A 57,671-nucleotide genomic window follows, 5' to 3' on the forward strand; every position below is an offset into this window, starting at 1 on the left:
CCAGCTGGTCGTGATCCGTCAGGCCTAGGGAGCGCAGTCCTGCAAGTCGGTCGGCAGCGACGACCGACGTTGCGCGCGGATTGCCAGTGTAAGTGGCACGCCGCGCTTTAGGGAATCGAGACTCGATTCCCTTGAAGGAAACCGCTACGCTGCTTACGTAGCGGCTTAGAAATTTATTCGTAAGCCCTGGCAGGACGTTTTGTTCATGGATTAATGTCGGTATCCCCAGCTTAGCAGCAGCATACAGAACTGGACCACATACGTAGCCTCCAGTTCCGATGACGACATCGGGCTTAAACTCCTTTAGCTTGGCCTTAGCTAACTTAACGCCACGCAAGAATCGCATAACCGTCCGAACATTATCGGTTGATAATAGCTTTCTGCAGAAGCCAGAGATTTCTATCGCTTCAAATGGCAAATCCAGCTTGGATTTCGCGACGATGTCGCGTTCCAACCCGGAATTTGTGCCGATATACATAAATTTAGATTGCGGATTATGCTTGAGGCACTCTTCAGCAATTGCAAGTGCTGGGTAGACGTGACCGCCTGTACCTCCTCCGCTGAGCACGATGCGCACAGCATTCACCTCGAATATCGGGATATGTTCAGTAATACACCTATTGCGGTAAGCATGAGCGTAAGAGACGAACCTCCCGCTGAAACAAGCGGCAATGTAATCCCCGTTACAGGAAACATTCCAATTACGACCCCAATGTTGATAATCACCTGCACAGCAATCATTCCAACAATGCCTACTGCTAACAGGGAACCGAATTTATCAGGTGCCGTAATAGCCGCTCGCATGCCTCGCCAGATGAGAATCATGAAGAGCACGAGCAAGAAGGCTCCGCCTATAAAGCCTAGCTCTTCCGAAATAATAGAGAAAATAAAATCAGTCTGCGGCTCAGGCAAGTAGTTGTATTTTTGACGACTCATACCAAGTCCTAATCCAACTAACCCTCCTGGACCAATTGCATATAAAGATTGGATGGCTTGATAACCTGAACCGAGCGGGTCCTTCCAAGGATCCAAAAAAGCAGTGATCCGATCCAATCGTTCCGTATTCATCAGAATAAGACCGATAAAGCCAAGCACGCCTGCAATGACAAAATAAGATAAGTGCAGCAGCCTTGCACCCGCTACAAAAATCATCAGAATCGAAGCACCTACAAGTACGGTACCTGTTCCAAGATCGGGCTGCAGCATGATGAGTCCGAAGGCTATACCAATAAAGCCAAGCGGTGGAAGCAAGCCTTTCGTAAAATGCTCCATCCTCATCTGCTCATTCGACAGCATCTTGGCCAAGAAGATAATAATCCCCATCTTCATAAATTCGGATGGCTGAATACCGAAAGATCCGATACCAAGCCAGCTTCTGGCGCCACCGCGAATGACTCCCACACCAGGAATCAACACGATGACGAGCAAGGCAAAACAAACAATTAATATAAGATTAGCGTATTTCTTCCAAATGTAATAATCAGCATTCATCGTGACGAACATCGCGCCAATGCCGAGCGCAGCAAATAATAGCTGTCGTTTTAAATAATAGTACCAATCACCATACTCATGAAAAGCCAATACAGCAGATGCACTGTAAACCATAATAATACCGATCGTCAGAATGAGCAAGGTTGTAACAATGATCCATACATCAGGGGCGGAACGCGCTTTCGTCATAATGACACCTCTAGCCTTGTTTCTTAAGGCTCATATAAGTGCCGATAGGCTTGTCCTTCCTTCCCTGCTGACTGCTTGGCAATATATGTCCTTATTACAAGTTATGCACGGCTTCCTTAAACATGCGTCCTCTTTCTTCATACGAAGGAAACATATCCCAAGACGCGCATGCAGGTGATAGCAATACGATATCGCCTTTGTCTGCAAACGCTTTGGCAGCAAGTACCGCAGCCTCAATGGCTTCCCGTGCGTTATCTACATTATCGACAGATTTCACGGTCGTTAGCCCTGCAAGCTCAGCTACATGTTTGATTTTGTCGCGAGTCTGTCCTAAAGCAACGACAGCTTTTACGCGTTCACGAAGAATCGGCACCAGTTCCATATAATCCGATCCGCGATCCAATCCGCCTGCAATCAGGACGATGTTGTCATCGAGTGCTTCGATTGTTTTAATCGTAGCGACTGGATTTGTGGATTTGGAATTATTATAGAAGGTTACCCCTTCTATATCACCTACGAATTCCAGACGATGTTCGACACCACGGAATTCACGCAATACCTTTGCTATAGCTTCCAGGGTTGCACCTGCAGTAATTGCGACAGCAGCTGCGGCAAGTGCATTCTCAATATTGAAGGATCCCTTGAGACCTATTTCACTTGTATGCATAATCGACTTTGCAGGCTGTCCTTCCTCTTGATAAATCAGTACACCTGCTTCTACATCAAGAAAAACACCATGAGGCAGCTTCTCTTTCATCGAAAAAGGCAGCAGCTTTGCCTTCAAGTGCGGTATAGACTCCCTGCATACCGGTTTATCCCAATTGATAACTGCGGTATCCTCAGCTGTTTGGTTTTCAAATATTTTAAGCTTGGATGCAATGTAATCACTTATATCACCATGATAATCCAGATGCGTCTCATACACATTCAGCAGGCATGCGATACTCGGTCTAAAGTCCTTCGTTCCCTTCAATTGAAAGGAACTTAATTCAACTACCATGTGATTATCAGCCTTTGCTTGTACAGCTGCTTCACACAATGGCACACCAATATTGCCTGCTACGATCGGAGCCAGCTTACTTGCTTCCAACATTAGACCGATTAATGTCGTTGTCGTCGTTTTACCATTAGAGCCTGTTACACCAATAATCGGTGCTGGGCAAATATGATAGGCAACCTCTACCTCAGTTACAATTTCAATTCCGAGCAGCTCTGCCTGCTGGATGATGCTTGCGCTATAAGGAATCCCTGGATTCTTAACGATCAGCTTCACTTCGCCGTCGAGTAAATCATCGGGATGGCCCCCGCAAATCACTTTAATCCCAAGCACTTCTAATTCATCAGCTTCAGGGCTTAAATCCCGTTCCTTACGATCATTGACCGTTACAATAGCGCCTGCTTGATGAAATAACTTTGCTGCAGCTACTCCACTTCTAGCTAAACCAAGTACGATAACATGTTGTCCATTATATTCTTGCGGATGCTTCATCTGCTATAACACCTCGTTAATGTAAAGTGCGAGTAAGGCTGCTACTAGTCCTACTGACCAGAATGTAATCACAACTCGCCATTCTGACCAACCGCTTAATTCAAAGTGATGGTGAATCGGACTCATTTTGAATACACGCTTGCCTCTTGTTTTGAAGGAAACAACTTGGATGACGACAGACAAGATTTCAACAAGAAACACGATGCCGATCACCGCAAGCAGCAGCTCTGCCTTCGTCAGAATCGCAACAGCTACTAGACCACCGCCAATGCCAAGTGATCCCGTATCTCCCATGAACACGCGTGCAGGATGGGCATTGAACACAAGGAAGCCGAGTACGGCCCCAACCATCGCTGCCGAGAAGATCGCTGTCTCCGGTTGGGAAACATGCATTGCGATAATGGTATAAGCACCGAATGCAATCGCACTCGTACCTGCAAGCAAGCCATCCAATCCATCTGTAAAGTTAACGGCATTCGACGCGCCAAGCATCAAGATCGCCATCACAGGGAAGTACAACCATCCTATGTTAAATGTAATATCAAAATATGGAATCGAAATTGTCGTCGGATGATTCATGGTCACGAGCATCACACAAACGATTGCAGAAACAAGCAATTGACCAATAAGCTTCTGTTTTGCAGTCAGTCCGAGTGAGCGTTTAAAGGCAATTTTAATATAATCATCGAGAAATCCGACTAGGCCGTAGCCCAGTGTGGCAACAAGCAGGACGAATAGCTCCATTGTCTTATCTGCAAATTGAAGCGCAGCTAATGTGAGTGCAAGTAAAATAATCGTTCCACCCATCGTCGGCGTGCCTTGTTTTTTTAGATGCGCTTTAGGTCCATCCTCCCGAACCTGTTGGCCAAATTTCAATCTGCGAAGTAAAGGGATAATTAAAGGTCCCATGATGATGGCCAGCACAAAGGCGGTTCCTAATGTAAACAAAACAGCTTTCAATTCCACGATGCGTTCCTCCTAAATAAAAGTGAACAAGTATCCTGTTCACTACGTTGCTGTAAATCCATTAATAATTAGTGCGAGTATAGCTGCTGCTAAGCCTACAGACCAGAATGTAATCACAACTCGCCATTCAGACCAACCGCCTATTTCAAAGTGGTAGTGAATGGGGCTCATTCTAAACACACGCTTGCCTCTTGTTTTGAACGAAATCACTTGGATGACAACAGATAGAATTTCGACAAGAAATATAAATCCGATCACGGCAAGCAGGAGCTCCGCCTTCGTTAACATCGCAACGGCTACGATGGCTCCACCAATCCCAAGCGAACCCGTATCCCCCATAAACATCCGAGCTGGGTGTGCATTAAAAACGAGAAATCCAAGTACGGCGCCAACCATAGCTGCAGAGAAGATCGCTGACTCTGGCTGAGCAGCTTGCATAGCAATAATGATGTAAGCGCCAAAGGCAATCGCACTTGTGCCTGACAATAAACCATCTAGTCCATCTGTAAAATTAACAGCATTCGATGCGCCAAGCATGACAATCCCCATTATTGGAAAGTATAGCCAACCAAGATTAAAGCTAACATTAAAATAAGGAATTGTGATTAGAGTAGAATGCTCCATGGACACGAGCATCACACAAACGATGACAGAAACAAGCAATTGTCCTAATAGCTTCTGCTTCGCTGTTAGTCCGAGTGAGCGTTTAAAAAGTATTTTAATATAATCATCAAGAAATCCAACTAGACCATATCCTAGTGTGGCAACCAGCAGGACATACAGCTCCATCTTATGTTCCGCAAACTGAAGCGAAGCTAATGTAACTGCAATTAAGATGATCGTACCACCCATCGTCGGAGTGCCTTGCTTTTTGTAATGTGATTGAGGACCGTCTTTACTAACTTGCTGACCAAATTTCAATCTACGGAGTAAAGGAATAAATAATGGCCCCATGATAATCGCTAGTATAAATGCAGTTCCTAATGCTAACAGAACAATCGTCAATTCCACGATGCGTTCCTCCATACAAGGGTGAACACAATTTGTTATTCTCTCTATGCTGTTATATCCTTAGTGACTATATAAATAACGATAATGTTGCACAACTTTATTTATTATTTTTCCAATAATTGGTGGACAACTTGTTCCAGCTTCATACCTCTAGACCCCTTAACTAAGACAACATCCTGATCCGTTAACTTGTCTGCAAGGTGCCCGATCAGCTCTGATTTATCTTCAAACCAGTGTACACGTCCTGCAGGGAATCGCTTGCCTGTCTCTTCAACATACGCTTTAGCCAATGATCCAAATGCATATACGCCTTGGATATGTTCAGGATGTAGTCGTGCACCGATTTCGCGATGAAATTCATCCTGCTCCTCACCTAGTTCAAGCATATCGCCTAGTACAACATATTTATGCTTGTAACCCGTTAGTCCATCAAACAAATCAAGCGCTGCCCGCATAGAAGCAGGGCTAGCATTATAAGCGTCATTCAAAATCGTTAAGCCGCTTGCAGCCGTCAATTTCTCAATTCGCATACTCGTCATTTGCAAACTGCTCAGTCCATCAACAATCTGCTCTTCGGACACACCAAGAACTTTGGCTACGGCTATGGCAGACAAAGCATTCGTTGCATTATGCTGGCCCAGAAGAGGAATGTAATAAAGTGGATCAGGCATACCATTAACCGTAAAAAATGTACCTTCCTCACCTAGACGAATATAATCTGTATAATAATCGTTATATTTGCTTTGACCAAAACGTATGCTTCTAATGTTGCCTGAAAGCATGATTTCGGCTTTAACTTGTTCGATTAAAGGTTCATCCCCATTATAAATAAACACACCATCCGGCGATAAGCCTTTTAGGATCTCCATCTTTGCACGCGCAATTTCTAAACGAGAGCCTAGCTGAAGCAAATGCGACTCCCCAATCATCGTAATGATCGCGATGTCTGGCTGCGCAATTTGGGATAACAGCTCGATTTCTCCGCGGCCACTCATCCCCATCTCAACAACTGCAAAATCTGTATCTTCATCAAGTTCAAGAATAGTGAGCGGTAACCCAAAATGATTATTGTAGTTCCCTTGTGTCTTATGAACCTTGTATGTCGTAGACAGAACGGAAGCTACCAAATCCTTCGTAGTCGTCTTCCCATTACTACCTGTAATACCTATGATCCGAACCTTAAGCTGCTTCCGATACGCAGTAGCAAGCTGCTGCATCGCAAGCAGTGTATCATCAACATAAATAAGAGGCACATCCTGCGGCGGATTTGGATGATCCTTCTGCCACAAGGAAGCTACAGCCCCTTTATGAAATGCATCTTGGGCGAATGCATGACCATCAAAGCTAGCACCGATTAACGGTATGTACAAGCTTCCAGCAACATCATTCCGAGTGTCCTTGGACACCCCCTGCACACGAAGGTTGGCAGTTTCTTCTGCAAATGAAGAAGCCGCACCTATCATCTCAGCAATCTCACTAATTGTTCGATTAATCATAGCAGCCCCCTGGCTTCAAGCGCAGATTTGGCGATTAAACGATCGTCAAAATCATGCTTGACCTTACCAATAATCTGATAAGTCTCATGGCCTTTGCCCGCTATCAATATTACATCTTTAGGGCCTGCCTCGGCAATAGCTTTGTTGATTGCCACCTGACGATCAACAATCAGCTCATATTTATCTGTTTCATATCCTGCTTCTACAAGACCAGGAACAATATCTTGCAAAATAGCACTCGGGTCCTCTGTACGTGGATTATCTGAGGTTACATAAATATAATCGCTATATTCCGCAGCAACCATCCCCATAATCGGTCGTTTCGTACGATCCCGATCACCGCCATTGCCGAATACCGTAATAATTCTTCCCTCAGCAAATTCACTTATTGTAGATAATGCGTTACGTAATCCATCAGGCGTATGCGCGTAGTCAACAAGGACAAGAAAATCCTGTTTGCCATCGACTACTTCCATGCGTCCTTCTATGACATTAATTTCCTTTAAGCTATTCTTAATTTCCGAAAGCTCGATCCCTTCAAGCAAAGCTGCTGCGATCGCCCCAAGTGTATTGTAAACATTGAATTTGCCGACAAGTTTCATTTGGATATGCGCTTCACCTGCAAAGGTTGTGACCGTGAATTCAGTTCCTTGTGAAGTAATGCTGATCTTCGAAGCTCGTACATCACATTCATTATCAATTCCGTAGGTGATGACTTGCGCTGCAGTCGATTTCTTAAATAGTTTGTATGCTGGATCATCCGCATTAAGAACTGCATATTGACGTTTATTCTCATCTGCATAATAGGTGTTATCCATTCGCGAGAATAAAAGGTTCTTCGCTTGATGGTAATTATCCATCGTCACATGGTAATCCAAATGATCCTGCGTTAGGTTCGTGAACACGGCAGTTCTGAATCTAATCCCCTTGACCCGATTCATATCAAGAGCATGCGAGGAAACTTCCATCATACAATAGTCCGTATGGACATCACGCATTTGGCTAAACGCATGCTGCAGCTGAACAGATTCCATGGTCGTTCTCTCCATAACTGTGTACTCATTGCCAATCTTCATTTGGATCGTGCCCATAAGGCCAGTCTGTTTGTGATTGTAACGCAATATATGTTCAATGATATTGGTTGTCGTGGTTTTGCCATTGGTTCCCGTCACACCAATAACCTTCATATCAGTGGTCGGATATCCATAATAATGACAAGCTAGTGCAGCCATAGCATCTCTTGCATTCTCAACTAATAGCTGAGGTACATTTAAGTCAAGGATACGTTCAACAACAAGTGCTACTGCACCTTTCTGTACTGCCGTTGCAGCATAATCATGGCCATCGCTCACTTGTCCTGTTATACAAATAAACAGATCACCTTGTTGAATTTGACGGGAATCGATCTGCAATCCTGTAATGTTCGTAGAACCATCCCCAATCAAGCGACTAACCACAAGCGTTTGAGCTAACTCCTTAAGCTGCATTGTAAATCCCTCCAAATTTTGTGAGTACAAGTTTTGCTTTGCAAAACTACTTCGTAAGCGTATGCTTAAGTTTTGCAGAAAAAAACTGCCTCGTAAGCTTTAACCCTATTCCGAACAAAATTACATCGTAAGCATTGTGCCTACCTGTTTTTATCCGTTGGACTAGATAAGTATACACGAATCGTTGACCCTCGGTCTACTCTTGTTCCAGCAGCTGGGGCTTGGGAAACAACCGTGTTTCCTTCACCTGATTTAACCAGCATAAAATTCGAGTTCATGCTTTCAAAAATATCAGAAACGGTCATCCCAACAAGGTTAGGAACTTCTATAATTGGAGTCTCATCAAATTTGTATTCCTTCGCAAGTTGATTCATATCAGGCTCAACTTTTAGATATTTCAACGAATCTCTAAGGATATTCTGAACGATTGGCGCTGCAACAACTCCACCGAACTGAATCCCTTGTGGATTATCAACGGCAACGTAAACCAGCAGCTTAGGATTATCGGCAGGTGCAAAGCCAATGAATGATACAATATGCTCATTAGCTGAGTAACGACCATTAATTACCTTTTGTGCTGTTCCCGTCTTTCCCCCAACGCGATACCCATCTATGAATGCAGGTCTGCCCGTACCTTTGGCGACTACGCTTTCCAGCGCTTCTCTCACCATCTTAGAAGTTGATCCTGAAATGACTTTCCGAACTTCCTTTGGTTTAATCTCCTCCACGACTTCTCCCGTTTCGGGACTGATCCATGCCTTACCTACATGCGGCTCGTACAACGTTCCTCCATTAATGGCAGCGGCTACGGCAGCAACCTGCTGAATCGGCGTAACAGATACACCTTGACCAAAAGCAGTCGTCGCTAATTCAACTGGACCCACTCTTGATAGCTTGAATAGAATTCCATTCGCTTCTCCACCAAGATCAATACCTGTTTTCTTTCCGAATCCGAACTTATTAATGTAATCAAATAATGTTTCCTTGCCAAGTCGCTGTCCCATAACAACAAAACCTGGGTTACAGGAGTTCTCAACTACCTGCAAGAAGGACTCGCTGCCATGTCCGCCACGCTTCCAACAACGAAGCTTAGCTCCCGAAACATCGATAAAACCTGAATCAAAGAAGTAATCATATTTTAGATCGATTTTTTTCTCTTCTAAAGCGGCTGCAAGTGTTATAATTTTGAAAGTCGATCCTGGCTCGTAAGTCATCCAAATCGGAAGATTACGGTTATAAATTTCTTGCGAATATTGCGTATAATTTCCAGGATCAAATGTAGGTCTTGAAGACATGGCAAGTATTTCGCCATTGCTAGGATCCATCATGATGGCAAGAGCACTATTGGCTTGTGTCTTAACCATCGCCTGATCCAGCTCGCGTTCAAGAAACATTTGCAAATTACTATCGATCGTTAATTCCAGATTCATGCCATCCTTAGGTTTCACATATTGTTCGGTCGAGCCTGGCATCTCCTTACCTGCTGCATCAGATAAGTAGGATACGGAACCTGGCAGCCCAATTAATCCATCTTCATACTTAGCTTCGACACCTGTTAGCCCTTGATTATAGGCACCTGTTATGCCAAGTACATGTGCAGCCAAAGTTCCAAACGGGTAGTAGCGAGTATTATCTTCAACGATCTGAATACCAGGCAATTGAAGATCACGCACTTCTTGCGCTTTCTCCTGCGTGATTTTACGTCCGGATGGCTTAATATAAACACTGCTTACCCTTTTGCTGAGTTGTTTCAGAATTTCTTCTTCTGATCCACCAAGCACCTTGGCAAGTTTAAGCGCAGTTCCCTGCTTATCGACTACTTGTACAGGAATTGCAATGACAGATGGAGTTGAAATATTATAGGCAAACTGGACACCATTCCGATCAAGCACCTCTCCACGTTTGGCCTGATATACCATGTCACGTCTCCATGTATCCTCCGCACGTTCCGCCAAATCAGGACCGATCATCAATTGTACATAAGCTAGACGAATAAGAAGTGCTATGAAAATCAATGTCCCAAACGTTAATAAAATAAACATTCTGCGTCTAAGCGTAACTCCTGAAGCTCTTGTCATCGCTCTAGCTCCCTCCCTATAAAGACAAGTCATAACCTATTCTAATGAAGCCTATTCGGAATCATCAGGGGTTATGACAAGCCTAGGGGGTGAAACTATTTCTTTGTTTGGGATTTCGCTTTGGGATCAGGTGTAGGCGTTGGAAGAGAAGCTCTTTCATCTGGTGGCATCAGATTTAATACAACCGTCTGAACTTCACCTGCTCCTTCCACTTCTTGCGAAACGACATACCCTTCACCATTAATCTTGTATACTAAGCTGAGAAAATTACATAATTCAAGCGCATCACGCTGAGACATCCCTGTAAAATCAGGAATCGGGATTGTATTCGGCTGCTGCATCGCGACATAAACTCGTTGAGAAGCCCCCACCTCTGTTCCTGCAGGCGGATATTGCAAAACAACTTTGGTGCCAGTACCGTACGGTACAACATTAAGACCCGCCTGCAACCCCGCATTCTTGGCTGCATTTTCGGAGAGACCGCTCAGATCAGGCACTTTAATTTTGACAGAGGCATCAGAAACTTCAACCTTATTCTCCTTGATGACCTCTGATGATGGAACCCCAAGATGGGTGAGCACCTGCTCCATCATTTCACTAAACGCTTTAGGCGCAACTTCTTTGGCACGCTTATAATCACCGCCCAAATCAGGCTGATCCGCCACAATACACATCACTACTTTAGGATCATCTGCTGGCGCATAACCACAGAATGAAGTTACCCATGTATTAAGTGAATATTTACCATTCACAACAATGTTGGCTGTACCCGTTTTACCTGCAACATTATATCCCTTCACTTGTGCTGCTAAACCTGTTGCGATCTTATCAGGATCTTGCACCGTTTGTGCCAGCAAATTCGTAACCTCGCGTGCAGCTTCCGGAGGAACAACCTGCTTAACAGGTGTTGGACCAATCTTTTGAATCACATTATTCGTTACTGGATCAACAATTTCCTTCACAACATGCGGCCACATCATCATCCCATCATTCGCAATTGCACCATAAGCTGCTAATTGCTGAATCGTAGTCACATAAAGGTTCTGACCAAATGTTGCACGCGCAAAGTCAGATGGCCATTTCATCGGAATGGAGCCTGAACCTTCTGCAGGCAAATCAATTCCGGTCTTCTCGCCAAATCCGAATTCTTTAATATAATCTACTAGCTTTTCCTGTCCAAGTTTATAGTATCCTAGATTAACAAAAGCAACGTTTGAGGAATGCTTTAATCCGTTTAAATAAGAGATAACGCCCCAACCAACACGGTTATAGTCATGCACCTCGTTACCAGGCACTTTGATTTTACCTGACTGATAAGTTTCACCCGGCTTGAAAATGCCTTCTTTGACAGTAGCCGCAAGCGTTACGATCTTAAATGTCGAACCCGGCTCATATTGTGCCGTGACCGCTTGATTAGTAAAACTCTCCACATTATAGTTCCAGAAGTCGTTAGGATTAAAGTTAGGAAAATTCACCATACCGAGAATTTCCATCGTCTTCGGATCAGCAGCTACAGCCGTGATACTCTTTGGCCTATAAGCTTGATAGTACTTTTCCAAGGTGTTCTCCATCATGAATTGAATGTTCTTGTCGATCGTTAATCGCAAGGTTTTGCCATTCACTGGAGGTGTAATATCAGCCTTGGCATTTGGCAGTTCAACACCCTTGGCATCCCGCTGGGTTGTAATCTTACCAGGTGTTCCAGTCAGCACATCGTTATACTTCTTCTCTACGCCTTGAATAGCCTCTCCCTCTTTATTCACATACCCGAGTACATGAGCAGCCAGAGTTCCATTAGGATAATAACGTTTCTTTTCGTCTCTTAAATAAATCCCCGACGAATTCGCTTTATTCTTTTTCTTCGGACGAAGATCTTCGATAAACTGAATAATGGCATCACGCTTGGATTTATCTATTTTCATTCCTTCATTCCGAATCTCAACATCCATATAATAAGAGCCATCTGGCTTTTTCTTATTCGCTGCATCTCGAATCTTCTTTTCTAGCTCTGATACATTCGTATTATCTGATTTCAAAATCTGGGCAAGACCAATAACAACATCTTCAACAATGCCCTGATCATTAACGATTTGGGGATTAAGAGACACCGTATAGGCGGGTACATCCTCTGACAATACTTTATCGTTACGATCCACAATCGAGCCTCGAACCGCTTTGAGAATATCGCTTTTATCCCAAGCTTTAGAGGCCATTTCGACATAGGCATCCGCCTTCACGACCTGAATCCAATACATCCGTCCTATTAGAGAAATAAAAAGGAGGGTGAATAACCCCCCAATGAGCAATGTTCTTAAACGCGTTTTTTTAGTCATGTCCCATCACCCCAACTAGCGTTTCGCTGTGCCTTGTTCAGTAGGTGTCTTCCCAAGCACCTTACGCTCAACCTGCGAGACTTGTCCTTCAACTGGTTGTTTAAAACCATTCGCAATTGCATATTCTTTTAATCGTTCAGGACTTTGCAAAGTTTCAATCTGCTGCTTAAGTGAACTATTCTCTGCTGTCATTTCCTTAATCTCTGCTTTGGTATCGCGTATATCAAGATTCATCTGATAGATTTGGGTATAACGATACATAATGAATACGAGTATACATACGGTAAAGATGACCGCTGCTAATCGAAACAGCTTCACACCAATCGGTAAAGTTGCAGGAACCGGGCGGGTTCGAGCTGGCTCTTGCACGATAGTCTGCTGTTGTCTTGGTCTCTGTTTTTTTAGCGGTTCTGCATGCTGTTTGTCTAATGCTAAATTCCCTTGATAGTATGGCATCATAAATCCCCCCTAACTCTATAACTTTTCAGCGATTCTGAGCTTAGCTGATCTTGCTCGTGAATTATGTTCAAGTTCCTCCGCACTAGGTAAAATTGGTTTCCGATTAACAAGCTTTACAACGCCTTGATTGTTGCATACGCACATTGGGAAATCCGGCGGGCATGTACATTTGCCAACATATTTAGCAAAAGTAACCTTACACATCCGGTCTTCCAACGAATGGAAAGTAATGACTGATGCACGACCACCAGGCGCCAAACAACGAATCGTCTGCTCCAAGGCATCTTCAAAAGCGCCGAGTTCATCATTTACTGCAATTCTAAGCGCTTGGAATGATCGCTTGGCAGGATGTCCCCCTGTCCTTCTTGCTGCAGCAGGAATACCTTCCTTGATGAGCTCAACTAGCTGACTAGTCGTTTCAATTGGACCCTTGGCACGTGCTGCTTCAATCGCATTTGCAATTCGTTTGGCAAACTTTTCCTCACCATACTCAAATAAAATACGTATAATTTCAGCGGCAGGCCATTCATTTACGATCGTCTTGGCAGTTAGCTCAGCTCCTTGATCCATACGCATATCAAGTTCAGCATCTTGATGATAGGAGAATCCACGCTCTCCCTCATCAAGTTGAGGCGACGATACACCTAGGTCAAAGAGAATGCCATCAACTTGTGGTTTGCCATCCTTCATCGCTTCTGGGATATTCTGCAAGATCTGCTCCAGTTTGCGAAAATTCGACTTCACCAGCCGCACTCGATCACCATAACTTGCAAGTAGCTTGCCTGCGTTTGCTAATGCAATGTCATCCTGATCGATACAAATGAGCAGTCCTCCTTCTCCAAGCTTGGATGCGATAAGAGAACTATGGCCCGCACCGCCAAGTGTGCAATCGACATATACTCCATTTGGCTTTATATTCAAACCTTCAACGGCTTCATTCTTAAGTACTGTAATATGATGAAACAATTTGTGTCCCCCTAGAAGTTATTTCAGCAGTTAGTCTATAGATCAAAATTGAAATCAACGAGTTTCTCGGCGATTTCGTTAAAGCCTTCTTGAGATTGCTGAAAATAGTTTTCCCAAGTATGCTTATTCCAAATCTCCACACGATTGGAAACGCCAATAACCGCGCAATCCTTCTCTAGTCCTGCGTGCTTAGCCAAGTTGTTTGGGATGTTAATACGACCTTGCTTATCTAATTCACATTCGGTGGCTCCAGAGAAAAAGTACCGTGTAAATGCACGCGCATCAGATTTCATAAGGGATAATGCTTTGAGCTTACCTTCAAGCACAGTCCATTCTGATCGTGGATAAACGAATAAGCACTCATCTAGTCCACGAGTGACAACGAAGGTTTCACCAAGGGCTTCACGAAACTTGGCCGGAATAATGATACGACCCTTTTCATCAATCGTATGCTGGTATTCCCCCATGAACATGATCCCTCACCCCTTTCGCCCCACTTCACTCCACTTTTCACCACTTCTATTTCTTTCTGCATAAAAAACAAAAATCCTGCTTGACACGCAGGATTTTTCGATAATTTATTCACAATCTGTTTAGGTGGAACATTCCCGTTACGATATACTGCTATTTTTGCTTAGTGTTCAACCCAAGAATCTAAATAAGCTTCTTGCTCTTCGGTTAAGCTATCGATGGACATGCCTAGTGCTTGCAGCTTAAAGCGAGCTACTTGCTCATCAAGCTTATAAGGCATATTGACGACTTGATTGCCGAATGCTTCATAGTGATCATTCACGTATTTAAGCGCCATAGCTTGCAGCGCGAATGTCATATCCATAATTTCTGCGGGATGTCCATCACCTGCTGCAAGATTAACAAGTCTACCTTCTGCTAATAAATATAGTTTGCGTCCATCCTTCATTTGATACTCTTCAATATTGCGACGAACGACCCGTTTCGATACAGATTCAGCCTCTAATTCAATTTTGTTCACTTCAACATCAAAGTGACCTGCATTCGATAAAATGGCTCCATCCTTCATCACCATATAATGTTCACCGCGAATAACATCCTTGTTACCTGTTACAGTTATGAAATAATCGCCTAGTTTCGCTGCTTCGCTCATTGGCATAACAGCAAATCCATCCATATAGGCTTCAACCGCTTTAATCGCATCAATTTCGGTTACAATAACGTTCGCTCCAAGTCCTTTGGCACGCATAGCTACGCCTTTGCCGCACCAGCCGTATCCAACTACAACGACTGTCTTACCAGCAACGACCAGATTCGTTGTGCGATTAATGCCATCAAATACAGATTGACCTGTACCATAGCGATTATCAAATAAATGCTTGCAGAATGCATCATTCACAGCTACCATCGGAAACTTAAGCTGACCTTCCTTCTCAAGCGCTTTGAGACGAAGGATGCCTGTCGTCGTTTCTTCGGCACCACCACGGATACTACCGATTAAATCCTGACGTTCCGAATGAAGAATGGTAACTAAATCCCCACCGTCATCAATAATCATGTCTGGATGTGTTTCAAGTGTTTTGAGAAGCAATGATTTGTATTCCTCAGGAGATGGATTATACTTGGCAAAAACAGTAATCCCATCTTCCACTAGTGCTGCACATACATCATCTTGGGTAGAAAGTGGATTGGAGCCTGTTATAATCACATCAGCTCCACCTGCTTTAATGACTTTGGCGAGATAAGCAGTCTTGGCCTCAAGATGAAGAGAAATCGCAACCTTCAATCCTTTAAAAGGTTGTTCGCGTTCAAACTCTTCGCGAATTTTGTTAAGTACTGGCATATGTGCCTTCGCCCAATCAATCTTAAGATGTCCCTCGTGCGCTAGTGTAAGATCGGCAACAATACTGTTTAAAGCTGTTGTTGTCATAGTCCCAAACTCCTCTCAGAAATCATGCTATCTATACATAATATATGCGATGCTGCCCATCAACTGGAATTGGATTATCAACAAGCTCATCTATCCAATTGGTTCCAAATCGATTGATATAAGCAATCACATTATATCCTCTTTCCTGCGGCTTGGACAGTGGCATTAGGCTGGACGCAATTAGATCTAATCGTCTAAGCTCAGCCTCATACTTGTGCTCTTTTGCCTCCGAAGTTTTGGATTCATAATAACGAATTTGCTCATCAATCCGTTCTAAATTCGTTTCACCTAATGTGCGCAGCGAAGGATTGATTGCTTCGACTAGCTCGATAAGCTGATGATACTCAGCAGCAAGCTTCTCTCTAATTTCAGCAAAACGATCCTGATACGCAATATCATCCTGCTGTGCCAACCACTCATTTCTCCATGATTCAAATCGGTTCTTCGTATCATCAAAGCTTAATTGATAATGGTTCATATATTTATGAATGGTATTGTCCATTAAGGTAAACTCAAGCCTTGGCAAAAGAATCGGCATTTGCATATCCAGCTCGTGAAAAGCTCGCTTCGTTAATCCCCAATACGCAATTTCGGCATTACCTAGCACTGTAGCAAGCACAGGGAATAAGAATTCCTGCATCAGCGGTCTAGTCATGACGTTATTACTAAATAAGGTTGGCTGTTCTTCCGCTAATTCAAGCAGCTGCTGCTTGGAATAAGAGTGCTTTCCTTTCTTATCTAAGAACATCTCATTTTCTCGCTGAAGCAAAACCCGTCCGCTCTTATTAAACATGAACAAATTAGCACCGTTTGCACTAACGTCTGCCTGCGGTTTGTAGCCAGAAGCACGCAGCATGGAGTCGCTATGTACGAGTGTATCATTCACTGCCTTGTTCTGATCAATGAGCGCCGCGAACATAGGAGCTTCAATCGCACGAATCGCAGGGTCATCCGAATCGATCAGAACAAGTCCATGATGACCAAACAACCATGCCATTAACTGTGCAAAAGCATCAGTCAACGTAGCTGAGCTTGATGTGATTTCCTGCAGCTTCTTCATAAGTCCGCGCTTATGCTCGGAATCTATCAAGCTTTCATCTAATTGCTCAAGCGCTTTAAGCCAAGCGGTTTCATCCAGAACGAGACGAGATACAGAGGTGCGAATATAAGGCTTCGGTGCGTCGATTTTCACTTTGCGTATTTTCACATCGTTATTTAGATAGAAGAGATGATTAACCTCATCCCAATCATGATCTTCTCCAGCAATCCAGTAAACGGGGATTACTGTACGATTTAGCTGGCGCGATGCTTCACGCGCCGCTTGTATGACCGTGACCGCTTTGTACACATTGTACAGCGGTCCACCGAATAGACCGGCCTGCTGCCCGCCGGTCACAACAAGGCTCTCGCGATCGCGCAGCTGCTCGATCGCGTCCATCGCTGCAGCCGCGTTGCCTACGCGGCTGTTGTAAGCGGTCAGCGCGCTGACTAGCGCTGACCGATCCGCGCGCGGTGCTGTCTTGGCAGCCACAGCTGCTGTGCAGCCGTGGCTATGCCCATCCACCGCGCCTGCTTCCTCGCTCGCAGCGTGCTCGCCGCTTCGCGCACCACACCATGCTCGCGTTAAATCGCTCGCTCTACGTTCCCACTCCCCTTGATCCCACGGGTTGTACTCGTAAAACTCGCTTACCTTCACATAATTTTCTATATAGTCTTCGGCCAAAGGCTGATTACGCGTTTGTGACACAATTTCAAGCCTCATCCTTTCGGCCTCCTTCCACTTATCGATTAGTTATTGTTTATTATACTCACTAATAAATTGTACACATCACTTGCTGACTCGTCAAAGATATTCTTACAAAAAGTTAGAAATGAATAAAAAGTAAAGGCTCAGCACAAAAATAAGTATTTGAAACTACGTAGTGGCGCTGCGAGTACGGATCATTCCTACGATCGCTGTTGTCACCGAATTTCCTGATTGGATTAGCCTTTAGTATGTAGAAATTCGCTGACAAAGCATATCCTTCCGAAGTGAGCTTTCCTCCGGAAAGCTCTTTAGGCGACCGCTTACGCTTCGTATTACAACATTTATCCCTTCGGATTATAAATGATGTGTAATACCTTAAAAAACGTCTTCGCCATATTTGACTATGAAACCGTTTCTCTGGTCCGGAACGATTCCGTCCTCTCCGCTCCTTTCGCTAATTGGCAAGCACTGATTATTGTTTTGAGCCAAAGTAAGAACAAATAAAGAAACTGCCCCAAAGTCTTGTTAATGACTTATGGGACAGCTTACGAATAAGAAATTAGTATAAGTGGCAGGCAACAAAATGTCCTGGATTTACTTCCTTCATTTCAGGCATAGCTAGTGCACACTTGTCCATTGCTTTCGGGCAACGTGTACGGAACGGACAACCACTTGGTGGATTCAGCGGTGAAGGTACTTCACCTTCTAGAATTATACGTTCACGTGTACGTTCAATCTCCGGATCTGCAATCGGGATTGCGGATAATAGAGATTCCGTATAAGGATGCAACGGATTTGCATACATTTCAGTGGAAGTTGTCACCTCAACAAGATTACCGAGGTACATAACGCCAATGCGATCCGAAATATACTTAACCATTGCAAGGTCATGCGCAATAAACAAATACGTTAGACCATGATCTTTTTGCAGCTTCTTAAATAGGTTAACGACTTGGGCTTGAATCGACACATCAAGCGCGGAAATAGGTTCATCGGCAATAATGAATTGTGGTTCAATTGCTAGTGCGCGTGCAATTCCGATCCGTTGACGCTGACCGCCTGAGAATTCATGCGGGAACCTGTTAATATGCTCTTCATTCAGGCCAACCGCTTGAATAAGCTCGACAACGCGATCTCTTCTCTTCTTGCCCGTATATAAATTGTGGATATCAATACCTTCTGCAATAATGTTGCCGACAGTCATTCGCGGATTAAGCGAAGCATAAGGATCTTGGAATACCATCGCAGCGTTGCGACGGAATTCCTTTAACTTATTACCTTGCAGCTTATGAACATTCTCTCCATTGAACATGACTTCTCCTGAAGTCGCATCGTACATCCGAATAATCGTCCGTCCCGCAGTTGACTTTCCGCAGCCAGACTCGCCAACAAGACCGAAGGTTTCACCGCGTTTAATATTAATAGAGAAACGATCAACTGCCTTCAGGATTTTACCATTGCCAAGGTTAAAATGCTTCTTCATATTACGAATTTCAAGAATATTATCCGACATGTTGATCACCTCCTATATCTGCAGGTCTTGCTACTTTAGGTGCATCTGGGTGCAATAACCAGCATGCTGCAGAGTGTTGTCCTGACACAAGCGTATGTTCTGGATCTTTCTCCATACAAATACCCATTGCATATGGACATCTAGCTGCAAATGCACAACCTACTGGTGGTGCAAATAAATCGGGTGGGGAACCTGGAATCGGAACCAATTCTTCATCAGCGCTTTTATCTAATCTTGGAACCGAACGAAGAAGTCCCCAAGTATAAGGATGTCTCGAATTATAGAAAATTTCATCGATCGTACCTTGCTCTACAACTTTACCCGCATACATAACGATAACACGTTGTGCCATATCAGCCACAATACCAAGGTCATGCGTGATTACAATGATAGAAGCGCTCGTCTGTTCGGACAGCTTCTTCATTAATTTAATGATTTGTGCTTGAATCGTTACATCAAGAGCTGTTGTAGGCTCATCGGCAATCAGTAGCTTCGGCGTACAAGCAAGTGCAAGTGCGATCATTACACGTTGACGCATACCACCTGAGAATTCATGCGGATATTGCTTCACACGACTTTCAGGATTGGACATACCAACAAGCGAGAGCATTTCAATGGCACGCTTCATGGCATCTTCTTTATTCATGCCCTGATGCTTGATCAGACCTTCTGTAATCTGCTTACCTACTTGCATAGTTGGGTTAAGAGAAGTCATTGGATCCTGGAAGATCATGCCCATTTCTTTACCGCGAATTTTTTCCATCTGCTTATCAGATAGCTTCGTTATATCATGCTCACCATTAAACAGGATTGAGCCGTCTTTAATTACTCCTGGAGGGTTAGGAATTAGGCGCATAATTGTCTGTGCGGTTACTGATTTACCACAGCCAGACTCACCTACGATCGCTAGCACCTCTCCTTTATTTAAATGAAACGATACACCTCGTACCGCTTGCACTTCACCAGCATACGTCTGGAAGGATACTTTGAGATCCTTCACCTCTAACAATGGCTGATCGCTCATGTAACTTCCCCCTTTTACTTACGCATTTTTGGATCTAGTGCATCACGTAATCCATCACCAAGCAAGTTAAAGCTCAAAAGAATTAAGCTGAAAACAATGGCTGGGAAAATAAGGCGATGCGGGAATAATCGAATGTTAGCTGCTCCATCAGTTAATAGCGTACCAAGCGAAGCCATAGGAACCTTAATACCTACACCGATGAACGATAGGAAAGATTCGAAGAAAATTGCTCCTGGTACTGCAAATGTAATTTGAATAACAATAATGCCAAGTGCATTTGGAACTAAATGACGTGTAATAATTCTCCAAGTGGATGCACCCAAAGTTTGAGCTGCAAGCACAAATTCATTCTCTTTAAGCGATAGCATTTGACCACGTACAAGACGAGCCATCTGAGTCCAACCGACTAGAGCATACGCAAGAATAATCGTCCCCATCCCTGCGCCTAATGTAACAATGAGTAGAATTGCAATGATCAGCATAGGAATCGCAATAATGACCTCGATAAAACGTTGCATAATGGTATCAACTTTACCACCATAATAACCAGAGATACCACCATAGATAACCCCGATGACCAAATCAATCGCTGCAGCGGCTAAACCAACGAACAAGGAAATTCGAGTTCCCCACCATACGCGTGTCCATAAATCACGACCAAAGTCATCTGTACCAAACCAATATTGACTGTTAGGTGCAACATTTGTTGCCGTGATGTTTTGCTCTTCATATGAGAAAGATGAGAACATAGGAGCAAAGATTGCCAAAAGCGAAAGAACAACCAAGATGATCAGACCAGCCATAGCCAACTTGTTCATCTTCAGTCTGCGCCATGCATCCTGCCAATACGTTTGAGATGGGCGAACGATCACGTCCCTCTTCAAGGTTTCGCTCGGCAATTTTTCAAACTTTGATTTATCGATATGAGTCATTTGAATATCATTCTGCATTGTCTAGCTACCGCCTTTCCCTAGACGAATTCGTGGATCAATAAATCCATAAAGAACATCAGTGATTAGAATTACACCAACTAATAGTGCTGAATAGAAGATCGTTAGACCAGAAATAAGCGTATAGTCATTTGAATATACAGATTGTACAAAGTGTCTACCTAGACCAGGAACAGCAAAAACTTGCTCGACAACAAGCGTACCTGTAATAACATTCACAAACGCCGGACCAAAAATAGTAAGCACAGGCATTAAGGCATTTCTTAACATATGATTAATGACTACCTTCATTCTGCCTAGGCCTTTAGACTTAGCCGTCTTAATATAGTCCTGATTGATGACATCAAGCATCGATGTACGCATCATCCGTGTCAAAATGGCGATCGTACCAAATGAAAGTGCGATAGCAGGTAACACTCTGCTAGCTGGACTTTCCCACAAACCTGCTGGAAGCCAGCCTAGTTTCACACCAATATAATAGGAAAATAAGGGTCCTAATACAAAAGATGGAACTGATATCCCTAGTACAGCTATGAAACTAGCAGAATAGTCCTGCCACTTATTGTGTCTTAAAGCCGCGATAATTCCGAGACTAAGACCCACAACGAGTGCAATTGCCATTGAAATGGAACCTAGCTCAGCTGATACAGAAAAACCTTGCTTAATAATTTCAGTTACTTCTCTTGCAGGGAATTGGAACGAATACCCAAGATCACCTTGCGCCACATTCCCGATATATTGCAAATATTGCTCCCAGATTGGCTTGTCCAATCCATATTGCTTGGTTAGCATAATCCGAGTCGCTTCAGGAAGTTTCTCCGACCCTGGGCCAAAGGGATCACCAGGTAATAGTTTCATGAGTACAAAAGTCAGTGTAACAATAAGCCACAATGTGATAAGTGTATATCCAAGGCGGCGTAGCGTAAACTTGAGCACGCAGGTTCCTCCTCTATTTATAGAATTATAAATATAAAGAGGGGATACGCGACGTTCTTAAGCGACATCCCCCTCTAAATCTATCAGCTTGAAGCTGGGTTAAAATTACTTAACCTCTGCCCATTTAGCATCCCATTCAAAACCTGATGGAGCTAGAATTAAGTTTTCAATACCAGGTCTGATTAGGAATTTAGCACTTCTAAAGTATAATGGTCCGACAGGCAAATCTTCGATCAATTGCTTTTCAGCATCAACAAGTAATTGTGAACGCTTAGCTGGATCTAATTCTTTTTGAGCTGCTTTTACATTATTTGTATAAGCTTCGCTGTCATAGTTAGGGTAGTTCATGGATGAATCTTTCATCCATAGATCTAGGAAAGTCATTGGATCGTTGTAATCCGCACCCCATAGTGCAATAACAGCATCAAAGTTGCGTGATTTCATTTTTTCAACGCGTGCTGCGAATGGAAGCGGTTCAGCTTCTGCTTCAACACCAAGGTTAGTTTTCCATTGGCTTAATACATACTCAAGCGATTTCTTAGCGGCAGAAGTATCATCAGAAGTTAGTTTGAACTTAGGAATTGAAGTAAGTCCTGCTTCTTTCATACCTTCTTCAAGCAAAGCTTTTGCTTTAGCAACATCATACGCAGGAAGAATGTCTCCTACTACTTTTCTGAACTCTTCACCGTTACCATCTTTTGTACCGTTAGGAACTAGTCCAGTTGCAGGAACGGAACCGTTCTTAAGAACTACATCTACTAGCCCTTGCTTGTCAATTGCCATATTCAAAGCTTGACGAATTTTAGCATTTGAGAAAACAGGATTATCTTTCGTTTGGTATTGGATATAAGAGTTTGTAAGCTCTGGCTTTGTTACCAAGTCTGGCTTGTCTTTGTAAAGCGCAATGTTATCACCAGAAATAGATGTGTAATCTAGTTCTTTTGTTTCATATAGGTTAAGTGCTGTTCCAGCGTCCTTAACAATACTAATGTTGATCTTATTTAGCTTAACGTTAGCAGCATCCCAATAAGATTCATTCTTTTCAAGTGTTAAGTTTTGCTCATGATTCCAAGTTGTTAGTTTAAATGGACCGTTACCGATCACTTTATCAGCATCCGCAGCGAATTTGTTGCCATATTGGCTAACAATATCTTCACGTTGTGGGAAGAATGTAGGGAATGCCAACATTTCTGTAAAGAATCCTTTAGGGGATACTAACTTAATTTCAAGTTGTGTATCGGATAATGCCTTAGCCCCTAATTGGTCTGGTGTTGCAGTACCTGCAACGATTTCAGAACCATTCTCAAGCCATTCCATTAAGAAGCTGTATTGCGCTTTCGTTTCTGGATTAGCTGTACGTTGTAAAGAATATACAAAATCTTGAGCTGTTACAGCCTTACCATCTGACCATTTTGCATCAGGATTAAGATCAATTGTGTAAGTTAATCCATCTTCAGAAATTTTCGGAAGATCTTTTGCAACACCCATTTGTAATTTGCCTTCTTTATCAACGCGGTATAAACCATCAGTAATCGCGTTTAGAACAGAAGCTGCTACGACTGTCGTGGATTTGGACAAGTCTAGTGCTTCTGGCTCAGCACTAAGGTTAAGCTTAATTTCCTGTACTTTGGCTGCTGCTCCTGGAGTACTAGTGCTTTCTGCTGCATCGTTGTTGTTGCTTCCACAACCAGCTACCACGGAACCGACAAGCGTCACGGCAACTGCTGTAGACAATAATTTCTTTTGTTTCATGTAAGACTCCTCCTCATAATGTATGATCTAGATGTATGGCTTGGTGCAATATAGCTAGTATTAGTCGAGTTTAGTATCCCGCACCTGGAACCCAAAAGAATAAGTGTTACATGATTGAAATTATCCATTTTTATGCAATTTAAATATAATATTATTCGATAAATGTATTTATTTGACAATTATATTTAAAAAAAATAAGAAACAGATAATTGACCAATGTATTTTTCTCATTATAGCATAAGGAATTAGTCTGTCTAGCACAAAATAATAAATCCCTGCAAGAAGATGCAGGGATTTGATCCATCTTAAACAACTTATTTTTATGTGTAACGCTTGTTACGCAAGGTTTTTTTTATCACTCATCGTATTTTCAAATTGCGCTGATAGAAATATTCGTTTAACCCAATAGATTTGTTTAATATAAGTGACAAGATACATAATGCTGCGGATAAACTTCCTTCATTGCAGGCATGGATGCTGCACATATTTCCATTGCTTTCGGGCAACGTGTACGGAATGGACATCCGCTTGGCGGGTTTACAGGTGACGGTACTTCACCTTCCAATATGATCCGCTCTCTCACTCGCTCCACTTCCGGATCAGGAATCGGGATTGCTGAAAGTAGAGATTCCGTATACGGATGCAGTGGCTTTGCATATAGCTCGGTCGATGTCGTAACCTCAACAAGATTCCCTAGATACATCACGCCAATCCGATCTGATATGTATTTCACCATTGCCAAATCATGCGCAATGAACAGATAAGTCAATCCATGCTCCTTCTGCAAGCTCTTAAACAAGTTGACCACTTGCGCCTGAATCGATACGTCAAGAGCGGAAATCGGTTCATCAGCGATAATGAACTGTGGTTCAATTGCTAATGCGCGCGCAATTCCGATCCTTTGACGCTGACCGCCTGAGAACTCGTGCGGAAAGCGATTAATATGCTCTTCATTTAAGCCTACCGCTTGAATGAGTTCAGCAACGCGGTCTCTTCTCTTCTTACCTGTATATAAGTTATGGATATCCATTCCTTCAGCTATGCTATTGCCAACTGTCATTCTTGGATTAAGAGAAGCATATGGGTCTTGGAATACCATCGCTGTATTGCGACGAAACTCCCTGAGTTTCTTCCCATTTAGCTTATGAACATCTTGTCCGTTAAATAACACTTCACCTGAAGTTGCATTGTACATCCGAATGATCGTACGACCTGCTGTTGACTTCCCACAGCCTGACTCTCCTACAAGACCAAACGTTTCTCCACGCTTAATTTCGATCGAGAAGCGATCAACTGCCTTAAGGATTTTGCCGCCACCTAGATGAAAATGCTTTTTCATATTGCGAATTTCGAGTATATTATCCGACATGCTGATTGCCTCCTACCTCGACAGGTCGTGTTACTTTGGGTGCATCTGGATGCAAGAGCCAGCATGCTGCACTATGTTGACCCGATACAATGCTATGTTCGGGGTCAATCTCAGTACAAATTCCCATCGCATAGGGACATCTGGCTGCAAATGCACAGCCAACTGGTGGTGCGAATAAATCGGGTGGTGAACCTGGAATTGGCACCAACTCTTCCTTCGCATCCTTATCTAACCGTGGAACTGAACGCAATAGTCCCCAAGTATATGGATGCTTGGAATTGTAGAAGATGTCATCTACTGTTCCCTGCTCCACCACTTTACCTGCGTACATAACGATAACGCGTTGTGCCATGTCGGCCACTAAACCGAGATCGTGTGTAATTAATATTATCGACGCATGCGTCTTATCCGACAACATCTTCATCAATTTTATGATTTGCGCTTGAATTGTAACATCAAGTGCAGTCGTTGGCTCATCTGCGATCAGAAGCTTCGGAGAACAAGCAAGCGCGAGTGCAATCATCACCCGTTGGCGCATTCCGCCTGAGAATTCATGCGGATACTGCTTCACACGACTTTCTGGATTCGCGATTCCGACTAATGACAGCATTTCAACGGCACGTGCCATTGCCTCTTTTTTATTCAAGCCTTGATGCTTCATCAGCCCTTCCGTAATCTGGCTGCCGACTTGCATCGTAGGATTAAGCGAAGTCATCGGATCTTGAAAGATCATCCCCATTTCTTTCCCCCGAATTTTCTCCATCTGCTTATCCGATAATTTCGATATATCAAGGCTCTCATTGAACAGAATCGAACCGCTCTTTATCTTGCCTGGCGGACTCGGAATTAGACGCATAATTGTCTGGGCTGTGACCGATTTACCACATCCGGATTCCCCTACAATCGCGAGAATTTCTCCTTTGTCCAAATGAAATGAAACACCACGGACTGCTTGTACTTCACCTGCATAGGTATGAAAGGATACCTTCAGATCCTTCACTTCTAGCAATCGTTGTTTGCTCATAGTATATCCTCCCTTCTTTACTTACGCATTTTCGGATCAAGCGCATCACGTAGTCCATCACCAAGTAGATTAAAGCTTAGCAGAATTAAGCTAAAGACGATGGCTGGGAACATAACTCGATGCGGGAACAATCGAATATTCGTTGCACCATCAGTTAACAACGTCCCTAGGGAAGCCATCGGCACCTTAATTCCTACACCAATGAAAGATAGGAAGGACTCGAAGAAAATAGCTGCTGGAACCGCAAAAGTAATTTGGACAACTATAATGCCTAATGCATTCGGAACGAGGTGACGGGTTATAATTCGCCAAGTAGAAGCGCCTAATGTTTGAGAAGCGAGAACGAATTCATTCTCCTTGAGTGTTAATACTTGACCCCGCACGAGTCTTGCCATCTGTGTCCACCCAACCAACGCATAAGCCAGTATAATCGTTGACATTCCCGCTCCTAAAGTGATAATAAGCAGAATCGCAATAATAAGCATTGGAATCGCAATGATGATTTCGATAAATCGCTGCATGATGTTATCCAATCTTCCGCCATAATAACCCGAAATTCCACCGTAGATCACACCGATAACTAGATCAATCAATGCTGCTGTCAAGCCAATAAAAAGTGAAATCCTTGTTCCCCACCAGACGCGTGTCCATAGATCACGTCCAAAGTCATCTGTTCCAAACCAATACGTGCTATTTGGAGTTACATTCGTCATTTTCAAATTCTGTTCATCATAAGCATACTGTGTTAAAAAAGGAGCAACTATCGCCATAATAGACAAGAAACATAATATAATTAAACCAGCCATCGCTAGTTTGTTTTTCTTAAGTCGGCGCCACGCATCCTTCCAATAAGATTGAGATGGGCGGACGATGGCTTCACTTTGTAATGATTCCACCGGCAGTCGTGAGAACCTTGACTTATCAATTGGACTCGGTTGCAAATTTGGCTGCATTACTTAGCTCCACCTTTCCCTAGACGTATTCGTGGATCAATAAATCCATATAGAATATCTGTTATAAACACAACAGCTACTAACAGAACCGAATAGAAAATTGTTAAGCCAGAAATCAACGTATAATCATTCGTATTAACGGAATTTACAAATTGTTTTCCTAGCCCTGGAACAGCAAATATCTGCTCTACGACAAGCGTCCCCGTGATAACGTTTACAAAAGTAGGTCCGAAAATAGTTAGAACGGGCAATAGCGAGTTACGAAGCATATGACTTGTAATGATTCTGCCCTTACTTAGTCCCTTGGATTTAGCTGTCTTAATATAATCTTGATGGATGACATCCAGCATAGAGGTACGCATCATTCTAGTGAGAATGGCGATTGTACCAAAGGCTAATGCAAGTGAAGGCATGATCCGATTGGCTGGCCCCTCCCATAATGCGGCTGGCAATATAGCGAGCTTGACTCCTATGTAATAAGAGAGCATAGGCCCAAGTACAAACGATGGAATGGATATTCCGAGTACTGCAATAAAGCTAGAGGAATAATCTTGCCATTTATTATGTTTGAGTGCAGCAATAATCCCTAATACTAATCCAACGATAAGAGCAAATGACATCGAGATAACACCTAATTCTGCTGACACCGAAAAGCCTTGCTTAATCACTTCAACTACTTCTCTGGCAGGAAATTGAAATGAATAGCCAAGATCCCCCTGCGCCAAATTACCCATGTATTTCAAGTACTGCTCCCATATAGGGCGATCTAATCCATACTGCTGACCTAACATTTGACGCGTTGCGGCAGGAAGCTTCTCGGAGTTAAATGGATCGCCAGGTAAAATTTTCATCAGTACAAAAGTTAATGTACAGATCAGCCACAATGTGATTAATGTATAAACAAGACGCTTCAGCGTAAACTTGAGCACACAACTTTCCTCCCTGTTCTAATGATGGCATGTTCAGTTAAAAAAAGGGGACGCCCACCTATAGTGCCGTCCCCTTCTAATTAATCACATCGCATGCAAGTCACAATTACTTGATTTTAGCCCATTTGATTTCAAATTCTATTGCAAGTGGAGGTAAGAACATTCCTTCCACATTCGGGCGAACAAGGTACTTTCTAGCTGAGAAGTAAAGTGGACCTATAGGCATATCTTCAATTAATTGTTTCTCGGCATCAAGCATCAATTTAGAACGTTTCGCCAAATCTGTTTCTTTTTGGCTTTCTAGCACATTCTTCGTAAATGCTGCACTATTATAGTTCACATCGTTGAACGGTGAACCCTCATACCACATATCAAGGAAAGTTGAAGCATCGTTATAGTCTGCGCTCCAGCCAGCTAGCACCAAATCAAAGTTTTTGGAATGCATTTTCTCAATACGAGCTTTACCTGGCATTGGCTCTGGATCAATATCAATGCCCAGGTTAGTTTTCCATTGGGAAATCAAGAATTCCAGAATTTTCTTCGCTCTTGTGTTATCGCTAGTTGTTAATTTGACTTTCGGGAATGCAGTCAGCTTCAATTCTGCCATACCTTTAGCAAGGTAATCTTTAGCTTTAGCCGCATCGAATGGAGGCATAACATCGCCATTTAGCTTTCTGAAATCTTGTCCGTTACCATCTAATGTTCCGTTAGGAATAAGACCTGTTGCCGGTAAAGAACCGTCCTTTAGAACAACGTCAACTAACGCTTGACGGTCAATGGAAAGAGCCATTGCTTTACGAATATTAGCATTTGAGAATACAGGGTGATCCTTGTTTTGATACTGGATATACCAGTTGCCTACCTCTGGTCTACTTACAAGATCTGGTTTGCCTTTATATAAAGCGATGTTATCGCCTTGAACCGTGGCATAATCCAGTTCCTTGGTTTCATACAAATTGAGCTCTGTTCCGTTATCTGCAACCATCGTTAATGTAACTTTGGTTAGATTCACGTTTGCAGCATCCCAATAATTTTCACTTTTTTCTAGAACCATGCTTTGGTCATGTGTCCAGCTTGTTAATTTGAATGGGCCGTTAGTAATTAACTTATCAGCGTCTGCTCCATTCTTCTCACCATACTTGGTCACGATATCTTCACGTTGTGGCAAGAAAGTCGGGAACGCTAGAATATTCGTAAAGAAGCTCTTAGGTGAATCAAGTGTAATTTCAAGCTGAGTATCGGATAGCGCTTTAACACCTAATGTATCTGGTTGCGCCTTACCCGCTTGAATATCAGCTCCACCCTTAAGCCATTCCATCATGAAACCATATTGAGCAGCAGTTTCTTTTGCTGCTGTACGACGGAAGGAATACACGAAGTCTTGGGCTTTAACAGGCACACCGTCTGTCCATTTTGCATCAGGGTTCAGGTCAATCGTATAAACGAGACCATCTGCAGATATCTTAGGAGCAGCTTTAGCAACACCCATAGTGATCTTCCCATCCTTATCAAGACGGTACAACCCATCCATGAGGGCGTTAATAACATCAGCCGCACCAACTGATGTTTGTTTCGAAACGTCCAGCGCTTCTGGCTCCGTAACAAGATTCATCTTAATTTCTTGCTTGACATTCGATACAGGTGCAGGTGTGCTAGTGCTATTACCTGGCGCTTGAGAAGCCGCAGGTGTATTAGCAGCATTTCCACCGCCACTGCTACAGCCAGCTACTAATGAGCCAATCAAGGTCACTGCAACTGCCGTTGATAACATTTTTTTCTGCTTCATGTAAGACCCTCCTCATAATATTAAGAAACTTATATATGGCTAGGTGCTTAAGAGGTAAGCGCTTTAAGTCAAATCTACACCAAAAACCCAGACTAAATAATTCAATTTTATGATTTATTTGATTTATCAGATTATTTAATGGTTAAAAAGACAAATAGGTATTTTTAACCATTCTTCTAACGATTATATTAAAGCATAGGCATTATCCTGTCTACTACAAAATATAAGGTTTGGTCCCATAAGAAGGAATATTGTGCATGATTGCAGCCGACTTAAAACTTTTTCTTAGCTTCACGTAAGACCCTCCTCTATAAATTCAATAAGATATATGGTCAGGTGCTATAGAAGTAATCGGAGTATATGAAGTCTAGGCACCGATAAACAACTTGAATTTTTTTAAAAAATGAATACTCAGTCATTTAATTTTTTTCTCATTATAGCACAAGAATTTGAGCTGTAACCTATTTCTAATAAATACTTTTATAGTCATCATATATCACTAAAAAATACCAATTTGGTCATTTTAAAAAAGTGCTCCAATACCGCTTGCACTCAACAAAAAACGTGTTTCGAATGCGAACTCGATCTTAGCAGATCAAGCGATTCAAAACACGTTCTATTCTAATTGTATAGTACTAAAATAATTGCCTGATTAGTTCTATGAGAAGCAGAATGATATAGCAGATCGACAGCACCATAAAAGCTAGTCGCCAAATGATTCGCATTACTTTAGGGACGTTGGACTCACCTTTTAATCGATATTGATAACCGCCTACGACGCCAAATGCAATTAATAACATGAGAATGATGAACCACCAGCTAAATTTGAAACCCATAATCGAATTTGCAAGACCTGCCACCGATGTGATTAAGAAGAAGGTTGAGATATCCATAGCAAGTTGTGTTGATCTCTTCTTATCCTTCCACATAAAATAGCAGATTCCCCATACAGCGGCAAAAACGACGTACGGAATGACTGATAGGACAATATATGTAGTTTTGAGAATAGCAAGTACTGTTGTCATCGTCACTTCTCCTATGAAGTATCCATCGTTTTAACAAGATGATAAACCGTTTGATTAACAGGTAAGGCTAAATGATGCTTATCTCCAATTGTAAGTAAAGCACCGTTAATCCAATTGATTTCTGTTGATCGTCCAGCAAGTACATCCTGAAGCATCGAAGAATGATTGGCAGCAGTCCGTTCACATACCTCCACAATCTGTTCCCACAAATCCTCTGATAAGCTGATGGATTCGGCTTGTGCCACCTTCAGGGCTTCCGCATATAAATTACGCATGACCTGAATGCTGTGTTCAGATTGAATTAATTGACCATTCTTCACTCGAAGTATTGCTGTAAGTGGATTAATAACAGAATTAATCACTAGCTTATTCCATACTTTGGTTATGATTCGATTCGACGTTTCCGCTCGAAATCCTGCTGATTTTAGCAGATTACATAAATCTTTTATTTCCGAAGGAGCGGAATTTGGCTTAGATGGACCCATATAAGTGATCCCATGCCCTGTATGCTGAACGGTTGTAGCTGATATTCTCTTGGCCCCTTCCGTAGTAATAGCGAGGTATATTTGGTCGCTCGAAATCTGGGTTATCAAACGTTCCACATGCCCTGTCCCATTCTGGAAGCAGATGAGCTTGCTTGTCTTGCCTAGTCTAGCAGCTACATTTCGAATAAATGAATCGTCTATTGCAAACTGCTTAACGGTTAATAACACATAATCAGGGACATCCGCTAAACGATTATCATATGCTGGATTTTCATACGAACTAATGATGAACTCCGGATTTGGCTGTAGATTACGCTCATCTATTTGATCTTTCACTTGAATTCCTTCTGCAAGCAAGGCATCAGCCTGCGCCTGTGTACGTGTAACAAGCTCAATCCTCTTGCAATACGAAGCTAGCTTAGCTGTTAATAACATACCAAGCGAACCAGCGCCAATCACGACTATATTCATACCTTCCCTCCTCTCTTGCTGCTCACTGTTTAATGATACCATTAATACAAAAAATCTGCCCGCTGTAGAAGTACAGAGGCAGATTTTATTGTGCTGCTGTATAACGATTAAGCTGTTTCTACTTATCATCTATCTAATCAATTCGCTCCAAGTTACCATTGGCGTCCATTTTGAACCGCGGCTTGGATTCTTCTTCCTCTTCTACGAGAAATGCCATCTTCCTAGCACGATCCATAATTTGAATTAGCGCTTTATAATCATCGTTAACAACCCGATAATCGGTTTCAACTTCATTCACTTGCTTGTTAAGACGATCATTTTCTTTGCGAATTCGAATCATTTCCTCATGCTTCTCTTGCAACTCACGATCTAATTGACGAATTTGTCTGTTCATTTCTTGATAGATCGTCTTCCATTGACGCAAGAATCGAATAACGGAATCAATAGATAAGGATTCCTCGGTAAAAGACTCCGCCTTGCTAGCTGTTGTATCTGTTATCTCTAGTGCTGAAATCGAGGAAGTACTCACAGAATGTACCGCTGCCGCATGCTTTTTCAGCTGGCTGCGCTTCTGACGCTGCGCTTTGGCTATATGGATTGCTGCATCATATTTTTTACGAACAAATGAATTCCAACGGAATCCACAGGCTGCTGCCGTCCTTCCTATTCTCTCACCTACCTCTTCGAATGCAGATAGTTGTGTACTACCTTCTCGAATATGTCTGAGAGTAACATCTGCCAATATTAAATCATCTTCATCGCTCCATGCGTCCTGCCTGATTGCTGTCATATAAACAATCCTCCTAACATTAAGGTTCTAAATGTAAAGTCCATTATTATCGCTACATCCAAAGAAGAGTCGAATTCACGAAGTATACAGTGCATACAGTTATCCCATTATTAAATCTCTATGCCCATACTAGAGTTCATAGAATCTATTTGATACTATTCGGTATTGCCATTTTTTTGGAGGCTCATACATATCACGGTTATTTCCATACACAAAATGTTTTTAATTTTGCCATTATTGAACGTTTACAGTGACAATTGTTATAGGTATAATAAAATTTAGAAAATTGCAACGTTGTATGAGAGGGGGATGCCTTATGGGTCGCATGTACCGAGTTCTTGGATTTTGGACGTTGATGATAGGATTAATGAGTCTTGCAGGTGACATGATTCCGATGGCGTTAATTTTCTTTGCGCAATCAGTTATGTTTGTAATTCTCGGCTACTTAAAGTTGTCAGAACGTACATATATCATCTTATTCTGGGCATACATGGTCATAGCTTTTTCCGGCTTCACCTACTGGTCAGTATTCAAATTAACTGTGGTTTAAGCACATCCAAGAAGTTATGGTTTCACCGTCTATAAGGACGGATGCATTTCTTAAGGTATTACCTGAAAATTATGACACAAAGGTTATAATTTCTATAATACAAAGAAGAAACGAGCTTATCTCCAAGAGGTAAGCTCGTTTTATATTCTTATTTATGAGCAATAAATACCTTGAATAACTCACTCATGTTATCACTGATTAATAACTGCCTAATCGCGCGGTTGCGCTTGGCTGCGGCTGAGAACGGATCAAGCCCGAAGGTATCCTGAAGCTTGCCAAGTATTCCTTGATCCACGAGAAATTGCCTCTGGGTAACCAGTTTATCAACATGCAATCCTGCATGTTCAGCAGCATGCTTGCAAGCCGTAAAATTCACATGTGCTGTAATATCCTGTTCCCCCACATAATCGTATGGGGCATCCAGCGCTTGATGCTTCCGATAGCACATAAGCGTTCCTAGCATTCGATGCTGCGCATATATTTCTTCTGCTACATCGCCGTAATCAATGGCAATAAGCTGGCCTCGTTCTAACTGCTGTGCTAGTCGAGCAATCCATTGTTTACTATCTAAATTGACTTCCGCAATCTGTCCTTCAAATAGCTTAATTCCCTCTTCCTCTAGATATGCTCGAATATCCACATTTTCTAAAGGGTACCACTGCTCAATAAATTCTTCTTGTGCCGCGTCCCAGCTAACCCAATTCTCTTCAAACTGCTCCCCTTTATAGCGTATGCGATGTACCGCAAAGGCATCAAGCAGCTCATTAGCCAGATGAATCGTTAGTCCCTGCGCTGGACTCTTGTGCCAAGCATCCTCCGTCATCCAGCTAACTTGATTCGCATGATGCCGCAGAGCCTCTACCTGCAATTGTTGATGATAGGGACTTGATTCAATCATGATATAGCGTATTTCTCCATAGAGTTCTGAAGATATGCGCTGAAGCTGATCTAGCAAATGTACAGCAAGTCTTCCATTGCCTCCTCCCCACTCTACGATCGTCAAAGGAACTATTTTCTCATATTGCGTATCCCAAGTTTTCACCACATAATCTGCGAGTGTCTCACCCATAATGGTCCCGATTGAAGAACTCGTATAGAAATCCCCTTCAGGTCCAATCTTGATTGCAGAGCTTCTATAATAACCGTACTCTTCATGATACAAGCATAAATTCATAAAATCATAAAAAGAAATAGCAGATTTACGATTGTTCTGAATCGCCTGCTGCAATACGGTGACCAAGTTCTTATTCCCTAGTGTTGATTTCAATGATCAGCACCTCAATTCCCTAATTAATAGCCCATGACAAGAAGATAAATAACCGATATAATAATTTTGTCTAACTTGAAGGGAGAACCATATATGTTCAAAAAATCATTTAACACAATTATACTGCTTATTCTAATCAGTAGTCTCTTAATTGCTTGTACGAATAATCAAGAAATTCAGACGACAGCATTACAAGCGATCGCCAAACAAAGTGAAATGAAGTCTTATTCCTTTGAAGGCAGTGCAAAGCTTGGATTAGGCGATGGCCTCATCCCTGCAACGAATCCACTAACACTTGGAATCGTCAATATGCTCAAAGAAAGTACAATCGAATGGAAAGGCGCTACCGAGAACAATCCTGCTAGATTGGAAGCTACACTAAAGCTCACACCCAATAGCTCCAATTCGCAGCTTGAATTACCCTTACTTATTAAAGATAACAAATTGTATTTTAATATTCCAGCAATCAATAAGCCAGGAGAATTCTTTGTAATGGATTTGTCCACAAGCAGCATAGGATCTAATAATGGCATTCATCCTGAAGCACTGCAGCAAACTTCCGCTACGTTATCCGAGGTCATGCGTATCCTATTTGCAAGCGCTGAAGCCAAATGGCTCCATGAAGATAAAGAACCTGCTTCGCTTCCGGATGGGACAACTGGCACCAGCATTCGTTTGGAAATTACATCCAACAATGAAAAGGCTGTAAATCAAATGATGCAATCCAAATCAGGAGAAATGATTGACAAGCTTGCATCAAGTGGAATAATCAGTTCAGCAACTGCTGAGGCTTGGAAAAAGAGCAAGGAAACCAAAATCGAACTTAAAGCTCCTAGTCAATTGCAGCTTATTATCGACAAAGACGGGAATATCAGAAGTCAGTCCATTGACCTAAAGCTAGCGATCACGGATGAGAATGGCACAACGAATACACATGCCATAACTTTTGAGCAAAGCTATAGCAATATCAATACAGCTCCTGATTTTCAAATGGCTATTCCAGAGAACGCCAAATCTTTTGATGATGTACTTCAATTCCTGGCTCCAAATAAAACGAATAAGTAACATTATTTTAACCACATGCCTCCTACATCAGGGGGCAAATTTTATAATTCCTAAATACATGCTAATCTAATGGGGGGAGGGATGGTATGAAGGGATTTTTGCGAATTTTCTTATGTTTATTATTGATGTTTATCTGTATCTCTCCTCTCATTATAGGAGCAAATGCCGAAGAAAAGTCGATAAGTACAGAGGAAGCCGATATTAGAGAGCTTTTACAGAAGAGTCTTACGATTCAAGAGATCGATCGGGAGCTCGAGAGACTAACGGCAAAGGATGCCAAGCTCGTACAAGCAATGAGCGACAATGAGACCTTGATCAATCAGCAAAAAGAAGAAATGAAAGGCGTTAAAGATAAAGCCGGTAAAATACTTAGGTCCTATTATACAGGTGATCGACCTTCCATTATACAAGTCTTGCTTACAGCCGATTCGTTAAGTGACTTATTTAAAACACTGGAATACATGAATATGATTGTTACGCATGATTCGAGAGTGCTTACAAGCTACAAATCTTCTCAAGAGAAGCTTCAAACTCTGCAGCAGGAGCTTGCCAAGCAGCGTGATGAGCTAGCAACAGCCAAAGCGGATTACATCGCCCAAAAAGAACGCATACTCCTGCTGCAAGCAGAACTAGATAATCTTCTTGCCCAAAGCGATAACAAAGATAAATTAATCGAACAAATCAATGCGCTTAATGATCAGTGGCGTACGAAAGGACTCCCTTTATTTAATCAATATTTAACGGAGCTCTCTAAATCAATGTCCAGCTTCACTGAATTGTTGTCCAAAGACAATTTCAAGTTAACGAGTCTAAACAGTGCGGAATTTATCATTTCAGATGCACAGCTTAATCAATTCCTGCGATCGAAGAATAAGGTATTTGATAATCTGAACTTTACATTTGAAAATGATTATTTCATCGCAGAAGGTCATGAAGACGACATCCAAGTATCCATCAAAGGCACCTATACATTACATGAAGATAAAATCAAATTTGAACTTTTGGGACTTACGTTCAATCAATTCGACTTGCCTGACACGACGATCAAAGATTTAAATGAACAATACACTCTCGGCATAGATCCTTCACAGTTCTCATCCATATTTACCGCAGATGGTGTCGTCGTTGAGCAAGGCAAAATTACAATCAAATTGAAAATGAAATTCTAAATCAGGCTCTTCGAACCTAACATATCATAACAAATCGGCTGCTAATTGAGCGAGGTGAGAACGTTCACCTCGCTCTAACATGATATGGCCACTTATGGATTCGGCTTTGAACCTCTCTACTGCATAGGTTAATCCATTGCTCATCGCATCCAAATAAGGATGATCGATTTGATTCGGATCACCTAACAAGACGATTTTACTCCCCTCGCCGACACGTGAGACGATTGTCTTTACTTCATGTCTTGATAAATTCTGCGCTTCATCAATAATGATGAATTGTCCAGGAATAGAGCGGCCACGAATATAAGTCAGGGCTTCTACCTGGATAGAGCCTAATCCTGCCAATATTTTATCAATATCTCCCGTCTTTTTGGTATCAAATAAGAATTCCAGATTATCGTAAATTGGCTGCATCCAGGGGCGCAGCTTCTCATCCTTCTCCCCAGGCAAGAAGCCGATATCCTTCCCCATCGGAACAACAGGTCTTGCGATCAGCAGCTTTTTGTATTTATGTTCATCTTCCACCTTCATTAAGCCTGCTGCGAGTGTTAGAAGGGTTTTGCCTGTTCCTGCCTTCCCGGTCAGCGTGACAAACGGGATATCATCATTCAGAAGCAGTTCAAGCGCCATACGTTGCTGTGCATTGCGTGCAGAAATCCCCCAGATCGGATCATTGCTTAAATAAAGTGGCTCAAGCTTCTTCCCATCCGCACTGACTTTAAGGAGGGCAGATTTGGATGTGCCAAGCTCATCTCTGAGAATAACAAATTCATGAGGAAGTAACGTATAGGGAAGGGATAAACTGGAAATATTCAGAAATCGAAAGGAATAGAATTCATCGATTATGGCTGGATGCACCTTTAATGTTGCATATCCCTGATACATTTCGGTTGAATGCACGATCCGGTCGCTTAAATAGTCCTGTGCCGTTAAGCCAAGCACATCTGCTTTCACTCGTACTAACGTATCTTTACTGACTACAATAACAGGTCTAGGCTCTGTCTTTGTTTGTTCTTCCAAGTGATAGTTCATGGCGAGCGCAAGTATGCGATTATCATTCGATAATTCAACGAATAACTCCTCAACCTTGCCAAGTAATCGATGATTCAATTCTACCTTAATAATCCCGCCATTCTCTAAATCAATACCATCGCTTATTCTGCCTTTAGCTCTTAGTCCATCAAGCAGCCTAGCCACGGTTCGTGCATTGCGCCCTATTTCATCCGCCAATCGCTTCTTCGAATCGATTTCCTCCAGTACAACAGCAGGGATAATGACATCATTGTCTTCAAAAGCATAGATCGCATTCGGATCCTGCAGAAGAACATTCGTATCCAATACATAGATTTTTCTCATGAAACGTCATCCTCCCCCAATAGGCTGATTACACTGATTATTGTTTTGAACCACTAAAAAAGCCCAGACGGAGTTCACCGTCTAGGCTTAATTCACCATTGCATATGGAATCGATCTGCAGCGCAAAGCAACTTGGTTTAGAACGCTGATCGAAAAACAATTGATCCGTAAGAGAAGTGATTGCTTCAGCCATCAATTAACCTCCTACTGCCGGTTTCGAATTCCACTTTAGGAATATTATAACATATGGACATAGGGGATTCCATGTGAAAATGTCCACTGTAAACGCTTAATTATACTTGGGATTCGAATTAATATCAGAGAGAAGCTTCTCAGCTAATTCCCGATCATATTTAAGCTCAAGTTGCCTACCTTCTTGCGTATATTGAATGTAATAAGCATGATCATCTGTTCGATCTACTACATAATGATCAAGCTTATGATCTTCAGTCAGGATTGTTTCAAAAAACTGAAGGGTTTCAGTAGCCGCGCCATCATCCGTGCGTGCATCTGAAACTATTTTCATTTGCAGCCAATTAAAAATAGCATCTTCAAGCTTCATCTACGCTTTTCCCTCTTTCTTGTGGCTTCGATCCTCAATAAAATGACGTACACGCACAATCAGCATCAACAATATAGCTACACCTAAACAAAGGATAATCGGTAATCTACCAAGCACTTGGAAGAATAGCAACATAACTGAACCAATGGCAATAATGACATATACGAGAATTGTTTTGCCAATTGATAGTTTCTGCTGCACACGAAATACTTTGTTGTAAACAAATGCAACAAACACGAAAATTATGAAAAATGTAATGAAAGGATGGTTCAAAAACCATTCATTCAGCGCAGCCATTACCTCAGCTCCTTATCATTAGAAAATAGTACAAGAATAAACAGCTTTGCCGCCCCATATAGGACGGCCGCTGTTCACTCTATTCCATTATACAATATTTATATGTTTACATCAGCACTTTTACGATGTTTCTCTGCACGTTCGCGCTCACTCTTGTTCAAGATTTTCTTGCGAAGACGAATGGACTTCGGTGTAATTTCACAATATTCATCATCGTTCAAGTACTCAAGTGCCTGCTCCATGGAATGCAGACGCGGCGCTTTCAACGTTACCGTACCTTCTTTAGTAGCGGAACGAACGTTAGTTAATTGCTTCTCTTTACAAATATTTACAATGATGTCATTCTCACGCGTATGCTCACCAACGATCATACCTTCATAGACTTCAGTTCCTGGGGTAACGAACAGAATTCCACGATCCTCAACACCAAGCATACCGTAGAATGTAGTTGAACCTGTCTCTGAAGACACAAGCACACCTTGATGTCTGCCGCCAAGACCAGAACCTTGATAAGGACCATAGGAATCAAATGCATGGTTTAGTACGCCATAACCTTTTGTCAATGTCAAGAAATACGTTCTGTAACCGATAAGACCGCGAGCTGGAATCTTGAATTCCAAACGAACATTACCATTGCCGTTATTGACCATATTGACCATCTCGGCTTTGCGTGTTCCTAGGCTCTCCATTACCGCACCCATGCTTTCCTCAGGAACATCAATAATCAAGTGCTCGATCGGCTCCATCTTCTGTCCATCGATTTCACGAATGATTACTTCTGGTTTGGATACTTGCAATTCATAACCTTCACGACGCATATTCTCAATCAGAATACCAAGGTGAAGCTCACCACGACCTGAAACGACAAATGCATCTGGAGAATCCGTTTCATCTACACGAAGCGATACATCCGTTTCTAGTTCTTTGAATAGACGTTCACGAATCTTACGTGAAGTGATCCATTTGCCTTCTTTACCTGCAAATGGGGAGTTATTCACAAGGAATGTCATTTGCAAAGTAGGCTCGTCAATTTTCAGAACAGGAAGTGCCTCTGGATTAGCTGGGTCTGCAATGGTTTCACCAATGTTAATGTCTTTGATACCCGAAATAGCAACGATATCACCGCCTGCTGCTTCTTCGATCTCGATACGTTTTAGTCCTTGGAAGCCGAACAGCTTCTCGACACGACCTTGCTTAACATTACCCTCGCGAGTACATATAGCAACAACTTGTCCTTGGCGAACCTTACCACGATTGACACGACCAATCGCAACACGGCCTAAATATTCATTATAATCCATCAAAGTGACTAGGAATTGTAGGGACTGATTAATATCCTCAGTTGGGGAAGGAATATGTTCAATAATGGTCTCATAAAGTGCCTGCATGTTCTCATCTTGCTTCTCAGGATCAAGCGATGATGTACCTTGCAATGCAGAAGCATACACAACGGGGAATTCTAATTGTTCTTCACTAGCGTCTAATTCGATGAAAAGATCTAGCACTTCATCAATAACCTCATGCGGTCTTGCTGCAGGACGGTCAATTTTGTTTACAACAACAATCGGTGTTAAATTCTGTTCCAGCGCTTTACGCAAAACGAATTTCGTTTGTGGCATTGTACCTTCGAATGCATCGACTACAAGCAGAACGCCATCAACCATTTTCATGATACGCTCAACTTCACCGCCAAAGTCGGCGTGTCCTGGTGTATCTACGATGTTAATTAAATAATCTTTATACTGGATTGCTGTATTTTTAGCTAGGATTGTAATGCCGCGTTCACGTTCAATATCATTAGAATCCATCGCGCGTTCTTGTAACTGTTCATTACTGCGGAATGTTCCAGATTGTTGAAGCAGCTTGTCAACGAGTGTTGTTTTACCATGATCGACGTGGGCGATAATCGCAATGTTTTTTATTTTATCTCTTGCATGCATATGTCTCAATTCCCTCTCTATACCACAAAATAAGCGCCGGACTTTTTCCGACGCTTGTGAACCTATATTAGTATATCCTCTAATTGTAAAAAAGGCAAGAAAATACTTACCAAATTTTCGGCTTACGCACAATAATAAACAAGCCAGTTAGGATCAGAAGTGCGATAATCAAGTAAATACCAATTGTAACCAGTAACGTCATTCCGAACAAGACAATGGACACGATTCCTAAGATAGAAGAGGCAATCAAGAGTCCTCGTTCATTGTCTCTGCTAAAGGTATACATTTCGTATAGACCAATCGCCACACCCAAAATGAAACCAGGCCATAAGTATTTCATTAAACTCCAACTAAAGATGTTGCAGAACAAGAAGATAACTCCATAAGTTGTCAATATTCCCCCAGGAACTAGAAGACCTACAGGCAATAATCCACCGAAATAAAGAAAGTGGAATGCAGCACCAAGAGCAATGAGAAGTAACGGCCAAAGCAAGATTCCGATAAAACTAAATACGCCTAATTTACCAAGCAGCAAAATAATCGCTACAACAATCAGCAGGATACCGATTGAATAATTTCTACGATTCATCTGATTTCTCCCCTCTGAATAATTAACAAGTTCGACATTGATCTACAGTTAGTTTAACTGATATTGGATAAAATTTCTACTAGACCTAGGTCGGACTTCGTTAACGAGTTGTAACATGCGGTATATTTTTACGATTAGCCCATTTCTTAATTAGACCAATGATAATGACAAATGCTCCTCCTGCAATCGGAATCAACCAATGAGGAATATACTGATCGACATATGGTGCCACTTTAATATCATTCGTAAACATTTCGCCTGCTGTATAGCCAAGTATTCCCGCTCCAAGAAACACAAAGATTGGAAACCGATGAAGTAGCTTCATCACGACACTGCTCCCCCATATAATTAGCGGAATACTAAGCGATATACCCAAAATAATAATGGCGATATCATTCTTTGCCATTGCCGCAATGGCCAGCACATTATCCAGACTCATGATAAAATCTGCAAGAATAATCGTTCGAACTGCTTTGCCAAGTGAACTGGCTACTGCTATATTTCTGCCGCTATCATCTTCAATCAGCAGCTTGATGGCAATCCATATTAACAGAATCGAGCCCACAGCCTGGATGTAGGGAATACCGAGGATCGATACAGCTACCAGCGTCAGGATAAGCCGTAGCCCGATCGCACCGAATGCTCCCCACCAAATCGCTTGCGTCCTTTGTACTGCAGGCAAATTCTTGCTTGCCATTGCAATAACAACTGCGTTATCTCCACTGAGCACGATATTTACAATTAAAATTTGGAAAAACAAGAGAATGCTTTCCCACATATAGTTGCCTCCCGTCAGCGTACTGACGATTGCTAGGCTAGAATTTTAGAATAAATGCATCGTTTCCTCAGCGGCTTCGGATTGTGGTTTCACGACTAGTGTTTCTGTGCCCCGTATCGCTTCTTCTATTAGTTCAGGCAAGAAATCAAATGTTTCTTCGATATGGAACACAACATTCAAATTCGGATTCGTTGCAGGTGATTTAGGCAAGAAAAGCGTGCAGCAATCGTCGTACGGTAAAATTGAAGTTTCATACGTATCGATCTTTTCTGCAATGCGAATAATCTCCGTCTTATCCATTGTAATCAAAGGCTGAATGATCGGCAGATTAACAACACGGCCAATTGCATTCATGCTAGCGAGCGTTTGTGAAGCAACCTGTCCAAGACTTTCTCCGGTAACAAGCGCCCCCGCTCCGTTCTGCTCAGCTAATCGCTCTGCTATTCGATACATAGCACGACGCATGAACGTAATCATAAAATTACCCTTATGCGCTTCATGCAATCTTGTCTGAATTTCTGTAAAAGGAACGAGATGCAGCTTGATTTCTCCAGCATACTCCGAGAGCTTCCGAGTTAAGTCTATTACCTTCTGCTTAGCACGTTCACTTGTATACGGATAACTATGGAAATGAACCGCTTCAATTGCAAGCCCTTTGCGCATTGCGAACCAACCAGCGACAGGCGAATCGATTCCTCCTGATAAGAGCAGCATCCCTTTGCCATTCGTACCGAGCGGAAATCCCCCAGTACCTGGTATAACCTCTGAATACAATAAAGATTTGGTTTCGCGAATTTCGACTCGAATATTAATCTCTGGATGATGTACATCAACTTTTAAATTCGGTGTTTCATCCAAAACATGGCCGCCCACTAAATAATTCATTTGATGAGAGTCATGCGGAAACTTCTTATTCGCTCTTCGAACAGACACTTTGAATGTTTCCGGTGCTTTAGCTTGTGCACGGAATATCGATAAAGCGAGGTTTTGAATCGCTTGAACCTCATTATCTGTCGTATAGGCAGGTGAGTACGAACGAATTCCAAATACTTTTTGAAGAACTTCACTCACATGCTCGTAACAATTTTTTACATTCTCTATATACAGTCTGCCAAACTCGCTAGAATACGTAATTTCCTCATGCTCAGATAATAATCTTTGAATTTGCTTAGTTACACTTTGCTCGAATTTTTTACGGTTACGTCCTTTGAGTGTCAATTCACCAAAACGGACTAACATGATGTCAGGATACATCACGATCTCTCCCCTCTTAATCTTGCTGTCGGCTTCAGTACCTGAACAACCTGTTCTAGTGCCTTCACGCATTTGATCATATCTTCTTCTGTATGCTCTTCACCAAAAGATAACCGTAAGCCACTACTTGCGCGATCCCGATCATATCCCATAGCTAACAGCACATTACTTGGCTTAAGCTCATCAGATGAGCAAGCGGATTTCGTTGATATACAAATACCATGTTTCTCCATGGCATGTACGACAACCTCTGCTTTCATACCTGGATAGCAAAAATGCACGATATGCGGCGCCATGTCATTCGAATTTGCCGAACCGGTTAATCGCAACTCTGAAATTGCGGATATGCCATCCGTTAATACTTGGCGCAGTCGATATTTATGCTGGATTGCATGTGCTAGATGGTCTGTTGCCATACGAAGTGCCTTAGCCATACCGATAATGAGCGGAACATTCTCTGTTCCTGAACGATTACCTGCCTCTTGCCCTCCGCCGACGAGAAGCGGCATTAGCTTGACATTCTCGCGTCGATATAAGAAGCCAATACCCTTCGGACCTCTGAACTTATGCGCAGACGCCGATAATAAATCAATACCTAGCTCATGCGGTGCAATCGGAAGTTTAGCCACCCCTTGAACAGCATCTACGTGAAAAAGAATCCTTGCATGATCCGCTAACTCCTTGCCAATCTCAGCAATTGGCTGTATACGCCCTGTCTCATTGTTTACAAGCATAACACTAACCAGAATGGTCTCATCGCAAATGGATTCCCTTAACGCATCCATTCTAACACAACCTGTTTCATCGACTGGCAGGTAAGTGACACGAAAGCCTTCATTCTCCAATTGCTTGAATGATTCCATTACCGATGGATGTTCAATCTGAGTCGTAATTAAATGATTGCCGCGACTGCGATATTGATAAGCAGCTCCCTTAATCGCTAGATTATTACTCTCCGTTCCTCCTGACGTAATAATGATTTCATTCGCTTTAACCTTCAGAATCTTCGCTATCACATCCTTCGCTTGTCCAAGCAGTCTTTCAGCTTCGACCCCAAGCTGATGCAGCGATGAAGGATTCCCGTAATACGATCTCATAACCTCCGCTACGGTATCAATTACTTCTGCGTAGGGTGGTGTTGTCGCTGCATAATCCAAATATAGCATTTCTACACTTGTCCCCTTCCCTTTATCATATGATGCTTAAACAAAAAATAGCCGCGCCCTGATACACAGGGCTCAGCTTTTATAAAAGACATTCGTCTAAGTTCGTTATCTAGGTCATCAACCTGCGAAGGCTTGCTTATAATGCAATACCTTACGTATATAGTTTTGAGTTTCAGTAGGCAGTGTTTGAAGCTTATTGCTTAAATCAACTTCTGTACGAATTCCTAATCGATCGACACGACTCGGACCTGCATTATAAGCGGCAAGCGCAATAGCTTCTTGTCCATCGTATTTACGCAATAAACCTGCTAAATACTTCGTTCCTCCATCAATGTTCTGCGAAGGATCATAAGGATTAACAACACCTAAGCCTTGTCCTGTTGAATCCATCAGCTGCATAAGTCCCTTGGCTCCTGCATGAGATGTCGCATTCGGATTAAAAGATGATTCCTGCTTGATAACAGCTCGAATTAAAGCGGGATCTACACCATATTTACTACTAGCTTCATTAATCAAATCATCATACGTCGAAGCCTCAGCATAGAGCTGATACGGCGAATAGGCGCGATTAAGAGGTGCAAGAGCATTTAAAGGATCACTTGAATCCTCTGATTGCATGGATGATTCTATGCTTCCTGTCTGCATCAGCATCCCCAAAACTTCATTAAACTCCTGGCTAGAATCATTATTTACGCGCTGTGATCCCGATAGAATATCAGACTGGTCAAGCAGCTTTAACTGGAGAAGTTGTTTCATAACTCTTGGATCAATCGTATTCATTCAATATCACCTTTGCCTTAAAGTTAATTACAGTATACTACAATAATATCGGCTAAGGCGAGGATTGTTTGAAGAGTGAAGAAGTAATGGTATATAAAATAAGCAGGCTGCAAGCAATAATTTGCCGCAGCCCGTTCATGTAGCGATATGGAATTAGTCAATATTACTTCTTTGGTTGGAACGTATGACAGCAGGTGCTAGAAGCTGATCTAGCTGTATCCTGATGTTCAAACTCGGCAGCAAATTCAGAATTGTAATTCCGATTTGCATGCTGATCGATATCAATGATAATCGAATCTGCATGACATAAATTGTTTTGTCCCCAATACGTGCAATTAGAAACGGAACATTTTACTACTGGTTTTGTCGTCAATGTTATCACCCCTATCTAAACGTTCCCGTAACTAGCTATGACTATACGATAGCGAGACGAAGAGCCATTTATTACTAGCCCTGATTCATCTGAATAGTTACAGACCATTTATCCAAAACTAGTTAGGTCTATACAATTCATGATTTCTTGCAAATCAGACAGGCAGGGTCGATAATGGGAAAACTTATATACGGTATCATTGTAGCAGTCATTTTGGGGTTCATTCTGTACCCCTCAGTTAGCAACGTGAATCCTTCTCCTCAGCTCAATGCTGAACAGCCGCCACAGGCGGCGCCGCAGCAGCAAGAGTCCGTACAACCCAGTGAGGTTAAAGCCAAAGAAGCGCTGATCGATGATGATGTTCGTATTACGGAAGAATTATCGAGAGAGCATTCCGTCTATACGACTGAGCAGCTTCTGGCTAATTTGCAAAAAGATCAAGCATTAACACAAGCATCCTTTCAGAAACAGGTCTCTTCATGGCTTGATAAACATCAGAGTGTTGTTTATATCCAATATGGCAGCATCTCCAAAGATCATAATTCAAACTCTAACGCCAAATTTCATAATGACAATGCCCCTCAGAAAGTTATAGAAGCAGCTGCTGAATATCTGGAAGAAGCTGATCGTTCGGTTAGCAATCAACAATCGTACATCTCTTCACCATTTCAGGTCGACAATGTGAATTACTTTGTTCTGGGTGAGCCTTCAGCAGATGCCAAACATTATATATTGGGTGTTGTAAAGCAGGATCTCTTGGATCGTGTAAGAAGTCATCAGCGCAAGAATATGCGGTTAGAGTCATTTCAAAGTGAAAAAAGAATCAACGTCAAGACCGTCGAGCCTGGGCAGCTCAAAAACAAATCTTATGAAGCGCCCAATACTGATAACGATAACGGTAATGAAGAGAGCCATTATGCAAAGAATGAAGTCGTAGTCAAATTTAGAAGAGCGCCTTCCGCTAAAGATTTAAGACAAATTCTAGGACAAATAAACGGATCTATAATCAAAAAGCTAGGTCAAACGTATATCTTTAAATCCAATCGGATGGATACACCTAAGCTCATTCATTATTTTAGAAAATGGAATGTTGAATATGTGGAGCCTCATTATTTGTATATGACGAATGAAGAACCCGCTGCTCCAACCTCATTCGGTCGATTTTTGTTTAACAATATGCAAGGTCCCGAGCTCGCGCAGACCTTTAAGCCTAATGATGAGCTGTATTCCAAGTATCAGTGGAATTTGCGGCAGATCGGGACCGATCAAAGCTGGACATTCAATAAAGATGCAAGCGGAGTAATCGTTGCAGTTATCGATACAGGCGTCGATTTAACACACCCTGATATTGAGCCGCATATAGCAAGTGGATACAATGTGATTAAACCAGAGGATCAGCCCGATGACGATGTTGGTCATGGGACACATGTATCAGGCGTTATTTCAGCGCTCGTTAACAATCGCTTAGGGGTGGCAGGTATGACGTGGTCAAGCCGTATCCTGCCTGTTAAGGTGCTGGACGAAACAGGTGCAGGCAGTACGTATGCCGTAGCCCAAGGCATTATCTGGGCGACAGATCACGGTGCCAAAGTCATTAATATGAGCTTAGGCAATTATGCAACGTCCAGCTTCTTGCATGACGCGATCAAGTATGCTTACGATAAAGATGTCGTCTTGATAGCTGCGAGCGGCAACGATAATACGGATCGTCCTTCTTACCCAGCTTATTACCCAGAGGTATTTGCAGTTGCAGCATCCGATTCCAATAACAATCGCGCTTCTTTTTCAAATTATGGTGATTACATCGATGTTACTGCACCAGGTGTCAATATTGCCTCCACGTATCCCAAAAATCAATATGTAGCTTTATCAGGAACTTCTATGGCAACACCGCATGTCTCTGCTTTAGCTGCGCTTATCCGTGCAACGAATCCATCTCTTCGCAATACCGAGGTTATGGATATTATCCGTACAACAGCACAAGATATCGGTGATCCTGGAACTGATTCCTACTTCGGATATGGATTAATTAATGTTCCAAAAGCAGTTGAGGAAGCTCAGAAGCGTAAGTAATGTATAGCAAAAAACCGTCCTTCACAGGACGGTTTTAACGTTCAGACGGTAAGTTTGCCGTAAGCCGGGTTCTGTACTTCCAGTGGTAAACGGGTGAACTCCCCTCCCACCATTGAAGTGACAATCATCTATCTAGGCTATATATTGCTATACAGCTCAAGCGACCAACCCGAATGCGTCTCGGGCTAAGACTGTCGATTCCATAGGATCGACTGCATTCCTCTTAGGTCTTGCTCCAAGTGGGGTTTACCAGGAATATAGTCACCCATACTCCTCGTGGTCTCTTACACCACGGTTCCACCCTTGCCTGTGCGCTTATAGCGCCATCGGCGGTCCATTTCTGTGGCACTATCCTTCAACTCGCGCTGACTGGACGTTATCCAGCACCCTGCCCTATGGAGCCCGGACTTTCCTCTCGCAGCAGTCTCCTGCTGCCAGCGATTGTCTGTCAAACTTATCGATTGCTTTGCTTAGTATACCTTTAATTAACCAAGGATTCAACTATGAATGTCTGGAAAATCAGTCAAGAAGAAACAATAGCACCGTCTCTCTAAATAAACTGGAACGGCTCCGTATTAATCTTAGAGGCAATTACCGTAGTTTCGTATTTCTTCTCATCGAATCGCTTAGATAAATATACAGCCACCGCTGCTTTCATCACTTTCTCAACGTTATGACCAACGTCGATGACAAGCATACCAGCTGCTAACGCGTCATGTGCCGCGTGATAGTCTACATCACCAGTAACAAGCACATCCGCTCCCATGAATTGCGCTCGCTTCCAGTAGCGGCCTCCTGAACCACCGAGCACCGCAACCTTGCGAACCGAACGGTCCAGATCACCCACAACGCGAACAGTGCCAACTTCGAACACCCGCTTCGTCTCCTCAGCCAGCTCTCCAAGTGTCATTGAAGCTGGCAGCTTACCCGTTCTCCCTAATCCGAAGGTTCTGCCCTTCAAATCGAGCGGATATAAATCATAGGCAACTTCTTCGTAAGGATGTGCTTTAAGCATAGCCGAAACGACACGCCTTGCAGCATTCTCAGCTACAATCGTTTCAATCCGAACCTCATTTGCCTGCTCAAACTTCCCTTGCTCGCCAATGAACGGATCTGAGCCTTCGCGTGGCATAAAGGTACCTGTTCCATCAATGTTAAAGGAACAATGGCTATACTGGCCGATCCAGCCTGCTCCTGCGCGGAATAGCGCCTGTTGAATGACCTCATGATGCGTTTTGGGTACGAATACAACAAGCTTATTCAACTTCTCTGTATGAACATCCTCTAAATGGCTTAGCTCGGTTAAACCTAGCTTTTCCGATAGCAGATCATTCACGCCACCAGTCGCAACGTCCAGATTCGTATGTGCAATGTAGACGGCTATATCATGCTTAATTAGCTTCTCATACAATCTGCCTGCAGGCGTATCGGTCTGCAAATGAGCCAAAGGTCTAAAAATAATCGCATGATGCGCGATGATCAAATTAACGCCTTCTGCAATCGCCTCTTCAACAACCTCGTCTGTGACATCAAGCGCTACAAGCACCTTACGAACTTCCTTGCTTAACGATCCGAGCTGTAAACCGATTTTGTCATCAGGCATTGCATAAGCTTTAGGCGCAAATTCTTCGAACAACGAAATTATTGCTGCACCTTTTGCATACATGTAAGCACCCCCTGAATTCGTCTAATTTCATTCGCCAATTCTTCTTCCTTCTGTCTGGACACAGGCATATCCGATTTCGCCAGGTTCTGCCGAATACGTTCCAATTGAGCCAGTTCCATCTGCCATTTGGCAATCCAAATCTTCGAAGGATTCGGTTGAATGAAATAAGGTCCCATGCGCATTAGCAACTCTTGATCGATTAGCGTTTCGGGCATCTGTTCATAAGTACGAGATGCATAGAGCTGAACGGATTTGCCCTCATTCTCTTCTGTTTCACGAACAGCGGTAAGGATCTCGTATATTTTGCCATCCTCTTCTAAGATGGTTTCACTTGTTAAGAACCAGCCATTCTCTAGCAGCCAGCGACGAACCATTTCTTCGCCCACATTAGGCTGAAGAATTAGATGCTTAACACCTTCGAGCTTATGTTTACCCTGCTCCAGAATAGAAGCAATTAAGCTGCCACCCATTCCTGCGATCGTGATCGTATTCACTTCGCCTGGCTCAACAACTTCAAGACCATTGCCCAGCCTAGGAGAGATATTGTTCTCCAGCTTGGCATCACTTACTTGCTTCATCGCTGCGTCGAGTGGGCCGCTATTTACCTCTCCTGCAATCGCAAATGAAATCATGCCTTGCTGTACCAAGTAAGTTGGCAGCAAAGCATGATCAGAACCTATATCAGCTAGCCTAGCTCCTTGCGGAACTCGCTCAGCAATCATTTGTAGACGTTTTGAAAGTTTAATCATCTGAAATTCCAACCCATTTCATCCAGTTTTTTCGCGATAAGATGATGATAATACTACCTATAACCAGCTTGCCAATTAACGATATCTGCATGATGAATTGATCCGACGCTTCTGGGATAAATAAACCAAACAATTCAGGCACAAGCCATGTCCCGATTCCAACTAACAATAAGACACTCGCTATTTGCTTATTTCGGTAATGAATAAGTGATCCTATCCATATGAAGACCAGAGCAAGCGGAACAAAGCTAAGCTGAAGGTTAAGCCAGTTCATCACACCAAACTGATTATGGAGTAACCAGCAATATGTAAATAACAACGCGATCAGACCACATGCCTGTAGAACCCTCATCCGTCCTGCAAGACCGATAATGAACCATATCAATGCACATGCTGCGATATAAATTATATAATGCTCAGATAGCGTACCTTCGGTGCTGCGTAGAATGAATATCCCTGCAACTAAGAGTGACAAGGAAGCCAAACCACTCAGCCCATTGCTTATGATAGGTGTTCGATGTCTTAATAGAATGCCCACCACATAACAGAATACAACAAATACAACCGAAACAGCAACTTGCATAATCAAGTTCTGCATCGTAAAGCTATAGATAACAACGGCTAGCAGAGCGGTGATAATGGCAGTAAGCAACCATGCTTTCCAATTGCTCGATTTCATGGGCAAAATGGATTTGTATTTATGCTTGCTTTCATCTTTCTCTTCGCTTTGCTCCAATCTGTATAAATTCATTAAAAAATCACAGTATTGCTCAGGCAACAGCTTGGAACGGCGCCATTGCATAATCTCGGCTACAATTATTCGTCTTTTATCCTCATCCATTATTCTCACCTTCCCATAACCTTTTATCGGTTGATGAAAGCGGTTCTATTATATAAATTCTATATCACACAAAAGGACTGTCGCCAAAGCAGATATATCTACTTTATTGACAATCCTTTCTATTGGTTATCTATGAAGTTATTTTACTCTAAGAAATCCTTCAATCGCTTGGATCTGCTTGGATGACGAAGCTTGCGTAGAGCTTTGGCTTCAATTTGGCGGATACGTTCACGTGTTACGCCGAATACTTTGCCAACCTCTTCAAGTGTACGTGTACGACCATCATCTAGTCCGAAGCGAAGACGCAGCACATTCTCTTCACGCTCCGTTAAGGTGTCTAGCACGTCTTCAAGCTGTTCCTTTAACAGTTCATATGCAGCAGCGTCTGCAGGAGCAAGCGCTTCTTGATCCTCAATAAAATCACCTAGATGCGAGTCATCCTCTTCACCAATTGGCGTTTCAAGGGAAACAGGCTCTTGCGCAATTTTCATGATCTCACGAACTTTGTCCGTGCTTAGATCCATTTCCTTCGCGATTTCCTCTGGAGTCGGTTCGCGCCCAAGCTCTTGCAATAGCTGACGAGAAACGCGAATCAATTTATTGATCGTCTCAACCATATGCACGGGAATACGAATCGTTCTTGCTTGGTCAGCAATCGCACGAGTAATCGCTTGTCTAATCCACCATGTTGCATAGGTCGAGAATTTAAAGCCCTTATCGTAGTCGAATTTCTCAACAGCTTTAATTAAGCCCATATTACCTTCTTGAATTAAATCCAGGAAGAGCATTCCGCGTCCAACATAACGTTTAGCAATGGAAACAACTAGACGTAAGTTAGCTTCTGCAAGTCGTCTCTTAGCTTCTTCGTCACCTTGCTCGATACGCTTAGCTAGACCTACCTCGTCTTCTGCTGACAATAGAGGTACGCGTCCAATTTCCTTTAGGTACATACGCACTGGGTCACTGATTTTAATTCCAGGTGGCAATGAAAGATCATCGCTAAAATTAAACTCGTCTTGATCCTGCTCGGAATTGCCTCCGTTCGGCATATCTTCCTCGTCATCGGATTCACCGCCTACATCAATACCAAGTTCAGATAATTGCTCATAGAATTCATCAATTTGATCCTGATCCTGTTCAAATGGAGCTAGCTTTTCCATTATATCTTTGTAAGTCAATGAATGGCGTTTTTTACCAAGTTCAATGAGCTGTTCTTTAACCTGCTCTAGCGTGAGCTCTGTCTCTAGTTCAGTACGTTGATCATTGGCCATAATGCATCTCCCTCCTCCCTAGAAATTGAAATTCTATTTACGCTGTGCAAGCTGATTTTCTAGGGATATCTTTTCTATTGCTATCTGTGCTGCACGAAGCGAATCTCCTTCTCGCTCCGCCCGTATGATTTCTTCCTTCTTGCGTTCAATTTCTTGCAGTAAACCATAATTGCTGATTTCACGAATGTAATCATCAATAATATCGAAGCTTATGACATGACCATCCTCAATAATTGCAATTGAAGATGCAAGCTTTTCTAATGAAGCGTCTCTAAGGGTTGCTAGGAATGAGCTATGACTGAGTTCATCATGTTCAGTGTAGTAACTGTATAAATAAGCAGCTAATGCCGCGTGAGCTTCTACGTTAAAACCGTCACCCAAATGCTCTTGAACATACCGACATACTTCTGTACTACGCATCATAACCGACAGAAGTAAACGTTCCGCACGGTGATAGGCTTGGTACTGGACAATACCAACATCCGTTCTCCCATTATTCATAACATTATTCCACCGTTTTGGTTTCTTATCCCCGGCCTTCATCTTTTTTTGCTGTGAAAGCCTAGCTTCATGTAAGCTATGCTTTAGAACTTCATAAGATTCATTAAATTCGACGCTTAAATCTTTGACATAATGATCACGTTCAAGCGGGGAACTTAATTCTCCAATGATTTCGACTGCTGCTTGCAAATACCTTAGACGATCGCCTTCTTCGTTCAAGTTGTAATTCTTGCGGCTATGAAGAAGTCTAAAGCGCATAGCAGGAACAGCACCACGGATGATTTCACGAACAAACCGATCTTGTCCATTAGATTCGATATATTCGTCAGGGTCTTTACCGTCTGGAATCATTGCAACTGAAACACTGCAGTTAACTTTCTCCAGCATTGGAATACATTTGGCCGCTGCAGCTTGTCCAGCAGAATCGCCATCATAGCAAATAATAACACGCTCGGCAAGCCTTCGAATGATATCTGCTTGTTCTGGTGTAAAAGCAGTCCCCATTGTTGCAACGCCATTATGAACTCCAGCGCTCCATGCTTTGATCACGTCCATGAATCCTTCAAAAATGATAACCGTATGATCCTTGCGGATTTGTGGACGTGCAGCGTGCAAATGAAAAAGAGAACGGCTTTTGTTAAATAGCATCGTCTCAGGTGAGTTCAAATATTTAGGCTGTGCTTCGCCAAACGCTCTTCCTGCAAATGCGATTACACCGCCTGAAGTATCGCAAATCGGAAAAATAATGCGATTACGGAACCGATCTACGAAGCCCCCCCCTTCTGATCTTGCAGAAATTAATCCGCCTCTTTCCATTAAAGGTAAAGAAAAACCGCGTTTCTCCAGTAGTTGCGTTAAAGTGTCCCAATTAGCTGGAGCGTATCCTATTCCGAAAGTATCGATCATTTTATCTGATAATCCACGGGATCTTACATACTGTAGAGCCTCTTTACCTTGATCGGTATTTCGCAAAATATATTGATACAGCTTTGCAGTTAATTCATGTGCTTTCATTAAAGTCGTTCGTTCAAATCCAGCTTGGCTGTCCGCCTCAGAAGGTTGATCCCACGTAACCTCAATATTCGCATCAACTGCAAGTCTCCTTACTGCTTCTGCAAAAGAATAGCCTTCAATTTCCATAACGAACTGGATGGAGTTTCCTCCAGCACCGCATCCGAAGCAATGATAAATTTGTTTCTCGGGCGTTACTGTAAAGGAAGGCGTCTTCTCGGAGTGAAAAGGACATAGCCCTTTAAGATAGTGTCCTTGCTTAGACAGACTTACATATTTACCGACAACATCCACAATGTCATGATGGCTTAACACCTCTTCGATGACTTTGTCAGGAATTCGTCCGCTTCCCATGCTGTAATCACCTTCATTTCGGGTAGCACGTAAATATCACGTAAATATAATTCGCTACAAGAATCTATTCTCCTGCAACTGTTTCAAAAGTTTTGTCATACTTTGTAGAAATTCTTGTTTTTCGTGGGCTGTAATTGGTTTAGGACCTTTGGCATATTTGCCGCTTCTTCTTTGTTTGGCAAGTGCATGCCTTCGCTCGAGCAATTCATCCATATTATCATTGGTAAAAATTAACCCTCGAGGTGACATGACATGCGCGCCTTTGGCAAGCCCAAGTGCAGCTAAGCCATAATCTCCCGTAACAAGCACATCGCCTGATCGGATCCGATTGGCAATATGCAAATCCGCTGATTGATCGGAAGGATCAACCTGAACAGTGGTGACATGACTTCCTTGCTCACTTAAAAAATGAGCATAGGAGGCAACGAAGATGACATGGACATCACAAGCTTGTCCAGCGGCCATAATTTCTTTTTTAACAGGACAGGAATCTGCATCAACAATAATATGAAAATTATGCATGCTTGTTATAACCCCAAATTTCACAATATATCGTATCTATTATATACGCTGACAGATTAAAAATTCCTGCTGATCCTATTACGCAGTTTATAGGAATTAGTTGCATCCAATTTTATCAAATTGGATCATGAGGTTAAGGGCCCGTGTTAAAGTCTGTCACAACAAGAAGAAACGGCGTTGTCACTATAAGCTTAAGAAGCAAACTTCTCAACTTCCTAGTGACGAAGCCGTCTTTCTTGTTACAAAGCATTACAGAACGTTATCTTACCACACAAGCTTATGGAAATCAGCAAATTGTACACAATCAGAAGAAATTCCGCTAAGCAAAGCTAATCGGTTGCGTCGAATGGCTTCATCTTCAGCCATAATCATAACACCATCAAAGAATGCTGTAATTGCCCCTCGAATTCCGGTTAGCGTTGCTAGAGCTTGCTGCATCTCGCCTTCGCTAAGCTTAGCTGCATAAATGCCACGAACCGCTTGCCATTCTTCATATAGATGATGCTCAACTTGTTCTGTGAATACAGCCGGATTAACCTGATCATTGCCATCTGCTTTGCCAGCAAGATTGTTGACACGATTAAAGGAATCAACGGATATTTTAAATTCAGGCTCTGCGACCGCGTTCATAAGAACTTCCGACTTGCTTACAACTGCAACAATGTCTCCATAACCAGCGCCCATAACAGCATCGATCACATCATAACGAATGCCACGCTCAGTTAGTACATTCTTCACGCGTAATCCGAAGAAATCATTCATATCGGACTTAATTTCTTCTACTTTACGCTTCGCCAGATTAGCATCTTGAAGAACTTGTAATGCAAGCTCAAATAGTTCAGGCAATGTGATCGATAGCTTATGGTCAAGTACCATCTGAACAATACCTGCTGCTTGACGGCGAAGTGCATACGGATCTTGTGAACCCGTAGGGATAATACCAATTGCAAAACACCCAGCAATCGTATCCAATTTATCCGCAATGGATACAATCGTTCCAACTAGAGATGCAGGTGATGCATCACCAGAGAAGCGAGGCATATAATGCTCGTTGATCGCTTTGGCTACCGTTTCTTTCTCGCCAGCTTTACGAGCATAGTCTTCACCCATAATTCCTTGCAACTCAGGGAACTCGTATACCATCTGTGTAACTAAGTCAAATTTACATATAGTTGCTGCACGCTCCACGTCAGCCATGACAGACGACTCAGCCTGTAATTTCTTCGCCAAGCTATCGCTAATACGAACAATACGACGAACTTTATCTCCGATTGTGCCTAACTCCTCGTGGAAAACAATCGTTTCAAGTCTTTCCAAGAAATGTGCAATTTCATGCTTTTGATCTTCTTGGTAGAAGAATTTCGCGTCTGACAGACGAGCACGTAGCACCTTCTCATTACCTCTTGCAACGACATCGAGCGACACATCATTACCATTGCGAACCGTTACGAAGAACGGCTTCAGATTGCCTTCCGCATCAAGCACAGGGAAGTATCTTTGGTGTTCGCGCATCGATGTGATCAGCACTTCCTTCGGAATGCCCAGGAACTCTGGATTAAACGTTCCGTACAATGCTGTCGGGTACTCAACGAGGAAAATAACCTCTTCAAGCAGATCTGCCTGCATAGGAACATTCCAGCCTTGCGACTCCTCGAATGCCTTAATCCCATCAACAATAAGCTGCTTGCGCTCTTCAATATCAACAAGGACATATTGCTCGCGAAGTGATTCTTTGTACGCAGAAGCTTCGCTAATTGATGTTTCTTTTCCTAAGAAACGATGTCCACGTGATACACGATCGGATTGCACGCCTGCGATTTCAAATGGAATTACTTCCTTACCAAATAAAGCAACCAGCCAGCGAATAGGTCTAACATATTTAAGCTCCTTTGCACCCCAACGCATATTCTTAGGGAAGGATAAGGAAGTAATCAGACCTGACAAGCTCTCACTTAGTAAAGCAGCCGTATCTGCTCCTTGTAGGTTTTTCTCCGCATAAATATATTCAACACCTTGAAGCTCTTGAAAAAAGAACTGTTCAGGCTCAACACCCTGTGAACGTGCAAAGCCTAAAGCAGCTTTACTCCAGTTGCCTTGATCATCAAGCGCAATTTTGCGGGATGGGCCTTTGACCTGCTCTCTAACATCTGAGCCCTTCTCCGCTAAATCAGTAATAAGAACAGCTAGACGACGAGGTGTAGCATACGCTTTGACCTCAGTAAATTCAATTCTTGAATCTTGAAGAAACTTTGTCATTTTATCCGCGAGTTGATTAACCGCATCACGAATAAATCTGGCAGGGAGCTCTTCCATACCGATCTCTAGCAATAAATCCTTGGCCATGTTACTCCTCTCCTTTCTTCAGAAGCGGGAATCCAAGACGTTCTCTAGCTTCCAAATAAACCGTTGCACAATTACGGGCTAAATTACGTACACGCATGATATAGCCTGTACGCTCTGTTACTGAAATCGCGCCTCTTGCATCAAGTAAATTGAATGTATGTGAACATTTTAAAACGTAGTCGTAAGCAGGGAAGACCAGTTCAGCCTCAAGCGCACGCTTAGCCTCAGCTTCATATGTTGTGAACAAATTAAACAGCATCTTCGTATCGGATACTTCAAATGTATATTTGGAATGCTCAAATTCAGGTTGCAGGAATACATCGCCGTATTTAACGCCGTCTACCCACTCCAAATCATATACATTCTCTTTATCTTGAATGTAAGAAGCAAGTCGTTCAAGACCATAGGTGATTTCAACCGAAACAGGGCTAGTATCGATACCGCCTACTTGTTGGAAGTACGTAAACTGCGTTACTTCCATACCATCCAGCCATACTTCCCAGCCAAGTCCCCACGCGCCAAGCGTTGGGCCTTCCCAGTTATCTTCAACAAAACGGATGTCATGATGAAGCGGG

Annotated in this window: 51 protein-coding genes and 1 other RNA gene (1 of these 52 running past the window's edge); 4 read left to right on the plus strand and 48 right to left on the minus strand. The window is 42.6% G+C overall.

The window, feature by feature from the left end; genetic code table 11:
* The 27 genes from E0485_RS16650 to E0485_RS16780 form a co-directional block, all read right to left on the minus strand.
* Window positions 1-577: UDP-N-acetylglucosamine--N-acetylmuramyl-(pentapeptide) pyrophosphoryl-undecaprenol N-acetylglucosamine transferase (locus tag E0485_RS16650; RefSeq protein WP_207911002.1), on the minus strand; the 577-nt coding region annotated here is incomplete at its 3' end.
* Window positions 578-582: 5 nt separating this feature from the next.
* Window positions 583-1,680 carry a stage V sporulation protein E gene (gene spoVE, locus E0485_RS16655; protein WP_132419211.1) on the minus strand — a complete coding sequence of 366 codons (1,098 nt, stop codon included), beginning with the start codon at window positions 1,678-1,680 and terminating at the stop codon, window positions 583-585.
* A gap of 94 nt (window positions 1,681-1,774) precedes the next feature.
* A complete protein-coding gene (gene murD, locus E0485_RS16660; protein ID WP_132419212.1) occupies window positions 1,775-3,169 on the minus strand; it encodes a UDP-N-acetylmuramoyl-L-alanine--D-glutamate ligase in 1,395 nt (464 codons plus the stop codon).
* A 3-nt stretch (window positions 3,170-3,172) separates the two neighbouring features.
* Window positions 3,173-4,135, minus strand: a complete 963-nt coding sequence (gene mraY / locus E0485_RS16665; RefSeq protein ID WP_132419213.1) for a phospho-N-acetylmuramoyl-pentapeptide-transferase — start codon at window positions 4,133-4,135, stop codon at window positions 3,173-3,175.
* 42 nt (window positions 4,136-4,177) lie between these two features.
* Window positions 4,178-5,146, minus strand: a complete 969-nt coding sequence (gene mraY, locus E0485_RS16670; RefSeq protein ID WP_132419214.1) for a phospho-N-acetylmuramoyl-pentapeptide-transferase — start codon at window positions 5,144-5,146, stop codon at window positions 4,178-4,180.
* A gap of 104 nt (window positions 5,147-5,250) precedes the next feature.
* Complete coding sequence (locus tag E0485_RS16675; protein ID WP_132419215.1) at window positions 5,251-6,642, minus strand: UDP-N-acetylmuramoyl-tripeptide--D-alanyl-D-alanine ligase; 1,392 nt, start codon at window positions 6,640-6,642, stop codon at window positions 5,251-5,253.
* Window positions 6,639-8,129 carry a UDP-N-acetylmuramoyl-L-alanyl-D-glutamate--2,6-diaminopimelate ligase gene (locus tag E0485_RS16680; RefSeq protein ID WP_132419216.1) on the minus strand — a complete coding sequence of 497 codons (1,491 nt, stop codon included), beginning with the start codon at window positions 8,127-8,129 and terminating at the stop codon, window positions 6,639-6,641. Before E0485_RS16680 ends, E0485_RS16675 begins: the two co-directional genes overlap by 4 nt.
* Before the next feature lie 140 nt (window positions 8,130-8,269).
* On the minus strand, window positions 8,270-10,207 hold the full coding sequence (locus E0485_RS16685; RefSeq protein ID WP_132419217.1) for a stage V sporulation protein D: 1,938 nt from the start codon (window positions 10,205-10,207) through the stop codon (window positions 8,270-8,272).
* A gap of 95 nt (window positions 10,208-10,302) precedes the next feature.
* The gene (locus E0485_RS16690; RefSeq protein WP_132419218.1) at window positions 10,303-12,540 is read right to left on the minus strand and encodes a peptidoglycan D,D-transpeptidase FtsI family protein; all 2,238 of its coding nucleotides are present in this window, start codon (window positions 12,538-12,540) and stop codon (window positions 10,303-10,305) included.
* Window positions 12,541-12,555: 15 nt separating this feature from the next.
* Window positions 12,556-12,999 carry a cell division protein FtsL gene (gene ftsL, locus E0485_RS16695; protein ID WP_132419219.1) on the minus strand — a complete coding sequence of 148 codons (444 nt, stop codon included), beginning with the start codon at window positions 12,997-12,999 and terminating at the stop codon, window positions 12,556-12,558.
* 15 nt (window positions 13,000-13,014) lie between these two features.
* The gene (gene rsmH, locus E0485_RS16700; RefSeq protein WP_132419220.1) at window positions 13,015-13,965 is read right to left on the minus strand and encodes a 16S rRNA (cytosine(1402)-N(4))-methyltransferase RsmH; all 951 of its coding nucleotides are present in this window, start codon (window positions 13,963-13,965) and stop codon (window positions 13,015-13,017) included.
* A 35-nt stretch (window positions 13,966-14,000) separates the two neighbouring features.
* Window positions 14,001-14,438 (minus strand): division/cell wall cluster transcriptional repressor MraZ, encoded by a 438-nt coding sequence (gene mraZ, locus E0485_RS16705; protein ID WP_132419221.1) that lies wholly within the window; start codon window positions 14,436-14,438, stop codon window positions 14,001-14,003.
* A gap of 161 nt (window positions 14,439-14,599) precedes the next feature.
* Complete coding sequence (locus E0485_RS16710) at window positions 14,600-15,865, minus strand: adenosylhomocysteinase (RefSeq protein WP_132419222.1); 1,266 nt, start codon at window positions 15,863-15,865, stop codon at window positions 14,600-14,602.
* A gap of 31 nt (window positions 15,866-15,896) precedes the next feature.
* Window positions 15,897-17,627, minus strand: a complete 1,731-nt coding sequence (gene bshC, locus E0485_RS16715) for a bacillithiol biosynthesis cysteine-adding enzyme BshC (protein ID WP_132419223.1) — start codon at window positions 17,625-17,627, stop codon at window positions 15,897-15,899.
* A 544-nt stretch (window positions 17,628-18,171) separates the two neighbouring features.
* Window positions 18,172-19,125: an ABC transporter ATP-binding protein gene (locus E0485_RS16720; RefSeq protein WP_132419224.1), complete on the minus strand. Its 954-nt coding sequence runs from the start codon at window positions 19,123-19,125 to the stop codon at window positions 18,172-18,174.
* On the minus strand, window positions 19,115-20,149 hold the full coding sequence (locus tag E0485_RS16725) for an ABC transporter ATP-binding protein (RefSeq protein ID WP_132419225.1): 1,035 nt from the start codon (window positions 20,147-20,149) through the stop codon (window positions 19,115-19,117). The genes E0485_RS16720 and E0485_RS16725 overlap by 11 nt, the downstream gene beginning before the upstream one ends.
* A gap of 14 nt (window positions 20,150-20,163) precedes the next feature.
* Complete coding sequence (locus E0485_RS16730; protein WP_407944858.1) at window positions 20,164-21,099, minus strand: ABC transporter permease; 936 nt, start codon at window positions 21,097-21,099, stop codon at window positions 20,164-20,166.
* 3 nt (window positions 21,100-21,102) lie between these two features.
* Window positions 21,103-22,035, minus strand: coding sequence for an ABC transporter permease (locus E0485_RS16735; protein ID WP_132419226.1), 933 nt, complete (start codon window positions 22,033-22,035; stop codon window positions 21,103-21,105).
* Between the two features lie 105 nt (window positions 22,036-22,140).
* Complete coding sequence (locus E0485_RS16740) at window positions 22,141-23,787, minus strand: peptide ABC transporter substrate-binding protein (RefSeq protein ID WP_132419227.1); 1,647 nt, start codon at window positions 23,785-23,787, stop codon at window positions 22,141-22,143.
* A 415-nt stretch (window positions 23,788-24,202) separates the two neighbouring features.
* Window positions 24,203-25,156: an ABC transporter ATP-binding protein gene (locus E0485_RS16745; RefSeq protein WP_132419228.1), complete on the minus strand. Its 954-nt coding sequence runs from the start codon at window positions 25,154-25,156 to the stop codon at window positions 24,203-24,205.
* Window positions 25,146-26,180, minus strand: a complete 1,035-nt coding sequence (locus tag E0485_RS16750) for an ABC transporter ATP-binding protein (protein WP_132419229.1) — start codon at window positions 26,178-26,180, stop codon at window positions 25,146-25,148. Before E0485_RS16750 ends, E0485_RS16745 begins: the two co-directional genes overlap by 11 nt.
* A 17-nt stretch (window positions 26,181-26,197) precedes the next feature.
* Complete coding sequence (locus E0485_RS16755) at window positions 26,198-27,133, minus strand: ABC transporter permease (RefSeq protein WP_132419230.1); 936 nt, start codon at window positions 27,131-27,133, stop codon at window positions 26,198-26,200.
* Entirely contained in the window at window positions 27,133-28,062 is a 930-nt protein-coding gene (locus E0485_RS16760) for an ABC transporter permease (protein WP_132419231.1), read from the minus strand. The genes E0485_RS16755 and E0485_RS16760 overlap by 1 nt, the downstream gene beginning before the upstream one ends.
* A gap of 106 nt (window positions 28,063-28,168) precedes the next feature.
* The gene (locus E0485_RS16765; RefSeq protein ID WP_132419232.1) at window positions 28,169-29,848 is read right to left on the minus strand and encodes a peptide ABC transporter substrate-binding protein; all 1,680 of its coding nucleotides are present in this window, start codon (window positions 29,846-29,848) and stop codon (window positions 28,169-28,171) included.
* Window positions 29,849-30,483: 635 nt separating this feature from the next.
* Window positions 30,484-30,873: a DUF3397 domain-containing protein gene (locus tag E0485_RS16770; protein WP_132419233.1), complete on the minus strand. Its 390-nt coding sequence runs from the start codon at window positions 30,871-30,873 to the stop codon at window positions 30,484-30,486.
* An 11-nt stretch (window positions 30,874-30,884) separates the two neighbouring features.
* Entirely contained in the window at window positions 30,885-31,829 is a 945-nt protein-coding gene (locus E0485_RS16775; RefSeq protein ID WP_165921213.1) for a ketopantoate reductase family protein, read from the minus strand.
* A 133-nt stretch (window positions 31,830-31,962) separates the two neighbouring features.
* Window positions 31,963-32,619 carry an RsfA family transcriptional regulator gene (locus tag E0485_RS16780; protein WP_132419235.1) on the minus strand — a complete coding sequence of 219 codons (657 nt, stop codon included), beginning with the start codon at window positions 32,617-32,619 and terminating at the stop codon, window positions 31,963-31,965.
* 316 nt (window positions 32,620-32,935) lie between these two features.
* Between E0485_RS16780 and E0485_RS16785 the strand changes: the two genes are divergently transcribed.
* Entirely contained in the window at window positions 32,936-33,169 is a 234-nt protein-coding gene (locus E0485_RS16785; protein ID WP_132419236.1) for a DUF2626 domain-containing protein, read from the plus strand.
* A gap of 148 nt (window positions 33,170-33,317) precedes the next feature.
* Here E0485_RS16785 and E0485_RS16790 read toward each other — a convergent pair whose 3' ends face one another.
* Entirely contained in the window at window positions 33,318-34,436 is a 1,119-nt protein-coding gene (locus tag E0485_RS16790) for a class I SAM-dependent methyltransferase (RefSeq protein WP_132419237.1), read from the minus strand.
* A gap of 93 nt (window positions 34,437-34,529) precedes the next feature.
* On the opposite strand from E0485_RS16790, the gene E0485_RS16795 reads away from it, so the two are divergent.
* Together E0485_RS16795 and E0485_RS16800 are read left to right on the plus strand one after the other, a co-directional pair.
* Window positions 34,530-35,501 carry a hypothetical protein gene (locus E0485_RS16795; protein ID WP_132419238.1) on the plus strand — a complete coding sequence of 324 codons (972 nt, stop codon included), beginning with the start codon at window positions 34,530-34,532 and terminating at the stop codon, window positions 35,499-35,501.
* 86 nt (window positions 35,502-35,587) lie between these two features.
* Window positions 35,588-36,670 (plus strand): coiled-coil domain-containing protein, encoded by a 1,083-nt coding sequence (locus E0485_RS16800; RefSeq protein ID WP_132419239.1) that lies wholly within the window; start codon window positions 35,588-35,590, stop codon window positions 36,668-36,670.
* Between the two features lie 24 nt (window positions 36,671-36,694).
* Here the strand turns inward: E0485_RS16800 and E0485_RS16805 are convergent, their stop codons facing one another.
* The 11 genes from E0485_RS16805 to E0485_RS16850 form a co-directional block, all read right to left on the minus strand.
* Entirely contained in the window at window positions 36,695-38,026 is a 1,332-nt protein-coding gene (locus E0485_RS16805) for a PhoH family protein (protein ID WP_132419240.1), read from the minus strand.
* A 37-nt stretch (window positions 38,027-38,063) separates the two neighbouring features.
* A complete protein-coding gene (locus tag E0485_RS25180; RefSeq protein ID WP_165921214.1) occupies window positions 38,064-38,219 on the minus strand; it encodes a hypothetical protein in 156 nt (51 codons plus the stop codon).
* 96 nt (window positions 38,220-38,315) lie between these two features.
* Window positions 38,316-38,588 (minus strand): hypothetical protein, encoded by a 273-nt coding sequence (locus tag E0485_RS16810; RefSeq protein ID WP_132419241.1) that lies wholly within the window; start codon window positions 38,586-38,588, stop codon window positions 38,316-38,318.
* On the minus strand, window positions 38,589-38,885 hold the full coding sequence (locus tag E0485_RS16815; protein ID WP_328591322.1) for a YlaH-like family protein: 297 nt from the start codon (window positions 38,883-38,885) through the stop codon (window positions 38,589-38,591).
* A gap of 98 nt (window positions 38,886-38,983) precedes the next feature.
* Complete coding sequence (typA, locus tag E0485_RS16820; RefSeq protein WP_132419242.1) at window positions 38,984-40,825, minus strand: translational GTPase TypA; 1,842 nt, start codon at window positions 40,823-40,825, stop codon at window positions 38,984-38,986.
* A 106-nt stretch (window positions 40,826-40,931) separates the two neighbouring features.
* Entirely contained in the window at window positions 40,932-41,414 is a 483-nt protein-coding gene (locus tag E0485_RS16825; RefSeq protein WP_132419243.1) for a LiaI-LiaF-like domain-containing protein, read from the minus strand.
* Window positions 41,415-41,514: 100 nt separating this feature from the next.
* Window positions 41,515-42,192 carry a TerC family protein gene (locus tag E0485_RS16830; RefSeq protein ID WP_132419244.1) on the minus strand — a complete coding sequence of 226 codons (678 nt, stop codon included), beginning with the start codon at window positions 42,190-42,192 and terminating at the stop codon, window positions 41,515-41,517.
* Between the two features lie 45 nt (window positions 42,193-42,237).
* Entirely contained in the window at window positions 42,238-43,446 is a 1,209-nt protein-coding gene (thiI, locus tag E0485_RS16835) for a tRNA uracil 4-sulfurtransferase ThiI (protein WP_132419294.1), read from the minus strand.
* On the minus strand, window positions 43,446-44,612 hold the full coding sequence (locus E0485_RS16840) for a cysteine desulfurase family protein (RefSeq protein ID WP_132419245.1): 1,167 nt from the start codon (window positions 44,610-44,612) through the stop codon (window positions 43,446-43,448). Before E0485_RS16840 ends, thiI begins: the two co-directional genes overlap by 1 nt.
* A 117-nt stretch (window positions 44,613-44,729) precedes the next feature.
* Complete coding sequence (locus E0485_RS16845; protein WP_132419246.1) at window positions 44,730-45,392, minus strand: lytic transglycosylase domain-containing protein; 663 nt, start codon at window positions 45,390-45,392, stop codon at window positions 44,730-44,732.
* 163 nt (window positions 45,393-45,555) lie between these two features.
* The gene (locus tag E0485_RS16850) at window positions 45,556-45,765 is read right to left on the minus strand and encodes a DUF1540 domain-containing protein (RefSeq protein WP_407944859.1); all 210 of its coding nucleotides are present in this window, start codon (window positions 45,763-45,765) and stop codon (window positions 45,556-45,558) included.
* A gap of 174 nt (window positions 45,766-45,939) precedes the next feature.
* Between E0485_RS16850 and E0485_RS16855 the strand changes: the two genes are divergently transcribed.
* Complete coding sequence (locus tag E0485_RS16855) at window positions 45,940-47,838, plus strand: S8 family peptidase (protein WP_132419247.1); 1,899 nt, start codon at window positions 45,940-45,942, stop codon at window positions 47,836-47,838.
* 45 nt (window positions 47,839-47,883) lie between these two features.
* Here E0485_RS16855 and rnpB read toward each other — a convergent pair.
* The 9 genes from rnpB to glyQ form a co-directional block, all read right to left on the minus strand.
* Window positions 47,884-48,295: RNase P RNA component class A (gene rnpB / locus E0485_RS16860), an RNA gene on the minus strand.
* A gap of 93 nt (window positions 48,296-48,388) precedes the next feature.
* A complete protein-coding gene (locus E0485_RS16865; RefSeq protein WP_132419248.1) occupies window positions 48,389-49,504 on the minus strand; it encodes a Nif3-like dinuclear metal center hexameric protein in 1,116 nt (371 codons plus the stop codon).
* Entirely contained in the window at window positions 49,480-50,253 is a 774-nt protein-coding gene (locus tag E0485_RS16870) for a tRNA (adenine(22)-N(1))-methyltransferase (RefSeq protein ID WP_132419249.1), read from the minus strand. The genes E0485_RS16865 and E0485_RS16870 overlap by 25 nt, the downstream gene beginning before the upstream one ends.
* Window positions 50,246-51,094, minus strand: coding sequence for a hypothetical protein (locus E0485_RS16875; protein WP_132419250.1), 849 nt, complete (start codon window positions 51,092-51,094; stop codon window positions 50,246-50,248). The genes E0485_RS16870 and E0485_RS16875 overlap by 8 nt, the downstream gene beginning before the upstream one ends.
* A gap of 143 nt (window positions 51,095-51,237) precedes the next feature.
* Window positions 51,238-52,365, minus strand: coding sequence for an RNA polymerase sigma factor RpoD (rpoD, locus tag E0485_RS16880; protein WP_132419251.1), 1,128 nt, complete (start codon window positions 52,363-52,365; stop codon window positions 51,238-51,240).
* 33 nt (window positions 52,366-52,398) lie between these two features.
* Window positions 52,399-54,231, minus strand: a complete 1,833-nt coding sequence (dnaG, locus tag E0485_RS16885) for a DNA primase (protein ID WP_132419252.1) — start codon at window positions 54,229-54,231, stop codon at window positions 52,399-52,401.
* A 54-nt stretch (window positions 54,232-54,285) separates the two neighbouring features.
* Window positions 54,286-54,753 carry a YaiI/YqxD family protein gene (locus E0485_RS16890; protein ID WP_132419253.1) on the minus strand — a complete coding sequence of 156 codons (468 nt, stop codon included), beginning with the start codon at window positions 54,751-54,753 and terminating at the stop codon, window positions 54,286-54,288.
* A gap of 264 nt (window positions 54,754-55,017) precedes the next feature.
* Window positions 55,018-57,096 carry a glycine--tRNA ligase subunit beta gene (gene glyS, locus E0485_RS16895; protein ID WP_132419254.1) on the minus strand — a complete coding sequence of 693 codons (2,079 nt, stop codon included), beginning with the start codon at window positions 57,094-57,096 and terminating at the stop codon, window positions 55,018-55,020.
* A 1-nt stretch (window position 57,097) separates the two neighbouring features.
* On the minus strand, window positions 57,098-57,671 hold the 3' portion of the coding sequence (glyQ, locus tag E0485_RS16900; protein ID WP_132419255.1) for a glycine--tRNA ligase subunit alpha. 305 nt of this gene lie beyond the right edge of the window; only the last 574 of its 879 coding nucleotides appear in the window; the start codon falls outside the window, past its right edge; the stop codon is at window positions 57,098-57,100.

The organism is Paenibacillus albiflavus (assembly GCF_004344915.1).
GTDB classification, from domain to species: domain Bacteria; phylum Bacillota; class Bacilli; order Paenibacillales; family NBRC-103111; genus Paenibacillus_AM; species Paenibacillus_AM albiflavus.

What these genes read in the sequence shown, in the direction of transcription:
- spoVE (WP_132419211.1), bottom strand. Translation starts at nt 1,680, where the DNA reads ATGACGAAAGCGCGTTCCGCCCCTGATGTATGGATCATTGTTACAACC.
- murD (WP_132419212.1), bottom strand. Translation starts at nt 3,169, where the DNA reads ATGAAGCATCCGCAAGAATATAATGGACAACATGTTATCGTACTTGGT.
- E0485_RS16675 (WP_132419215.1), bottom strand. Translation starts at nt 6,642, where the DNA reads ATGATTAATCGAACAATTAGTGAGATTGCTGAGATGATAGGTGCGGCT.
- E0485_RS16680 (WP_132419216.1), bottom strand. Translation starts at nt 8,129, where the DNA reads ATGCAGCTTAAGGAGTTAGCTCAAACGCTTGTGGTTAGTCGCTTGATT.
- E0485_RS16685 (WP_132419217.1), bottom strand. Translation starts at nt 10,207, where the DNA reads ATGACAAGAGCTTCAGGAGTTACGCTTAGACGCAGAATGTTTATTTTA.
- E0485_RS16690 (WP_132419218.1), bottom strand. Translation starts at nt 12,540, where the DNA reads ATGACTAAAAAAACGCGTTTAAGAACATTGCTCATTGGGGGGTTATTC.
- ftsL (WP_132419219.1), bottom strand. Translation starts at nt 12,999, where the DNA reads ATGATGCCATACTATCAAGGGAATTTAGCATTAGACAAACAGCATGCA.
- mraZ (WP_132419221.1), bottom strand. Translation starts at nt 14,438, where the DNA reads ATGTTCATGGGGGAATACCAGCATACGATTGATGAAAAGGGTCGTATC.
- E0485_RS16710 (WP_132419222.1), bottom strand. Translation starts at nt 15,865, where the DNA reads ATGACAACAACAGCTTTAAACAGTATTGTTGCCGATCTTACACTAGCG.
- bshC (WP_132419223.1), bottom strand. Translation starts at nt 17,627, where the DNA reads ATGAGGCTTGAAATTGTGTCACAAACGCGTAATCAGCCTTTGGCCGAA.
- E0485_RS16720 (WP_132419224.1), bottom strand. Translation starts at nt 19,125, where the DNA reads ATGTCGGATAATATTCTTGAAATTCGTAATATGAAGAAGCATTTTAAC.
- E0485_RS16725 (WP_132419225.1), bottom strand. Translation starts at nt 20,149, where the DNA reads ATGAGCGATCAGCCATTGTTAGAGGTGAAGGATCTCAAAGTATCCTTC.
- E0485_RS16730 (WP_407944858.1), bottom strand. Translation starts at nt 21,099, where the DNA reads ATGCAGAATGATATTCAAATGACTCATATCGATAAATCAAAGTTTGAA.
- E0485_RS16740 (WP_132419227.1), bottom strand. Translation starts at nt 23,787, where the DNA reads ATGAAACAAAAGAAATTATTGTCTACAGCAGTTGCCGTGACGCTTGTC.
- E0485_RS16745 (WP_132419228.1), bottom strand. Translation starts at nt 25,156, where the DNA reads ATGTCGGATAATATACTCGAAATTCGCAATATGAAAAAGCATTTTCAT.
- E0485_RS16750 (WP_132419229.1), bottom strand. Translation starts at nt 26,180, where the DNA reads ATGAGCAAACAACGATTGCTAGAAGTGAAGGATCTGAAGGTATCCTTT.
- E0485_RS16755 (WP_132419230.1), bottom strand. Translation starts at nt 27,133, where the DNA reads ATGCAGCCAAATTTGCAACCGAGTCCAATTGATAAGTCAAGGTTCTCA.
- E0485_RS16765 (WP_132419232.1), bottom strand. Translation starts at nt 29,848, where the DNA reads ATGAAGCAGAAAAAAATGTTATCAACGGCAGTTGCAGTGACCTTGATT.
- E0485_RS16770 (WP_132419233.1), bottom strand. Translation starts at nt 30,873, where the DNA reads ATGACAACAGTACTTGCTATTCTCAAAACTACATATATTGTCCTATCA.
- E0485_RS16775 (WP_165921213.1), bottom strand. Translation starts at nt 31,829, where the DNA reads ATGAATATAGTCGTGATTGGCGCTGGTTCGCTTGGTATGTTATTAACA.
- E0485_RS16780 (WP_132419235.1), bottom strand. Translation starts at nt 32,619, where the DNA reads ATGACAGCAATCAGGCAGGACGCATGGAGCGATGAAGATGATTTAATA.
- E0485_RS16785 (WP_132419236.1), top strand. Translation starts at nt 32,936, where the DNA reads ATGGGTCGCATGTACCGAGTTCTTGGATTTTGGACGTTGATGATAGGA.
- E0485_RS16795 (WP_132419238.1), top strand. Translation starts at nt 34,530, where the DNA reads ATGTTCAAAAAATCATTTAACACAATTATACTGCTTATTCTAATCAGT.
- E0485_RS16800 (WP_132419239.1), top strand. Translation starts at nt 35,588, where the DNA reads ATGAAGGGATTTTTGCGAATTTTCTTATGTTTATTATTGATGTTTATC.
- E0485_RS16805 (WP_132419240.1), bottom strand. Translation starts at nt 38,026, where the DNA reads ATGAGAAAAATCTATGTATTGGATACGAATGTTCTTCTGCAGGATCCG.
- E0485_RS25180 (WP_165921214.1), bottom strand. Translation starts at nt 38,219, where the DNA reads ATGGCTGAAGCAATCACTTCTCTTACGGATCAATTGTTTTTCGATCAG.
- E0485_RS16810 (WP_132419241.1), bottom strand. Translation starts at nt 38,588, where the DNA reads ATGAAGCTTGAAGATGCTATTTTTAATTGGCTGCAAATGAAAATAGTT.
- E0485_RS16815 (WP_328591322.1), bottom strand. Translation starts at nt 38,885, where the DNA reads ATGGCTGCGCTGAATGAATGGTTTTTGAACCATCCTTTCATTACATTT.
- typA (WP_132419242.1), bottom strand. Translation starts at nt 40,825, where the DNA reads ATGCATGCAAGAGATAAAATAAAAAACATTGCGATTATCGCCCACGTC.
- E0485_RS16825 (WP_132419243.1), bottom strand. Translation starts at nt 41,414, where the DNA reads ATGAATCGTAGAAATTATTCAATCGGTATCCTGCTGATTGTTGTAGCG.
- E0485_RS16830 (WP_132419244.1), bottom strand. Translation starts at nt 42,192, where the DNA reads ATGTGGGAAAGCATTCTCTTGTTTTTCCAAATTTTAATTGTAAATATC.
- thiI (WP_132419294.1), bottom strand. Translation starts at nt 43,446, where the DNA reads ATGTATCCTGACATCATGTTAGTCCGTTTTGGTGAATTGACACTCAAA.
- E0485_RS16840 (WP_132419245.1), bottom strand. Translation starts at nt 44,612, where the DNA reads ATGCTATATTTGGATTATGCAGCGACAACACCACCCTACGCAGAAGTA.
- E0485_RS16845 (WP_132419246.1), bottom strand. Translation starts at nt 45,392, where the DNA reads ATGAATACGATTGATCCAAGAGTTATGAAACAACTTCTCCAGTTAAAG.
- E0485_RS16855 (WP_132419247.1), top strand. Translation starts at nt 45,940, where the DNA reads ATGGGAAAACTTATATACGGTATCATTGTAGCAGTCATTTTGGGGTTC.
- E0485_RS16865 (WP_132419248.1), bottom strand. Translation starts at nt 49,504, where the DNA reads ATGTATGCAAAAGGTGCAGCAATAATTTCGTTGTTCGAAGAATTTGCG.
- E0485_RS16870 (WP_132419249.1), bottom strand. Translation starts at nt 50,253, where the DNA reads ATGATTAAACTTTCAAAACGTCTACAAATGATTGCTGAGCGAGTTCCG.
- E0485_RS16875 (WP_132419250.1), bottom strand. Translation starts at nt 51,094, where the DNA reads ATGGATGAGGATAAAAGACGAATAATTGTAGCCGAGATTATGCAATGG.
- rpoD (WP_132419251.1), bottom strand. Translation starts at nt 52,365, where the DNA reads ATGGCCAATGATCAACGTACTGAACTAGAGACAGAGCTCACGCTAGAG.
- dnaG (WP_132419252.1), bottom strand. Translation starts at nt 54,231, where the DNA reads ATGGGAAGCGGACGAATTCCTGACAAAGTCATCGAAGAGGTGTTAAGC.
- E0485_RS16890 (WP_132419253.1), bottom strand. Translation starts at nt 54,753, where the DNA reads ATGCATAATTTTCATATTATTGTTGATGCAGATTCCTGTCCTGTTAAA.
- glyS (WP_132419254.1), bottom strand. Translation starts at nt 57,096, where the DNA reads ATGGCCAAGGATTTATTGCTAGAGATCGGTATGGAAGAGCTCCCTGCC.